We start from the raw sequence: 57671 nt of genomic DNA on the forward strand, positions 1-57671 counted from the left end.
GGAAGCTATGCGCCGCAAGGTGAGTACCAATAAAAGCAACGACCTGACCCGCTTCAAGCCCGAAATCAAGGATTTGCTGGAGCAGGAAATCGTGTCGCGCTACTACTTCCAGAAGGGCCAGATTGAGGCCACCTTCGACGACGACCCCAACATCCTGATGGCCATGAACGTGCTCAACGACCCGAACCGCTACGCCTCTCTGCTCAAGCCTGGCGGCCACGCCGCCAGCAGCACCAAAGGCGCAGGCACGGCGAAGTAGAAGAACTGTACGAAGCATCACTATACTAGCACGGCAACTTCAACACGAGGCTGCCGTGTTTTTTCTTATCCATGAATGATTTCATCCTGCGCACTAAGCCTTGGCAAATTTTTTTGTGCCTGCTGGTGCCCCGCGTCGCCTCCTGGACTGTAGAAGACGGCATAATAGATTCGATACTGTCCTTTGCAAGTCTATTTCTATGGGTGGCATGGATTGCTCTTCTGGTAAGCTCGCTCAGCCGCATACGTGCAGACGTATTGGGCTATAATTTCACTTGGTTTTTGACGAACGTTTTTGTTGTCTTGCTGGCATTGGCATATGCAAGCTTTGCTAACGATTCGGAGTTTCAATTCTCGTCAATCAGCTTCCAAGTAGCGGGCATAGCAATGCTGCCCGGTCTGTATGCTGGGTTTGCCTACATTCACCTGCATTGGTTCACTGCTTCATTATTACTAGCCAAGGAACATGGCCGCCGACCCGATTTTAGCCAAGCTTTTGTGTCCTTTTTGGCATTGTGGTTCTGGCCTCTTGGTGTGTGGTTTGTTCAGGAGAAGGCCAATAAGATAGGAGACGAAGATTTCTGGGCGCGGCGAGCGGTAGGTGACTTGGGGGCTGAGCAGGTAGAGCAGTTCTAATTCTACAGGGCATTACGTGTTCATTACCTTTGCCTCATGCCTAGCATGATTCTTTCCCTCGAAACGTCCTCACCTGTTTGCTCCGTAGCGCTGCACCGCGCAGATGATGGCCAGTTGGTAGGGCAGTCGGAGCTGCGGCTGGAAAAGTCGCACTCTTCACACCTAAGTGTGCTTGTTAGCCAGCTGCTGGAAAATACGCTGCATACGCTGCAGGATGTAGCGGCCGTGGCCGTGAGCGACGGGCCGGGCTCCTACACGGGGCTGCGGATTGGAGCGGCTGCCGCCAAGGGCCTGTGCTACGCGCTGGACATTCCGCTGATAGCCGTGAATACGCTGGCGGCGCTGGCCCGGCAGGTGGCCGCTGCTACCGTGCCCACCGAAAACCTGCTGCTGTGCCCCATGCTGGACGCGCGCCGCATGGAAGTCTACACCGCCCTCTACCGCCCCGATGGGACGGAGGTGCTGGCTCCCACGCCCCTGATTCTGGATGAAACGGCGCTGGCCGAACAAATGGCCCACCACCGCTTGTTATGCTTCGGAAACGGCGCGGCCAAGCTCCGGCCGCTCGTTCAGGACCAGTCTACCGTAGGGTTTCTGGCCGGCATCGAGCCCTCGGCGGTAGCTGTGGGGGCGCTGGCAGTAGAAGCTTACAAGCGGGCTGAGTTCCGGGACGTGGCCTACTACGAGCCGTTTTATCTGAAAGAAGTGTACACCACTACCCCGAAAGCGAAGTAGTGCCGCAACGGCGCAATGCCACCCAATAACATGGAAGATACCCTCATCAACCGAGTAGCTACCAGCGCCCTCACGTCGCTGAACTTGGAGGAGCTGTTGCACCCCGGCGAGCGGGTCGTGTATGACATCAAGGACAACCTGTTTCACGGCTTGATGCTGCGTGAGAAGGACCTGCGCGAATTCGTGAAAACCCACGACTGGAGCCAATACGACGGCAAGAACGTGGCCATCATCTGCTCCGCTGATGCCATTGTGCCGACCTGGGCCTACATGCTGCTGGCTTCCAAGCTGCAGGGCCACGCTCACCGCTACGTGTTCGGAGAGTTGGCGGCGCTGGAGCAGGAGCTGTTTCAGGAAGCCATTGCCGCCATCGATGCCGAGCAGTACCGCGACGCGAAAGTGGTGGTGAAAGGCTGCGGCGAAAAAGAAGTGCCGACCTACGCCTACGTGGCCATTATGCAGAAACTGCTGCCTGTAGTGAGCAGCGTGATGTATGGCGAGCCATGTAGCACCGTGCCGCTCTACAAGCGCCCCAAGCCAAGCGCGGCGTAGGCTTTCATAGTTTGCCAGATTGTAGGAAGGCCCGACAGTGCATCTGTCGGGCCTTTGTGCGTCTGTGGCTGTCTGAAGAGCAGTTAGGCAGCCTTCAGAACTACTTGTAGCGGCGCAAAATCCCTTGGTTGGGTGGGTTTGTGCATCTTTGGCCGCGAAATCATTTTCTCTATGCCCCAATCTTCTCCCTACAAAATCAGCGTTCTGACCGGTATATCTATTGTGGTAGCCAACATGGTTGGGACGGGCGTTTTTACTAGTCTGGGTTTTCAGATAGTGGATATCAAGAGTGGTTTTGCGCTGCTGATGTTGTGGGCCGTAGGCGGTGTGGTAGCGCTGTGCGGGGCGCTGAGCTACGGGGAGCTGGCGGCGGCGCTGCCCCGCTCGGGAGGCGAGTATCATTACCTGTCTCGCATCTACCATCCGGCTGTGGGGTTTTTGTCGGGGTGGGTGTCAGCCACGGTGGGGTTTGCGGCGCCCACGGCGCTGGCGGCCATGGCGCTGGGCAAATATGCAGGCAGTGTGTGGCCGGGGCTGCCGCCGCTGCTGCTGCCAGTGGCCGTGGTGCTGGCTCTCACGGCAGTGCACGCCACCAGCCGCCAGGCCGGTAGTCGCCTGCAAGTACTCGTGACGGCCGTGAAAGTGCTGGTGCTGGTGGCCTTCATCGGGGTGGGGCTGGTGGTAGCGGTGCCGCAGCCGCTGTCGTTTGCGCCCACAAAGCTGGCGACGCAGGAGTTGCTGAGTCCGGCGTTTGCGGTGTCGTTGGTGTTTGTGTCGTATGCCTATTCGGGCTGGAACGCGGCTGTGTATGCCACCGGCGAAGTGCACGAGCCGCAACGGACGTTGCCGCGCATCCTGCTCACGGGCACCGCGCTGGTCATGGCACTGTACGTGGCGCTGAACTTTGTTTTCCTGTATTCAACCTCATTAGCCAAGCTGGAAGGGCAGGCCGAGGTGGGGTTTATTGCGGGCACGCAGCTGTTTGGCGTGGCGGGCGGGCGGCTGATGGGCGGCCTGATTGCGGCGCTGCTGGTGTCCACTATCAGCGCCATGATTTTTGCCGGCCCGCGCATTGTGCAGGTGATGGGTGAAGATTTGCCGCCGCTCCGGCCGCTGGCGCACCTGAGTCCGGCGGGCATTCCGGTGCGGGCCATGCTGCTGCAAACGGGCCTCACGCTGCTGTTCATCGTCACGGCTACCTTCGAGCAGGTGCTGCTCTACGCCGGTTTTGTGCTCAATCTGTTTACGTTCCTGACCGTGCTGGGGCTGTTTGTGCTGCGCTGGCGGCAGCCAGCCCTGCCGCGGCCCTACCGCGCCTGGGGCTACCCCGTCACGCCGCTATTGTTTCTGGCCCTCAGCGCCTGGACGCTCTGGTTTATTATCCACGACAAGCCCACCGAGTCGCTCTACGGCTTGCTGACGGTGCTAGCCGGGCTGGTACCGTATGCGCTGAGCCGTCGCCGAACGTAGAGCGCCAAACCAATTCTTTATCTTTCGTTATGCTTGCTTCTCTCGCTGCCCGCTGGCACCGCCTCACGGCGCCGCTGCTCCCGGATGAAGGCCGTCGAGCCGCTATGTTGGAGCAGTTGGTGGCTGCCTATCAGGCTCCCGGCCGGCACTACCACACGCTCACGCATATTCAGGCGCTGCTGGAAGCTACTGATACTGCCGCCGACCAGCTGCAGGATGCGGTGGTAGTGGAGCTGGCCGTCTGGTTTCATGATGCCGTGTATGAGCCACTGCGCTCCGATAATGAGGAGAAAAGCGCCGAGCTGGCCTGGGAGTTTTTGTCCGTCACGTCACTTTCAGCGGCGCGGCAGGAGCGGGTGGTCTTCCTGATTGAGCGCACCAAAGACCACACATTGCCCCAGCCGCCCGATGATGCTGACCTGCTGTTTTTCCTCGACGCTGACCTGAGCATTCTGGGCGCGCCGGAAGCCCGGTACCAAGAATACGCCCGGCAAGTGCGCCAGGAATACCGCATGGTGCCTGGCATTCTGTACCGCCGGGGCCGCCGCAAAGTGCTGGAAAAGATGCTGGCCGCGCCTGCGCTTTACCGCACCGCCGACTACCACACCCGTCTGGAAGCCGCTGCCCGCCGCAATCTGCAGCAGGAACTGCGGGAGTTGTAGCATCGTACTCCGGCAACGCTCAGCGGCTAACCGTGTCTTTGCGCCAGTAATTCCTCGCCTCTTGTAGTTTTGTTGATGCACTCTTTCCGCTTTCTGGGGCTGATGCTGGTCGTTTCGGCGCCGGCGCTGGCCCAAACTCCTGCTGCTCCGGCTACTGCCCTGGGCCCGCTCACCGTCGATAAAATCATGCGCGACCCGGCGCAATGGCTGGGTACGGCGCCTTCCAACGTGTATTGGGGCGAGGACGGCCGACGCATCTACTTCAGCTGGAACCCCGACAAAGACCGCCGCGACTCGCTGTATCAGGTGGCCCCGACAGGCACTGCGGCGCCGCGCAAAGTAAGCTGGCGCGAGCAGCGCACGTTGCCTGCTAGCACCGGCGAATACGATGCGGCCTACACGCGTAAGGTCTACGAGAAAGAAGGCGACATCTATCTGCTGGACCTTAAAACCCAGAAAACACGCCGCATCACAAACACCGCGGAGCGCGAAACCGAGCCGAACTTTGCGCTGCGGGGCAAACTGGTAAGCTACGTACGCAGCCAGAACCTCTACACCTGGGACCCGGCTACTGGCGAAACCACTCAGCGCACCGACTTCCGTAAAGGCAGTAAGCCCGCCAACGGCCAGCCCAACGATAAGTCGGAGCGCTATCTGCGGGCCCAGCAGCTGGCTTTGTTCGACGTAATTCGGCAGAAAGACCAGGACCGGCAGGCGCGGGAGCGGCAGCAAAAAGCCCTGGCCAAGCTGCGTCCCAAGGCCATTTACATCGGCCAGCAGCAGATAGACAACCTGCAGCTCAGCCCCGATGGCCGCTACGTAACCTACACGCTGATGCAGGAGCCTTCCAGCGAGAAGGTAGCACTAGTGCCCAGCTTTGTGACGGCCTCCGGCTTCACCGAGGATATTTCGACCCGCACGAAAGTGGGCGCGCCCCAGACTGCCTACGAACTGGGCATGTACGACGTGGCCCGCGACACGACATTCGTACTGGGCTACCGGGAGCTGAAAGGCCTTGATGAGCAGCCTGCTTACCGCAAGGAATACCAGATGCCGGCCAAAGCGCCCATGCCCGCCGACTCGGCCAAGGCAGCGGCCACGGCCAAAAAGGAAAAGCCTGCTAACGAGCTGCGCCGCGTGCAGCCGTTCGGGCCGTTCTGGTCCGAGGACGGGCAGCGGGCGTTTCTGGTGGTGCGCTCCACTGATAATAAGGACCGGTGGATTGTAGCTCTAGACCCGGCGGCGCAGAAAATTACGCTGCTGGACCGCCAGCGCGACGAGGCTTGGATCAACGGTCCGGGCATCGGCTACGGGGCCGGCAACGTGGGCTGGCTGCCCGACAACCGCCGCGTGTGGTTCCAGAGCGAGGAAACCGGCTACTCCCACCTCTACACTGTAGACGTAACCAGCGGGCAGAAAAAAGCCCTGACCAGCGGCAAGTTTGAAATCCAGAAAGCTCAGCTCAGCCGCGACAACAAAACGTGGTACCTGACGGCCAACGCCACACACCCCGGCGAGCAGCAGTTTTACCACATGCGCTTGGAAGGCGGCCCACTGCAGCAGATTACCAGCAGCGCTGGCGCCAATGAGGTGACCGTGTCGCCGGACGGCCGCACGCTGGCCGTGCGCTACAGCTACGCCAACAAGCCCTGGGAGCTGTTCGTGATGGACAACAAAGCCGGCTCCAAAATGCGGCAACTGACGCGTAGCACCACGCCGGAGTTTGAAAGCTACCCCTGGCGCGACCCGGAAATCGTGACTATCAAGGCCCGCGACGGGGCCGACGTGTACGCCCGCCTCTACCGCCCCGCCAATGCCGTAGCGCAGGGTCCAGCCGTGATTTTTGTGCACGGCGCCGGCTACCTGCAAAACGCGCACAAATGGTGGAGCCAGTATTCCCGCGAATACATGTTCCACAACCTGCTGGTTGATAAAGGCTACACGGTGCTCGATATCGACTACCGCGGCTCGGCCGGCTACGGCCGCGACGTGCGCACCGGTATCTACCGCTATATGGGTGGCAAAGACCTCACCGACCACGTGGACGGTGCCAAAATGCTCACGGAAAAATACGGCGTCAGCGCGCAGCGCATCGGCATTTACGGCGGTAGCTACGGTGGTTTTATCACGCTGATGGCCATGTTCACGCAGCCCGACGTATTTCGGGCTGGCGCGGCCCTGCGCTCCGTCACGGACTGGGCGCACTACAACCACGGCTACACCGACAACATCCTCAACGAGCCCTACAACGACTCACTGGCCTATGCCCGCTCCTCGCCCATCAACTACGCCAGCGGCCTGAAAGGGGCACTGCTCATGTGCCACGGGATGGTTGATACGAACGTGCATTTCCAGGACATTGTGCGCCTTTCGCAGCGTCTTATCGAGTTGAAAAAAGAGAATTGGGAGCTGGCCGTGTACCCCGTGGAAGACCACGGCTTCGTGGAGCCTTCTTCCTGGACCGACGAGTATAAGCGCATCCTGAAGCTGTTCGAAACCAACCTGAAGCCTGCTGAGCCCATACTAGGAGGTGGCACCGGCAGCGGCACCCATTAGCGCGTAATGCCGGCTCGCCTTCCCAGACGTATCCTTGTGCTGACTGTCCTGATTTTGGGCAGTGCCTTGTCGTTTCTGTTTTCGCCGCCACCCCAAACGCCCGATGAGTTCTGGGGGCTCTATATTCCGCTGGGAGAACAGGCTGGGTTCATTCTCAACAAAGATTCCTACGGCTACATTCAGGCGGCTGAAGAGCCCGGCCGACTACTGCAGCAAAACGAAGAACGTCAGTCGAGGCCGCTGTATGTGCTGCTGGGCACGGCACTTGGGTACCCGTTGCGCGCAGTCCTGCCCATCTTGGTGGATGAGGCCAGCGTGCGGGCCGCCGTCGGGCCCGATGTGCCCTTGTCCGACCGTGCGCTGATTGGCTTCTATCCGGCTTTCGTGCTGCTGAACTTCGGGGTGCTGCTGACGTCGTTGCTGCTGTTTGTGCGGCTCTACTCGCCGCTTACAAAAGGCACGGGCAACCTGCTGACACTGGGCTGTCTGCTGGTGTTCCTGGTGTCAAATCCTATTGTAAAGGCCTTTTTCTGGACCGCGCACCAGCAGATGTTTTGCTTCTTTACGCCACTGTTTTGCCTATGGCTGCTGGAGCGGTTTCGGCAACGGCCGCCGCGCCCAGTGCAGTGGTTAGGTTGGGCTCTGGCTACCGGACTGTTGCCGCTTGTTTACGGCAATTTTGTGCTGGTGCTGCCCGTACTGCTTTACGCGCTGGGGCGGCAGTCTGGCCAGCGCTGGCCACGAAAACAGATGTGGAGTTTAGCCGCTGGCACAGTGTTACTTTTCCTGCTACCTACCGTCGGCTGGATACTGCTGCTGAAACTCCGGGGGGTAACGTACTACAACCACGAAATGGCGCGCTACCACCAACTGGTGTGGCTGGCAGAGGCCGCCCAGACGTCTCCCGCAGAATTTCTGACCACAGTTGGGCAAAAGCTGCTGGAGTTTGCCGGTACGCTGTCTGGTCTGGTAGGCTGGCTGCTGGCAGTACCACTTTTATGGTTGGCGGCCCGGAGGCGCAGGCAACCGATGACGCCAGTGGTGGCAGATGCTGTTTTCCTGCTGCTGCTGTTTGGGGCGTTTTTAGCGGCACTAGGCTACTACAATGAGCGGCTCACGTTCACGCTACAGCCACTACTACTCTGCCTAAGCGCGGCTGCGCTGGCCCACCTGCAAGGGCTGGGCCAGCGCATAGGCTTGGTGGTAACGGTACTAGCTTGGCATACCTATCAAGTCCTGTCGTACGGGCCGTTTTCCTGATGCTGCTAGAGCCTCTTGGTCAGGGCAAGGCCAGAGTAGGAGTAGCCATTCGCGTTGAGGCCCTGCACCGGGCTTACGCTGTACGTGTTGCCGGTTTTCTTGTGCAGCTGTGGCACCAGAACACCGGCCGTAGCACCTACAGCAAGCCCTAAAAGGTTATCGGAGAGAAAGTGCTTGCCGGCTTCCAGGCGCGTATAAGCCTCCGCCACAGACACCACGGTGGCCGCCGTCCAGATAAATGGCTCGGCCTTGGAGCCGGGGTGAAAGTCGTGGTATACTTTGGCGGCAAAGAAGGTAGCCGCCGCCGTATGGGCCGTGTGGCCGGCAAAGAACGAGTTGGTAGAAATCTTGCTGTTGCGGCTGCCTCCGCCCTCGGTGCCATACAGGAAGGGCCGGTAGCGCGTCACGTTGCCAATAGTCATGGTGAAGGTAGCATCGGCGGCCAGCATGCTCTGCAGATACAGCCCCAGTACTTGCCCGTAGCGGCTTCGCACATCGGAGTCCAGCGCCAGCAAGCCCGGCGCAATCAGCAATGAAGGGTATACAATCAGGTCACCGGCCGTCTGGGCCCGCTCACTGTAGTAGCCCGCCGAAAACCGGTCGAACTTGGGAATGTCGTTTTTGTTGAGAGCAGCCAGCTGAGCATCGGTCAAACCGTCCTTTGTCTGCACCAAAAGCAAGCCCGTAATACTGAGCGCCCCCAGACCCGCTGATATGGGGCCATCTACGGCGAAACGGGTGTGGTAGGGAGATGGCGCTTTCTGCGCATGCGCTTCAGGAGAGCCGGTGGCCAGCAGACCAACCGCCAGCACGAGAGTGGAAATTTGCTTCATAGGGCAATAGAGAGGGAAAGTAGCGCTACAACGGAAAAGATATTGTGGAGGTTGACCCGCCACCGATTCTCGCTACCACATTTCCTTCCGGAGCAAATAGCCAGCAACTCCTAACTAAATAGTAGCTTTGTAGCCCTGCTACCACAGCAGGGCAGGGGCTGCCGGCCCCTTGTGTACTCTACCTTACAAGCTGATGCCGTACCTGTTCACTTCCGAATCTGTTTCGGAAGGCCACCCCGATAAAGTAGCCGACCAGATTTCTGACGCTATCCTCGACGAGTATCTCCGCCAGGACCCCGCCTCCAAAGTAGCCTGCGAAACACTCGTAACAACGGATTTTGCACTGGTTGCCGGCGAAATTAAATCGAAGGCCCATGTAGAGGCGGAACCCATTATCCGGGAAGTTATCCGCCGTATTGGCTATAACAAGCCCGAGTACCTTTTCAACGCCGACACCTGCGAGGTCATGAACCGCCTGCATGAGCAGTCGGCCGATATCAACCAGGGCGTGGAGCGCGCCAGCGACGAAGAACAGGGCGCCGGCGACCAAGGCATGATGTTCGGTTACGCCACCAAGGAAACGGCTAACTACATGCCGCTGGCCCTGGATCTGTCGCACCGCTTGCTGCAGGAACTGTCCAAGATTCGTCGCGAAGGCAAGGAAATGACGTACCTGCGTCCTGATGCCAAAAGCCAGGTTACCATTCGCTACGCTGACGACAACACGCCGGAAGCCATTGAAACCATTGTGGTGAGCACGCAGCACGATGAGTTCAATCAGGACGAGCAAACCATGCTCAAGCAGATTGAGCAGGACATCAAAACCATTTTGGTGCCCCGCGTGAAGGCGCAGTTGGGTAGTGAGGTACAGAGCCTGTTCACCGATTCTATCATCTACCATATCAACCCTACCGGCAAGTTCGTTATCGGGGGGCCTCACGGCGATTCTGGCCTGACCGGCCGCAAGATCATCGTGGATACCTATGGTGGCAAAGGTGCCCACGGTGGCGGTGCTTTCTCGGGTAAGGACTCCAGCAAAGTAGACCGTTCGGCCGCCTATGCCGCCCGCCACATTGCCAAAAACCTAGTAGCTGCCGGCGTTGCCGACCAAGTGCTGGTTCAGGTAGCTTACGCCATTGGGGTAGCGAAGCCAGTAGGCGTATTCGTGACAACCTACGGAACCACCAACGCCAGCAATGGCCACGGCGAAAAGCTCACCGACGGTCAGATTGCCGAGAAGGTGCAGAACCTGTTCGACCTGCGCCCTTATGCTATTGTGCAGCGCTTGGGTCTGCGCAACCCTATTTTCAGCGAATCGGCAGCGTATGGTCACATGGGCCGCCAGCCCGGTACCAAGCAGGTGCAGGATGCTAACGGCAGCACCCGTACCGTGGAAACCTTCACCTGGGAAAAGCTCGATTACGTCGACAAGATCAAAGCGGAGTTTGGCCTATAGGAGCCAATCTGCAACCGTTTACTACAACAGAAAGCCCCGCCTGATCATCAGGTGGGGCTTTCTGTTGTAGTAGGTAGTAAGACTAGTGAGTAAGCAGCTTTTCCTTATGCTTCGTAATCTGGCGTTTCAGGCTGTCAGCCGCCGCGTCGGCTGCCGCTTCAAACGAAGGCGCATCTTCCTGCGAAAACAACGTAGCGCCAGGTACAAACAGCTTTACTTCTACAGTTTTGTTGGCAATACCATCTTTATTATTCAGCTTCAGAATCACTTCACCTTCCGTGACACGGTCATAAAAGGTTTCGAGCTTGTCGAGGCGTTTCTGGATGAAATCGAGCAGTTTTTGGTCGGCGTCGAAGTGCACCGAATGCATCTGTACTTTCATCGTTCGTAGGGTTTGGGAGTAAGAAAAAGGAACACAACTCAGGCCTTGGGATGGGCCTGTTCAAAGACTGATTTCAGCTTGTCGATGGACAAGTGGGTGTAGACTTGCGTGGCGGCCAGATTCGCGTGGCCCAATAACTCTTTAATGGCGTTCAGATCAGCGCCTTTGTTCAGCAAATGCGTGGCAAAGGAGTGACGTAGCACGTGCGGATGCTGCTGCGACGAAGCAGTCGTTATCTGACTCAAATAGTGCTTCACAGTTCGATACACTAGTTTTTCATACAACGGTTCACCTTTGTCCGTAACGAGGAGTGCCGGCTGGGCGTTGCCTTCTGGACCAAACTCGCGTTTGCGAAATGCTATATAGTTGGTAAGCACAACCACCAGTGTGGGGTTGAGCGGCACGATGCGCTGCTTGTTGCCTTTGCCTGTAACCCGCACTGTGCGCCCCGGCAGGCTCACATCATCCGGCCGAATCCCGATTAGCTCCGAAAGGCGGATTCCGGTGCCATAGAGCAGTTCCAATACTAGCTGGTCGCGGATACCTGCAAACGTGTCCGGAAACTCAAAAGAGTTAAGCAACCCATTGAGGCTATCCTCCGGCACGAAGTCGGGCAGCTTCTTCGCCATTTTGGGTGCTTTGATGCGCAGCATCGGGTTTCTGCTGATAACTCCGGTGGTCAGCAGAAACTTGAAGTAGGAGCGTAAGCAGGCAATCTTACGGTTGACGGTGCGCGGATCGAGGTCCTGCTGCATCAGCGTCACCACCCACGAGCGGATAAGCGTATGGTCGGCCTGCGCAGGCTCAGCTAATTCATAGGTATTCTTGAGATAGGTGGCAAACTGCCGCATATCTGTCTGGTAAGAGAGCAGCGTGTGCGGGCTGTAGCGCCGCTCAGACCGCAGGTAGTTGAAAAATAAATCCATACATCGGAGCCCGGCCGCTAGGGCCGGATAACCAATGTATGGATTTCGGCGGAAGAAAAAAACCGCAACCGTATGTACGCGAAAAAACCGGCTGACGCACCAGAAAAGGGCATCAGCCGGTTTTTAATCCGGAAGGGGCAGAACGCTAGGCGTTGTTGTCGTTGCCGTAGGTCACCTGCTTGTAGATGGCCTTCTGCTTCTGCTTACGGTTGGTGATGGAAGGCTTCTGGAAAAACGTGCGACGACGCAGTTCTTTCAGAACGCCCGTGCGCTCAAACTTCTTCTTGAAACGCTTGAGGGCGCGGTCAACCGACTCGTTTTCCTTGATTTGTACGATGATCATATGTCAGTGGGGTTGAAAACTCTTCTATGAAGGGCCGCAAAGATAATCAGAGAGTTGGAAGATTAAAAACGGATTACTCGGATTTTTGTCTGATTGGCCCTAAAGGCGGCCGATGGCTTGTTTGCCTACGAATTTCTGCAAATACGCATCGGCTGCTTCCACCGCAACTACTTACTTGAGCAGGGTCCGGGCAATGACGAGCTTCTGAATTTCAGAGGTGCCCTCGCCGATGGTGCACAGTTTGGCGTCGCGGTAGTATTTCTCGGCCGGATAGTCCTTGGTATAGCCGTAGCCTCCAAAGATTTGCACGCCCTCATTTGCAACGCGCACCGACACTTCCGAAGCATAGAGCTTGGCCATTGCCGACTCCTTATTCACGCTCAGACCCCGGTCCTTCATGTCGGCTGCTCGGTAGGTGAGCAAAGAAGCCGCCTCGATTTCCGTTGCCATATCGGCCAGTTTAAAGCTGATGCCCTGGAAATTGCTGATGGGCTGGTTGAACTGATACCGCTCCTTGGAATATTGCAGAGCTGCTTCGTAAGCACCTTGTGCAATGCCTAAGCTAAGTGCCGCAATGCTGATACGGCCACCGTCCAACACCTTAAGCGCCTGCACAAATCCATCACCAACTTGCCCAATGACATTCTCTTTGGGTACGCGGCAATCAGTGAAGATGAGTTCTGTGGTTTCAGAAGCTCTCATTCCTAGCTTATCTTCCTTGCGGCCCGCCGCGAAACCAGGTGTGCCACGCTCGATGATGAAGGCCGTCATGGCCCGCGAGTCGCCTACTTCGCCAGTACGGGCAATAACGACGGCGACGTTGCCGGTTTTGCCATGCGTGATGAAGTTTTTGGCACCGTTCAGTACGTAATGGTCGCCGTCTTCAACGGCCACGGTCCGCATGTTGCCGGCATCAGAACCCGTATTGGGTTCGGTGAGGCCCCAGGCTCCAATCCATTCGCCGGAAGCCAGCTTAGGCAAATACTTGCGCTTTTGCTCCTCGGAAGCATGCTGCAGAATATGGCCGGTGCAAAGTGAGTTATGTGCTGCCATGCTCAGGCCGATGCTGCCATCTATCTTCGACAGTTCAGCAATAGCCGTCACGTATTCAGTGTAGCCAAACCCAGCACCACCGTATTCCTGCGGCACCAGTACACCCATCAGGCCCATTTCGCCCAGCTTGTGAAACACTTCCACGGGAAATTCCTGGCTTTCGTCCCACTTCATCATGTGGGGCTTGATGTGTTGCGCGCCAAAGTCGCGCACCATCTGGGCAATCATTGTCTGGTTTTCGGTAGCTACCAGTTCCATGGGCAAAAGAATGAAGGTGGTGGGAATTAGAAGTATAACCGGTAAGGGCCGGTTTTGGGTCCGCGAAAGTACGATTTTGGCCGCGCCCAGCCATGTGCAGAATTCCGGTCGGTGGACCCAATTTTGAAAGGGGGCGCCAATTCGGTTAACTTTGAAGGTTTTTCAGAGAATCTTCCGTAGTTGGACGTCGCCTTGCCAGGGCCCGTTCCGTAACTTTTTGGCTCCTTCAGCCTGCATGTATCCATCCGCATTTCGCCGCCTCACGTTCCTTTGGCTGTTGTGTATACCATTTCTGGGTTTGTTTTCTTGCTCAAAAGAGGTGTACAATCAGCGCGTTATGTTCCGGCTGGACGATGCGGTAAAAGGCATGGATACCACCAAGCTGCGCCGCGTTGTGAACCGAGTAAACCGGAATTACACGATCCAGCCGAACGATTTTCTAGCGGTACGGGTGTATACCAACAACGGCGAGCGGATAATTGACCCCAATGGGGAACTACAGTTTGGTTCACCTCCCGGAGGCGCATCGTTGCCCAGCGCCGGAAACCGCAATGCCGGCGCTGTACAAAGCAGTGCCTCTTCCGGCACCGGTCAGGGAGCAGGCCAAACGGCTAACTTCTCTGAGTTCCTTGTGCAGACCGATGGATACGTTACGCTTCCGTTGATCAATCGTGTAAGGCTGAGCGGCTACACGCTGCTGCAGGCAGACAGTGTACTCCAGATTAAATACAGTGAATTCTACAAAGGAGTCTTCGTCACGACTCGGGTGACGAATAACCGGGTAATTGTGCTGGGCTCACCGGGCGGAAGAATAGTGCCGCTTACGAACGATAACATGAACCTGCTGGAAGTGCTGGCCGCCGCTGGCGGTGTAGATGGCGCGAGCGGCGCTGGTGCGGCAACCTTGTACCGTTCTGGAGGTAAGGTATCTAACATCCGCATCATCCGTGGAGATTTAAAGAACCCACAGATTGAACAGGTAGACCTAACAACTATTAATGGGATGCGCCGTGCTAATCTGCAAATGGAGCCAAATGATATTGTATACATTGAGCCCATTCGACGTCCTTTCATTGATGGGCTAAACGATGCGGCTCCTCTGCTGGGCCTTGCCGGGCTTTTCCTGACCAGCATCAGCCTTATTATAAGCCTTACGCGGTAATCAGCGTAGGTGCATTTTGTTTTTCTGAGCAGAACTCCTGATATCTTTAAATGGCCGTTAACGAAAACGCCGAGCTGGAAGAGTTGATCCGAAATGCTACTGGTTCCGGTGGAGTAAGCACTGTGCCCACAGACGCAGAGGCTGCAGACGAAGGAGGTGGACTTGATTTTGATACGCTGCTGCTGGTTGCCCGGCGGAGTCTGCTTTGGCTGTTGCTGCTGATTGGGCTGGGCCTTACAGGTTCGTGGTTGTTTTTGCGCTACACCAAACCGATATACAAGTCTTCGTCGCTGCTGAAGATTGATGAGAAAACGGAAGCTGGCGCGCTGGGATTAGGTGGGGCGCTGGGCGAAACAGCTGGTGGCCGGCAAAACATCAGCAAGCTTTCAGGAGAAGTAGAGTTGATAAAATCCAATATTATCTACCGCCGCCTGAAAGACTCCCTGGACCTCGATGTAAACTACTACGCCGAAGGGACTGTACTCGAAAGTGAGCTGTATGGTGTTTCACCGTTTCGGGTGGAGTACGGAGGAGACATTCTTTTCAATACAAAGTTCGGCCTCAGCTTTACAAGCCCGACACGCTTTCGGCTTTCCTACTTGCAGGCCGGGCAGGAGCAAACGGGCGAGTATTCTATTGGTGAGCCTTTTCGGATTGGCGGCATGACGCTACGCATCCGTACTACGCCAACGATGGATGCTTCCGCGCTTGACCGTACGTTTCACTTCATCATTAACGACGAAGGCGCTATCAACAGCTACCTCGACCGGAACCTGCTGGTGGAGATAGTAAATCCTGACGCCAACACAATCCAGATTTCCTTCCAGGATTTCACACCTAGTAAAGCCCGCGCTATCGTCAATAAGATAGACACGGTATACCTGCAGGAAAAGATTGCGCAGAAGCAAGCCGCTACCGCGCAAACCCTGCAGTTTTTGGATCAACAGCTGACGGAAAACAGGCAGAACCTAGCAGTTGCAGAAGAGAACCTCCAGAGTTTTGCGCGTCAGAACAAGACGTATGATGTCAAAGCTACTATCGGTGACCTTACTGCCCGGCTGGAAAAGCAGGAAGAAGAGCGGCTGAAGCTGGCAGAGAAGATTCGGTTGCTAAACGAAGTGGCCGCCCTGGCTGAGCAAGGCGCCATTACTGCCCGGGAAGATATGACGGTAGAGCAGAGCATTCCGGCACTGGCTACCATCGACAACCCTCAGCTAGCACAGCAGCTGACCGAATTGAACGGATTGCAATGGAATCTGCGCCGTCTTTCTCGCTCCTATAAGGAAACGACCGAGGCTGTACAGCAGCAGCGGGAAGCGTTGAATTACGTGAAAGGTAATTTGCGCCGTACGCTTCGGCAAAGCCGAGAGCTGCTCTCTAGCCAGCTGGCCGCATTAGACCGCCAACGCAATTCTTTCACTTCAGAATTGCAAACCTTACCGCAAAAAGCCACCGAACTGGCCCGGCTCACGCGCCCATTGGAACTGTACGAGAAATCGTATCTGATGCTGATGGACAAGAAAGTGGAGTTCAACATTGCCAAAGCCGGCACTACGCCCGACTTCCAGATTCTGTCGCCGGCGAGTATGCCAAACGTGCCTATTTCACCCGTGCGGCTTATGGTATATGCCATTGGGCTGGCGAGCGGTATCGTGCTGGGCCTGTCGCTGATGGCAGTGCGCTACTTTATGCACAACACCGTCACTAGTGTGCGCGAACTAGAGCGTGCGACGCAGGCTTCCGTACTGGGCGTGATTCCTACCTACGATAAGGAAAAGATGGCCGTCTCGAAGCTGGTGGTGGACAAGAACCCCAAGTCAGCTATTTCGGAGTCTATACGTTCCATTCGGACCAATCTGGACTTTATCAGCTCAGCCAAAAAGAAGCGGCTGATTTCGGTTACTTCTACCATTTCGGGCGAAGGGAAAACGTTCGTCTCAGTAAATCTGGGAGGCATTATTGCGCTGTCGGAGCAACGTGTAGTGATTCTGGACCTGGACATGCGCAAACCCAAAGTCAACTTGGCTTTTGGAGCGGAGAATGTGAAAGGAATAAGCACCATCCTAATTGAAAAGCACACCATTCAGGAGTGCATTCAGCATACGTCCATCCCGACCCTGGACTTTATTTCGGCCGGGCCCACACCACCTAACCCATCAGAGCTGATCCTGGGGGCCAAGTTCGATGAGATGCTGGCCGAGCTGCACAAAACCTACGACGTGATTCTGATTGACACGCCGCCTGTTGGTTTGGTGACGGATGGTATCCTTATCATGCGCAAGGCTGACATTCCGATTTATATCGTGCGGGCCAACTACTCCAAGAAGGCTTTCCTTAAGAACATCAACAAGCTGATGCGGGCCAACAACTTTACCCGGCTCAGCACCATCCTCAACGATGCTACTTCCAGCGGTATGTATGGCTATGGTTACGGCTATGGCTATGGCTATGGCTATGGGCAGGGCTACTACGAGGAAACGAAGCCGACTGAGAGTGCCATTACCCGCCTGCGTAAGCGGTTTTCTTAGGCATAGCGGGTAACATGGCCTCCTTTTTCCAGAAGCTTTTCGGCAGTAAGGTTGCACAGACTGCTTTGCCAGCAGACGCCCTAGCAGTGCTGGGAGCCGATATGCATTCCCATTTGCTGCCTGGGCTTGATGATGGGGCCGAAACGGTAGAACATTCTCTGGAGCTGCTGCGCGAGTTACGCGCCTTGGGCTACCGGAAACTGATTATGACGCCCCACCTCATGGGCGACTTCTACAAAAATACCCCGGAGGGCATCCGAGGCGCCTTACACCACTTGCAGCGAGTAGCGACGGAGGCCGGAATTACGGATGTGCAGCTGGAATGTGCGGCGGAGTACTACCTCGACGAATGGTTTGGCCCCCGTCTGGACCGGGGCGACGAACTACTCACGTTCGGCGGCGACAAGCGCTACCTGCTGTTTGAAACGAGCTACATCAACGAGCCTTTCAATCTGGCAGAAACTGTGTTTCGGCTGCAAAGCATGGGTTACCAGCCAGTGCTGGCGCACCCGGAGCGCTACACGTATTTCTACGGCCGCTTCGATGACCTTGTAAAGGTCCGGGAGAATGGCGCGCTGCTCCAGTTGAATCTTAACTCTCTGGCAGGCTACTATTCTTCCGGTGCCGAAAAGGTGGCCGAGAAGCTCATCGATGCCGGTTTGGTAGATCTGGTCGGGACAGATGCGCACAATCTTAAGCACACATCCACGCTGCGCGACAAGGCTCTGCCCACTGAGTATATGCGCAAGTTGCTGGCGCTTCCGCTGCTGAACAATACGTTGTAAATAATTCCAGCTACTCAGGCTGCAACTGGCTCCTAATATGATCTTCGTCACTGGTGGTAGCGGCCTTGTAGGAGGTTTCCTGATTCCGGCGCTGGTGGCGCGGGGGCTGCCAGTGCGTGCTCTCTACCGCCGCCAGATACCGGTGCTGGAGGGCGCCGACGTGGTAGAATGGGTGGAAGGTGACCTGCGCGATACGACATTGCTGAGCACTGCACTGAAAGGTGTAACGCACGTTTTTCATTGCGCCGGACTGGTGTCGTATGCTCCGCAGGATGAGGAAGCCTTGCTGCAGGTGAACGTAGAAGGTACTGCCGCCATAGTGGATGCTAGCCTGGATCGGCCCGGCATCCGACTCTGTCAGGTGTCGTCGGTGGCGGCGCTGGGCGGGGGGGCAGCACAAGCCCGCGAACAGGCTGGGCCTGATGTGCTGCAGGTGCTTGATGAGAATACCAAGTGGGACCTAGGCGCCGAGCACGGGGCGTATGCTACTTCAAAATACCTCGCCGAACTGGAAGTGTGGCGGGGCATATCAGAAGGACTGCAGGCAGTGATGGTGTGTCCCTCCGTAATTCTGGGGCCCGCAGATTGGGAGCGGAGCAGCACCCGGCTGTTTCGGTATGCTTGGGAGCAACACCGCTTCTACACACCCGGCAGCATCAATGTGGTAGATGTGCGCGATGTAGTGGCCATGATGCTGCGCCTCACCTTGGAACTTGACGTATCCGGGGAACGGTATGTGTTAAGCGGCGGCAGCCTCCTGCTTAGTGAGTTTCTAAGCCGCGCCGCAGCGTGCTTTGGCCGCAAGCCACCTACCGTATCGGTGCCGGATTGGGCCGCGGAAGGCATCTGGCGCCTGGAGCACGCTCGCTCGGTACTGACCGGTGCCCGGCCTCTCATTACCAAGGATACAGCCCGCGCCGGCCGCCATCCAGTGCTGTACCGCGCCGAAAAGGTGCAGCAGGACACCGGACTTGCCTTTCGGCCTGTGCCGGAAACCATAGAATGGTGCTGCCGGGAACTGATGCAAAAACAGGCAAAGAAATAAGGCGCGGAATTGGGAATAGGTCCGCAAAAACGCTTCATTGCCCGTCGCCTTTCCTGGCATCTGCCACTACCTGAACCCGCAGGTCTTCGGTGTGGTTGTTGTATATTAGACCATATACCTGCCTAGGGCAGATATAAAGTGAAGTAAGCCCATCGGGGCTGCCGTTTTGACGGTGTACCGGTACTTGATTGTAGCTGCATGAGAATGAATGAAAATTTTGAGGACCGGGATGAAGTGCTGGACACTGTGCGCCGTTTTGAGCGGATGGTAGCCCAGAACGAGCCTGTCTTTTTCGACTTGGCCGATTTTGAGAATATTATCGACCATTATACCACCAACACGCAGTATGACAAGGCGCTACAAGCCTGTGAAGCTGCTATTGCCCAATATCCGTTCAGCACGGAACTGCTGATTGACCGCTCGCAGGTGCTGGCCATGAAAGGCGAGTACACGGCTGCCAGCACCCAGATTGAAAACGTAGCCGAACTGGACCCCGACAACCCAGACGTAGCCGTAACGCGCGGCATTATTGCCACCCAAAAAGGTGAATTCGCGGAGGCTGTAGCGTTTTTCCTGCAGGCCGCCGAACGGGCGCCAGACCGCGACGACATCTACTTCAACCTGGGGTTGGCCTACCAAAGCTGGCAGAAATTCAAGAGCGCGGCCAAATACTATAAGAAAAGCCTGCGTCTCAATTCCGACAATGATGTGGCCGTTCAGGAGCTACTTTACTGTCTGGAAGTGAGTGAGCGACTCGAGGAAAACCTACCATTCTTCCAGCGCTTCACCGACGATGACCCGTACTCGGCGGTGGCGTGGTACAACCTGGGGCAGGCGCATTTTCGCCTCAACCAGCCGGAAAAGGCTATTGCGGCCTTCGAGTATGCCATCCTCATCGACGCCAAGTTCTACGAGGCGCACGCCTACCTGGCCAGCACCTATGTGACGCAGGAAAAATACCGGGAGGCCATTGCGGAATTTGAGGTAAGCTACCCAGAGGGGGAGCCCAGCCCAGAGGCGCTGTGCAACATCGGAGAGTGCCACGAGAAGCTCCGCGAATGGGATTCGGCCCGCCGTTTCTACCAGAAATCCATCGACTTGGAGCCGGAGATGGATGAGGCGTGGTTTGGTATCGGCATCATTCTCAATGAGCAGGAACGCTTCTTCGAGGCTATCCACTTCTTCCGCAAGGCAGTAGGCATCTATGCCGAGAGCGTTGAATACTGGTTGGCATTGGCAGCCGCTGAGTACCAGGTGGGCAACATTGTAAGTGCCTTAGAGGCCTATGAAAAGGCCACGGAAGTAGCCCCTGATAGTAAGGATGCCTGGCTAAACTGGAGCATCTTGCTGTATGAGCAGGGAAATTTTGAGGGTGCCATCGACCTGATGCGCAATGCCGTGGAGGTACAGCCTATGGAGGCTGAGTTACACTACCGGCTGTGCGCTTATTTGCTGGCTGCCGGCCGCTACCGCGAGGCATACGAGACACTGGAAAACGCCCTGACGCTGGATTTCGACAAGCACCGACTGCTGTTCGAGTACTTCCCGGAACTGGAGTCGCAGAAGGCACTGGCTCGGTTGATTGATCAGTATCGGAAATAAAGGCTGCGGGCCGAACCACTCACTGGTTCGGCCCGCTTCTTTTCGGCGGTAGGCTTTCTGGATTTCGGGCGTACTTTTACGCCCGTTGTTTTTTCGGGAACTGCCGGCCCCGCCGGTTCGCTCCCCAGCCTCCCAAGACCCTACAGAATGAATTACAACCTCACGCAGCTACCTGAGCGCACCGAAAAACCCCGCGAGCAAGGCTTTACCATGGTAATGGACAAAGGCCTGAGCGTACGCGAAGTGGAAGATTTCCTGGAAGTAGGCGCGCCTTACACCGACATTGTGAAGCTGGGCTGGGCCACGTCCTTCGTAACGCCTAACCTCAAGCGTAAGCTGGCGGCCTACAAAGAGGCTGGCATTCCGGTGTACTTCGGGGGCACGTTGTTCGAGGCCTTCATCATTCGTAACCAGTTCGACGATTACCGCCGCCTACTGGAGGAGTATGAGATGGAATACGCCGAAGTATCTGACGGCTCTATTGATCTGGTGCACGACAAAAAGCTCGAATACATCCAGACGCTGGCCAAGGACGTGAAAGTGCTAAGCGAAGTGGGCTCGAAGGATGCGGAGAAGATTATCCCGCCCTACAAGTGGATTTCGCAGATGAAAACGGAGCTGGAAGCCGGCGCCATAAAGGTGATTGGCGAAGCCCGTGAGGCTGGTAACGTAGGCCTGTTCCGCAGCACTGGCGAGGTTCGCTCAGGTCTGGTAGAAGAAATCCTGACCCAGATTCCGTTCGAGAAAATTCTGTGGGAAGCTCCTCAGAAAGCCCAGCAGGTGTGGTTCATCAAGCTGCTTGGAGCCAACGTGAACCTGGGCAACATTGCGCCCAATGAAATTGTGAGCCTGGAAACCATCCGCTTGGGCCTGCGTGGCGACACGTTCACGCACTTCCTCGATATGGACAACGTGGATGAAATGTTCCGCCCCGAGGTGAAGACGCCTGGCAAACCTGGCACGTCCATGCCACGCGGCTAACCGTTCACATACTTTAAAAAAAAGGGCTGTACAGATAGTGTATGGCCCTTTTTTACGTTCTTACCTTATCTAATATGCCCAATCTATATTCTCCGTGCCGCACGGGCTGTTTGGCGCTGCTATTGTTACTGGCCCTGTCTGGGGCCGCACTGGGGCAAACTCAGGCTGCGCCCGATACTGCTTCTTACAATAAGACCAAAACGCTGCTGTGGCGAATCTCGGGAGCGGGCCTGCCGGGCCCTTCCTATGTTTTCGGAACAATGCACGTGCTATGCCCCGATGATGCCATAGTGCCGCCCGAAATGGAGGCGGCATTCCTGAGTAGCGGGCAACTCGTGCTGGAACTGGACCTGGACGATCCGGCAATGGGAAAGCAGTTCCGGCGGGCGGCCCAGTTACCCTGGCCCAACTCTCTGCGCCGCCTCATGAAGCCACGCGACTTCAAGGTCGTGAAGAAGTTTTTCCGCCAGCAGCTTCACCAATCAATTCTGCCCTATGTGCTGGTAAAACCCGCTCTTACGGAAGCACTGGTATACAGCGCGGCCCTGCCCTGCACGCCTGTGAGCTACGAAGGAAAGTTTTTGGAGCTGGCCAAAGCGCAGCAGAAGGAAGTGTTGGGTCTGGAAACGATAGAACAGCAACTGGTGTCGATGCAGCAGGTACCGTACCGCAAGCAGGCCGCCGACCTGGTAGAGGCCATACGCACCTACGACAGCATTCCCCAGCTCATGCAGCACCTCGTCGCCACGTACCGTGGCCGGGATGTGGACGAACTGTATCGGTTATCGGTTGACCCCAAGTATGGTTCTGAGAATGATGAGCCGGCCGAACTGCAGGCCCGTAACCAAGACTGGATTCCAAAAATGAGTACCTGGATGAAAAGCAAGCCCACCTTCTTTGCTGTGGGAGCAGCACACCTAGGAGGCAGCACCGGCGTGCTGCAGTTGCTGCGCCAACAAGGCTACCGGATAGAGCCCGTATTGCTTCCCACTACTTCAGCGAAATCGGCAGAATAGGCCAGAATGAATACCGGACGAAGCTGAAAAGCGAGGGTTGAGAGCAAGTAGCTCTGCGAATAGCTGCGGCGAAATGTGCATCTTTCGGCGGGTACTTTTTCGTTTGTTGCTGCTATGCTCACCTTTCAGTTTACACCGTTTCCGGAGTTGCGTACGGCGCGCCTGTTGCTACGGCCTCTGTGCCATACCGATGCCCCTGCTCTGCTGATTCAGCGTTCCGACCCGCGGGTTATGCGCTACATCGACCGGGAACCGGACCATACCGTGGAGGAGAGCCTAGCCCTGATCCGGAAGGTAGAGCAGGCCGCCGCCGACAACACCGGCATCACCTGGGCAATGGTGCGGCCAGAGCAGGAAGATGTGCTGCTAGGCACGCTGGGGTTCTGGCGCCTTATACCCGAGCACCACCGCGCCGAAATAGGCTACGGCCTGCACCCCGACTACTGGCAGCAGGGCCTGATGCATGAGGCGCTAGAAGCGGTACTACATTTTGGATTTCATACCATGCAGCTGCACAGTGTGGAGGCCAACGTAAATCCGCAAAACACAGCCTCTATGGCACTGCTCGCAAAGCACGGATTTGTGCGCGAAGCCTACTTCCACGAAGACTATTATTTCCGGGGCCAGTTTCTGGATTCCGCCATTTATTCGCTGCTGACGCCGTTGCGGATGGCGAACAAGACTACCGCCCAGGTGTAACCATATCCGGTTGATAGAGTAGGAAGATAGTTCTGAATCTGTCTTACTGTCTGATATGAAACATCTTCCTTTTCCGGGGCCGGTAGCGGCGCTGGTGCTGCTGGCGGCCTGCAACCAAGGCCAGCCCAAAACGGATACGCCTACGAATACGCCTGCCCAGGTAGTAGAAGCGCCTGACTCAGCGGCTCAATCCAATGCGGCAGCTCCTACGCTGCCGGAACCCTACGCCACCAAATCCACTACCAAGCGCAGCCATGTGATTGGGTGGCCAGCCGGCAAAACGCCGGTGGTGCCCGCTGGTTTCGTGATTACGGAGTATGCTGGCAACCTCAACAGCCCGCGGTGGGCCTACGTGACGCCTAATGGCGACGTGCTGGTAGCCGAATCCAATACCATTCCGACCACGACCAAGAAAAAGATTGCAGCCAAGTTGGACTTGGACCCTTCCAAGTCGCTCAAGGAAACCAGTGCCAACCGTATCACCCTGCTCCGCGACACCAACAAGGATGGCAAGCCCGATGTGCGCGAAACCTTTCTGGCCAACCTAAACCAGCCCCTCGGGATGCTGGTGCTCGGCAACTACTTCTATGTAGGAAATACTGACGGAGTGGTGCGCTATGCCTATAAGCCAGGCCAGACCAAAATCACGGGACCTGGCCAGAAGATTCTGGACCTGCCAGCTGGTGGCTACAACAACCACTGGACCCGTAACCTGCTGGCCAGCGCCGACGGCTCGAAGATTTATGTGAGCGTGGGCTCGGGCTCTAATGTGGCAGAGCACGGAATGGAAAACGAACAGCGCCGCGCCAATATTCTGGAAATAAACCCCGACGGCAGCGGCGAAAAAATCTATGCCAGTGGCTTGCGTAACCCTGTAGGTATGGGCTGGGCGCCCGGCACCAAAACCCTCTGGACCGCCGTGAACGAGCGGGATGAGCTCGGCGACGACTTAGTGCCCGACTACCTGACCAGTGTGCAACCCGGCGCCTTCTACGGATGGCCATACGCCTATTTCGGCCCCAAAGAAGACCCCCGTCGCAAAGGCGAGCGGCCAGACTTGGTACAGAAAACCGTAGTGCCGGACGTAGCCCTAGGTCCGCACACCGCTTCGTTGGGACTGGCGTTTTATACCGGCAACGGTTTTCCGGCCAAGTATCAGAATGGAGCGTTCATTGGGCAACACGGCTCTTGGAACCGCTCGGAGTTTACGGGCTATAAGGTGGTCTTCGTGCCGTTCAGCAACGGCAAGCCCAGCGGCGGTATGGAAGATTTCGTGACGGGCTTCATTGCTAATCCGGGTGAAAAGGAAGTATATGGCCGCCCCGTAGGTGTCACGGCGCTGCCGGATGGTTCGCTGCTGGTGCTAGACGATGCTGGCAACAAAGTTTGGCGAGTAGCTGCTCAGCAAGGGCGTGGGGCCTAAACGGCCCCTCTGACCTGCCCGCTCAACGGCCTGCTTCTCCGCTTGGGAGGAGCAGGCCGTTTGGCATCTGGCGGCCTTCGGCAACTCCGGCTGCTTTACCTTGCAGCGCCATGCTACACTACCTGCGCCGCTACCTGAGCTATTTGGTGCCACTTACCCGCACTATCCATTCGCCCATCAACGGGCCGCTGGAAGTGACATGGTACCGAGGCCGCAAAGTGCTTGATACGCGCCATGCCAACTACTCCTACGGCTCGTTGCAGCAGGTACTACGCTACGGGCTGATGTTTCTGGAACCCCAGCAGGCGCAGCGCATTCTGGTGCTGGGGCTTGGTGGAGGGTCCGTGGTGCAGACGCTACGCCAGGAACACCGTGTAACAGCGCCTATCACCGCCCTCGAACTAGACCCCGCCGTTATTGCCGTAGCCGATACGGAATTCGGAATCCGCCCCGACGCGAATCTCTCGATTGTGTGCGCCGATGCTTTTGTGTGGATCCAGACTGCGCCATCCGCCGCCTATGACCTCATTATCATCGACCTGTTTATTGATTTGGAGCTGCCAGCTGAGTTGCAACAAGCAGGTTTTTGGCAGGACATATGGCGGGTGCTGCCGCCGGGCGGGCAAGTGCTGTTCAATACCCTAACGGCAAATCCGCTGACAGTAGCAGGCGAAGAACTGACGGAGCACCTGGCCGGACTGGGCTTTTCGGTGAAGGAAGTGGAAGTAGAACTGCTAAACCGCTTATTGATTCTAGAGAGACTTTTGGTGTAGCGTAGGTGCGGCAGCGTTACTTACTAGCTCTAACGACGGCTGCCGGCGTAGATTTTGGGACGTACAGCAGGGCATCAAACTCGCGGCGGAGGCTGTGGCGGCTGAAGGGCTGCTCATAGGGGCGTAGGGTCCCGTCGCGGAACAGGAGATTCTCGTAGAGCCACTGTGTGCCCGGCGCTAGGTCAGGAGTGCGCAGGTTGAGAAACGATGCCGGCAGCGTGGCCGCCCGGAAATAGTGCTCGTAGCTGCCCACGGATGATGGGGCCGCTGTGGCCGTAACAAATGCTGGAGGCTCGGTGGAAGGCAGGGCCCGGAAGCTGCCTTCGTGAAACAGGAAGCCAACCGCCACGTAGCCCGCACCATAGTAGCGCCGTAGCACTTCGCCCAAAGTAGCATCGTCTTGGTCGTAGGTTTTCAGGTGGGTGTTGTGCGACCATACGGCCACTCCCTTGCCATTAGCCTGCGTGCGGGCCCACTCCACATTCTCGGCCAGGCACGCAGCCCGGTAGCTGAGGCGGAACCGCGACGACATCGTTTGCACGACGCTGTACTGCTCGGCCTGGCGGAGCAGTTGGGTTAGAGTGGCTGCTTCCGCGGGCGTGGCGCCGTAGCCTCGCCGGAGTTTGGCCGGACCATCGAAGGCAGCGCGAACCTCGGCCAGTAGGCGGCGCACAGCTTCCAGGCGCGGGTCGGTTTGCGGGGCGTTCTGCAGGTAATTCAGCGAAATGCCTGCGTCGGCCAGTTCCCGGAGCTGGCGTTGCTGCGTCGTGAGCAGTTCCCCCCGGTAGCCGGCCTGGGCGGGCAGGCGCTGGCGCAGATAGCGCAAACTTTCCGGAGCCTCCTGCAGATCTATGCCCAGCAGCTGTAGGGTAGCCGTCGGGTGCTGCTGGTTGTACGTCCGCATCCAGCGCATCAAGGCCAACATTTCTTCGGTTTCCCAGAGGGGCAGGTCGGCTACCAGCTGCTGGGGGTTGCCGGTGCCGGTTTGCAGGTAGTCGTTCAACGCCAGGCAGGCGCCCAGTTCGGTGTCGAGGGCCAGCACGCGCACGTTTTTCTGCTCCACCAGATACCGAAACAGCCGTTGCTTGAGCTGCATCTGCTCGTGTGAGCCCAGCGTGACTTCGCCCAACCCGATAACCGGTGCCGACCCAACCAATTGCCCGAATGCAGCCAGATCTTTCTGGTCGCCGCCGTCGGGGGCAGTGGTGCGGAGCGGCACGGCGGCCTTGCGCAGCCAGGCCAGCTCGGCGGCGGTAGGCAGCCCCGGCACGGGTGGTGGTGGCGGCGAAAAGGCCCGGCCATCAGCCAGCAGCTCTATATGGTCGAGCCAGACCGGGGCCGCGCCAGGCTGCAGCAGCAGCGCCAGCTGAGAAAGGTTGCGCTTGGCGCTGATGGGCAGCGTCAGCTCGAACCGTTGCCACGGCGTGCCGGGCGTAGGCTTCGGCAGTGGGCTGGCCGTGAGTATGCCGGGCCATTTGTGCCGGTCATACGGATACATTCTCAAGTCGCTGTTGGCCAGTACGCGGTACAGCAAAGCTGGAGGCGCCTGGCCCACTACGGCCGGACCGGAGTAGCGCACGTAGCCGCGCACCGTAAGGGTTTTGCCCAGCAGCGAATCCAGCGGCACCACGCCCAGGTACACGGGCGTGGCACTGGCCGGAGCGGCCTCTACGCGCAAGCTGCGCCGGCCCCGCTGCGCCACCGTAGAGTCCAGCTGCCAGCGGCGGGCAGTGGAAGCCGCACCGGGCAGCTGGGCAGGACCGCGCCGCTCGAAGTCCCAGTCGGGTAGTGGGGTGCCGGCGGGCAGCAGCAGCGGCTCGGTGCCCGCCAGTGGCGCGTCGCGGTAGGTTTGGCCGTTGTCGTAGCGCACCTCAAAGTTGTCGAGCCACAGTCGGCCCCGGCCGTTGAAAGCCAGCAACATGCTGAGGTGGTTAGCCGTCTGGCCCACGGGCAGCTGTACCGTTAGTTTCTGCCAGCCGGCTACTATGGCCAGCGGGGTAGCCCGGGTATCTTTCTCCGACATCTTCTCGGAATCTGGACTGGTTTCCGTGAAAAAATAGCTGTAGGCCTTCAGCCAGGCAGTGCCCTGAAATTCTTCGGTGCGCACCCACACGCTTACGGTGGCTATGCGGCCCCGCACCGAATCCGAAACAGGCACGCTGGTATATAAAGAAGTGCCTTCCGGTTCTTCGGCCAGCGAGGCATCCAGCAGCAAACTGCCCCGGCCGTGCTGAGCGGGCGACACCGTATCGACGCGAATCAGCAGCTCGTCGGGTTGCTGGCGGCGCCCCCAGAACAGCAGCGGCTGGCGGCGGTTGGCGCCCGGCTCGAAATCCAGGTTGAGGATGGCCTGCGCGGTAGCCGGGCGGCAGCTCAGCAGCGTGAGCACCACGAAGAATAATAGATACAGAGAATTCGGCATAGAAATCAGCGGTTACATAACGGCTGCAGTATAACGTGTTGGGCGCTTGGCGCATGTGCGCCGCCGAATTTTTCTTGGCTTTCCAGGGTTGCCAGCCACTGGCGGTACGCTACTCCGGTGGCTTTCCGCTTTCTTTGTAGTTCTATTTCTACTACCTCGCACCTTCGCATGGAAATTCTGAAGCATCTGCTCGACTTCGTTCTACATCTTGATAAGCACTTAGCGGAAATTATCCAGGACTATGGCGCCTGGACGTATGCTATCCTGTTTCTCATCATTTTCGTGGAAACTGGCGTAGTAGTGCTGCCTTTCCTGCCCGGCGACTCGCTGCTGTTCGCGGCTGGTTCCTTAACCGCACTGCCTGGCTCGCCCCTAAATGTCTGGGCAATGATGGGCCTGCTGATTATAGCGGCCGTGCTCGGCGACACGCTCAACTACCACATCGGCGACTATCTGGGCCCCCGCGTATTCCGCGAGAACTCACGGTTTCTGAAGCGGGAACACCTCGAACAGACCCAGGCTTTCTACCAGAAGCACGGCGCCAAAACCATTATCATAGCCCGCTTTATCCCTATCATCCGCACGTTTGCGCCTTTTGTGGCTGGGGTAGGCACCATGAGCTATGGCAAGTTTCTTTCTTATAACGTGGTAGGAGCGGTGCTGTGGGTAGTACTGCTCACAGGCGCTGGCTACTTTTTGGGAAGCATACCGTTCATTCAGAAAAACTTTGGGCTGTTCACGATAGGCATAATCGTGGTTTCGGTGCTGCCGGCAGTGTGGGAGTTCATAAAGTCCCGCCGCGCCCCCAAAGCTCCTGTTGCTTAACGAGGGCAGCGTACTAACATTTCGGGAAACCACTCTGGCCGCTTTGGCCGGGGTGGTTTTTTTTGTTGCTTGATGGTTGAAACTATCCGTTCTATCATGCCTGAATTTGGACTTATCGGTCGTAGCCTGACGCATTCTTTCTCACAAACGTATTTCACCCAGAAGTTTGACAGCCTCAACCTAGCCGACCATCACTACGCGTTGTTCGAGCTGCCTACCATCAACGAGTTGCCGGCGTTGCTTGCTCGTCACCCTGGCTTGCGCGGCCTCAATGTCACGATTCCCTATAAGGAACAGGTGTGGCCGTTTCTGAGCGAAGTAGCCCCGTCTGCGGCACGGGTGGGGGCAGTCAACGTTATTGAGTTTGCCGCCGATGGCCGCCTGATTGGCCACAACACCGATTATGTAGGGTTTCGGGATTCGCTGCGCGCGTTGCTGCCTAACCCGTGGCCTGCCGGACTTCGGGCGCTGGTGCTGGGCAGTGGAGGCGCATCCAAGGCAGTGGAGGTGGCACTACGTGAACTGGGCATCGGCTATTGGGTTGTGTCGCGGAACCCGATGGGAGCGGGGCTCACCTACCAAGAACTCACACCCCGGCTATTGCAGGAGCATTTACTTATCATCAACACTACCCCGCTTGGTACTTACCCCGCGGTGGAGGAGTGCCCGCCCATTCCGTATGAGGCTCTCACGGCCCACCATTGCCTCTACGACCTCATTTATAACCCCCGCGAAACCGAGTTTATGAAGCGCGGGCAGGCGGCTGGCGCTCAAACCAAAAACGGGTTCGAAATGCTCTGCCTGCAGGCAGAAGCCGCCTGGAAAATCTGGAACACTTAGTCTTAATAGCAACTAGTCGCCTTGCTGCCCGCCACTGCCGCCGCCTTTGGAGTCGTCGTTGCGGATGGTTTTGCGCTGGCGCTGGCCGGTTTCCAGCTTGCCAAAGCGGTAGTTGAACGACAGCCGGAGGGCGCGTTGGTAGGAGTAAAAGCTGCCGTAGTTGACGAAATCAGGCGTGGTGGTGGTGCTGCGGAAATAGCGGCCCGGCGTCAGGAAATTGACGAGCGCCAGCGTAAAGTCAGCCTTTTCTTTCAAGAGCAGCTTCTTGGCGCTCAGACCGTAGTAGATGCCACCGGAGTAGCGCGACTGTAGCTCCACGCCGGCCGTCCAGAAGCCCGCGTAGCCTTGCGCCGTGTAGGTTTTGCCCAGCTTGCGCGACCCATTTATGTTCATGCTGAGGCTGGCCCGGCGGTTGGGGCGCTGCAGGATGGCACTGCGCAGACTGGTGTAGTCGGCCGTCAGGTTGCTGCTCAGGTCCCATTCGGGGCGCGGTTTCCAGGAGCCATACAGGTTCAGCCCCACTATGGTAGCCGTCGAGAGGTTGCCGTAAGTAGTTTCGTTGCGGGCCAGGGCCTCGTTGTAGCGGCTGAACCGCTCAATGGAGTTGCTGGTGCGCCGCCCGAACCCAGAAGCATTCAACGACGTTTTTTCGCCGAACGTGCTGTAACCTAGTTCTACCAGGTCCACCAATTCCGGCCGTAGTTCGGGGTTGCCAAAGTCCACTGAGTTGGGCGTTACTTGGTTGACGTAGGGGTTGAGGTAGTAAATCTGAGGGCGCTGGATGCGGCGGGAATAGCTCAGGCGCAGTGTCTGGCCTTCCTTCTTGAGCGTGCGGGTAGCACTGAGGTTGCGCAGTACGTTCAGGTAGCTGTTCTGAAAGCGGCCGGCTTCATTCTGAAATTCGCCTTCGATGGCCGTGCGCTCTAGCCGCGTGCCCAGGCTGAAAGCGTACTTCTTGCCCAGCGAGAAGCCATAAGTGCCATACGCGGCCAGCACATTCTGGCGATACGTGAATCTGTTGGAACGCAACGTACTGCGCACGAAATCGGGCTGCTGGCCAGTCAGGAGCGTATCCAAAGTGTAGTCACTGCTGACTTGGCGCCGGATGTGCTTGGCGCCGACTTCGAGCGTGGTTTTCTCGCCGAATGGCTGCGTGTAGTCGGTTTGGAAGGTGGTTTCAAGGTTGCGGGCCAGGTTGCGGCTGGTTTCCTGGTACTCAATGGGGCCACCGCGCAACTCCGGCGTCGGAAACTGGTCGAGGCGATACTGCTCGCGGCTGCGGTTGCTGGTGTGTTGCGCCAGCATGCTCCACTCGCGGCGCGGCTGCTTCTCGCCAAAGGTGCGAGTATAGCCCGCATTCAGATCGAAATTGCGGCTCTGGTCGCGCAGGCTGATGTCGCGCGTGTACAAGGTGTCAAGCTGCGGCTGTCCCCGATACTGGTTGACGAGTTCCTGGGGCGAGTCGGTGCTGTACAGGTTGCCATTGCCGCTCAGCGTGAAGCTGTGCAACGGCGACGGGTCGTAGGTGAGTTCTAGCTGGCCATATCCGCCCTGTCCCTGGTTGCGGGAGGTGGTTCGCTCACTCAGCTGCCCGGTGCTGCCATCCGACAAATAGACGGTCCGCTCGGTGCTGCTTTTGAACGGATAGAGGTTCCGGAAGCCGCTAAGTTTCGTGTTAACGCCCAGAGTGCCCCGCTTAACATTGAGGCTGGTATTGAGGCTCTGGTTGCGGTTGCCGCCAGTAGCACCTGCGCTGCCGTTCACGCCTTGCAGGCTGTTCTTTTTCAGCACAATGTTGATAATACCCCCCGAGCCTTCCCCATCATATTTCGCCGAAGGTGCCGTAATGACTTCAATGGCTTTAATCTGGTCGGCTGGAATCTGCTTGAGGGCTTCTGCGAGATTGCCGGCCAGCAGCGCCGAGGGTTTGTTATTAATCAGGATGCGCACATTGCGGGTGCCGCGCAGTTGCACGTTGCCTTCCCCATCGAGGTTTACTAGCGAGGTTTTGCGCAGAATATCGGCCACCGTACCGCCGGTGTTGCTGGGGTCCTGGTCGGCGTTGTAGATGAGGCGGTCCGGCTTGGTTTCCACCACTGGCCGCTCACCGGTAATAGTCACGCCAGCTAAGGTCTGAGAAGAAGCAGTAAGGGTAAGCGCGCCTAGGTCAGTAAGAGGCTTTGCCAGCATAATGCTTTCCAGGCGAGTGGTATAGCCCACGAAGCTCAGCTGCAACCGAAGCGGACCAGTCGGCAGGTTGCTGAAGTCGAAACGACCTTCTGCGTCGCAGGCGCCACCGGCCAACGGCGTAGTCCCGGTGGCCGGTAGCACCGCTACAGTGGCGTATTCTACGGGTTTCTGCGTAGCAGCATCCACTACGCGGCCCAGCAGGCGGGCCGTGCCGGTAGCTGCCGGAGAAATGGGGCTTTGTGCGTGTGTAAACGAGGTGATAAGTACCAGCAGCAATAGTAGCGGGGACACGTGTTTCATCAGGAGCAGAATAGAGAAATGCTGAAGTAGCGCAGGTGCGTCGCAGTAGGCAGCAGCACCGCATATTCCAAACCTAGGCACATTCTGGGGCGCCTTTCGGGAATATCAACCACCTTGGCTCTTTCTCTCAACCAACCCCCTTTACTGTCCTACCAATCCACCAAACACACCCACGGCCGAGCAATAGCCCAGTTGATAGGCAGTAGCGCGGCGTTGGTAGAGCCCGCACCGGTGATAGTTGAAAACAGGGGAGTGGCTGCCGGCCAATTCGCTATTTTGGCAACTTCAGGCGAGCCCCGAGTCCGCCGTATCTGTATGCCTGTACTTTCTTCTGCTGCTCGCCCACTCCGGCCCCGGGTGTGGTTCCCTTTATTTCTGAAACGACTGCCGTGGCCTCATCTGGCTTGGCTAGCCTTGCTGCTGTACTTTGATGTGCAGCTGCGGCTGCTGCGCGTGGGGCCACTGCTACCCGCACTGGAAGAGCATTTCTGGGTCAATGCGCTACTCACTGATCTGCTCGATTCGGGCCTGTTTTATCTGAACTGGTGGCTGATGCCGCGCCTGTTTGTACGGCACCGGTTGCTGGCATATGGTGGGGCGCTGCTGGCGGGCCTGTTTGGGTTTGTGGTGCTGCGCATTGGGCTGAGCGTGTTGCTGGAGGAGGTAAAGCGCGACGGAATTTCGCAGCCGGTGGCGTTCTACGTGCAGGTGCTGCAGGCCTACTACCTGCTGCTGGGTGGCCTGATTCTGCTGCTAAGCTTCTTTCTGCGGCTGGCCGGCGACTTTCTGCGCGAGCGGGAAAACCGGCGAGAACTGGAGCAGCAACACCTGCGTACCGAACTGGCACTGCTCAAAACGCAGCTGCATCCCCATTTCCTGTTCAACACGCTCAACAACATCTACTCGCTCACTCTCAACCGCTCGGCCCAAGCACCACAGGCTGTGTTGCGCCTGGCCGAGCTGATGCGCTACCAGCTCTACGACAGTGCCGCCGACCTGGTGCCACTAACCCGCGAAATCAGCCACCTGCGCGGCTTCCTGGATCTGCAGTTGCTGCGCCTGCCTCCCGACGTCGCCGACGAGGCCATCCAGCTGACGGTGCTGCTGCCGCCCGGCGCCGAGTATGCCTACCAGTTGCCGCCGATGCTGCTGCTGCCGCTGGTCGAAAACGCCTTCAAGCACGGCGACCTGGCCGCGCGGCCCCACGTAGCCCAGCTGGTGCTCCAATTGGAAGAAACGGGGCATCTGCGTTTCAGCGTCCGCAACCAGGTGGCGGAAGGCGGCGGCCCGACATTAGAAGAAGCCGGCGGTATGGGCCTCACTAACCTGCGCCGCCGGCTGGCCCTGCTCTATCCCAGCCGCCATACGCTGTCTGTGATACAAAACCAGACGGAATACTACGTTACGCTCACACTCCGGCCAGCCTGATCCTCGGGCCTGGTTTCCGAAAAAGCTCCAGCCCAAAGCCGGAGCCACGCTGCACATCCGATTATGGAACAACTTCTCCCAGCCGCTACCCGCCGTCCGCTCACGTGCGTCCTCGTCGATGACGAGCATTTGGCCCTAGATGTATTGGCCGAATACTGCGCCCAGATGCCGTTTCTGGAGCTAAAAGGCCGGTTTCATGATGCGCTGGCGGCTGTAGCTTTCCTGCAGGATCATCCGGTGGACGTCGTGTTTCTCGACATTCATATGCCGCGCCTCACAGGCCTGCAGCTGGCACAATTGTTACCCGCGCCGGGTCCGCGCATCATCTTTACCACGGCCCACGCCAACTACGCGGTGCAGAGCTACGAGCTGCCTGCCCTGGACTATCTGCTGAAACCCATTTCGTTTGAGCGGTTTGTGCAAGCCACGCATCGCGCCCGCGCCGCCCTTAGCCAGCCCACCGCCACAGTTACTGCCGCAACACCCGAAACCGCACCGGAGGGCGCTGACGAAGCACTGTTTGTACGCCACGACAACCGCTTGCGCCGCGTGCCCGTGGCCGATATTCTCTACGTGGAGGGCCAGAAGGAATATCTCATGCTCTACACTGTCAGCGGAAAAATCCTGACGCTGCAGTCGTTTCGGCGGTTGGAGGAGCTACTGCCGCCGGGCCGCTTTGCGCGCATTCATCGGTCGTATCTCATCAGCCTGCGCCACCTCGAATATGTAGAGCGTGGGCGCGTGCAGGTGCAGGGTACTATGCTGCCCATCGGCGAAACGTACCGGGAGCCTTTCTTGGAACTGCTGCGCTACCACGGCCGAATGTAAGATTGGATGAGAGAAGAAATGCAAAGGACCTTCGCACACTGAAACGAGTTGTTCTAGTGTATGAAGGTCCTCCGTGTTGCGCAGCTGAACAGCTGCGTACTTCGCTACTACTCCATTATTGCTGCCCCTGGCCCTGGCCGCCTTCACCCTGTTTGGTGTCGTCGTTCTGGATGCCTTTGCGACGCTTCTGCGGCTGCGCCGACACCTTGCCAAAGCGGTAGTTGAAGGCCAGCCGCACGCCGCGCATGTAGATGTAGTTGTTGCTTTCCTGCGTGAACTGCGGCGTTTCCAGAATCGTGTTCAGGTTACGGGTCGCCTGTAGGAAGTTGTCGGCATTGAGCGTGAGGTCAGCCTTGTCCTGGAGCAGGCTCTTGCGCAGGCCCATCGAGTAGAACGTCCAGGCTGCCTGCCGGCCCTGCAGCTGAATCCGTGGCGAGTTCAGGCCCCCGAAAAACTGCAGCGTCAGGCCGCGCCGCCACGCCGGCGCATCGGCATCATCAAACTTGGCAAACTTGTAGCTGGAGTTGATATTGAGATTATACATCAGCCCGCTGTTGTCGAGGGCCGCGCCGGTCAAATCGAGGGCCGGGCTGCGCAGCGTGACGTAGTAGAAGTTGAGGTTGCCGCTCAGGTCCCACTTCGGCGTCGGCTTCACCGAGCCAAACAAGCTCACCCCGTAGGTAGCGTTGCGCCCGATGTTGCGGAAGGTCTGGTTCTGCACGCCATTCTCATCCACAAAGCGCACCGTTTCGATGGCATTGCCGGTACGGCGCACATAGGCAGAGCCGTTAATCACCGTGCCTTTAACGAAAGTGGTATAGTTCAGCTCGTAGCTGTCCGTAAACTCCGGATTCAGGCGCGGGTTACCGTAGCTGATGTTGAGCGAGTCAGAAGCGTTGATGAACGGATTCAGGTAGAAAATCTGGGGACGCTGAATGCGGCGCGAATACGCCAGGCGCACCGTCTGGCCGGGTTTACCGGGCTGGTAGCTCAGGCTCAGGTTGGGCAGCAGATTGGTGTAGTTCTGCGTGAAAGTGCTGGCCTCCCCCTGTTCAAAGTTTCCTTCTATATCAGTGTGCTCCAGGCGGGCGCCCAGGCGTGTGCTCACCTTCTTGCTCAGGCTGAACCCATAAGTAGCGTAGGCCGACAGCACATTCTGGCTGTAGTCAAACGTGTTGGACCGTTCGGCGCTGCGTATTAGCTGGCTGTTGCCGGTCGGGTCTATCTGCACGTCGTAGTCGCTGCTTACGCGGCGCAGAATGCCTTTAGCGCCGGTTTCGAGCGTAGCGGTTTCCGAGAAAGGGTGCGTGTAGTCAGTCTGAAGGGTGGTTTCGAGGTTACGGCTGAGGTTGTCGCTGCCTTCGCGGTAGGTTTTCTCGCCTTCTGTGGCCCGCTCCGGAAACTGGTCCAGGTCGTAGCGCTGGGTGTTGCGGTTGCGGGTGTGCTGGCCCAGCACGCTCCACTCGCGTTTGGGTTTGCCCTCAAAGGTGCGCGTGTAAGAGCCACTCACATCGTAGCTCTGCGTCCGGAAGTTGCGGTCAGTAGAGCGGGTGAAAGCCGGAATGTTGCTGGGCTGGTTGAACTGGTCGTAGTCGCCTTTGTTGCGAAACAGGCTGCCCTGCACGCTCAGATTGAAGTTGTTGTATTTGTTGGGGTCGAAATCGAAGCCCAGGCGCCCAAATCCGCCGCCGCCCAGCGTAAACCCGTCGCCTTCTTGCCGCAACGACTGCTCAAACAGTCCCTGCTCGTTGCGAATACTGCGGGTCAGTTCGTTGCGGTTGGGGCTATAGAACATGAAGCCACTGGCCGAGCTGTTGATGCCGATTTTGCCGCGCCGCACGTTCAGCGAGGCATTGGCGTTGGAGCTGCGCGTGCCGCCCGCCACGCCCACGCTGCCGTTGGTGCCCTCCAGGTTGTTCTTCTTGAGCGTGATGTTGATAATGCCGCCTGTGCCTTCCGCGTCGTACTTGGCCGAGGGCGTCGTAATCACCTCCACGGTTTTAATCTGGTCGGCCGGAATCTGCTTCATGGCATCGGCCACCGACGAGGCCACAATACCTGAAGGCTTGTTGTTGATGAGCACGCGCACATTGCTGGTGCCGCGCAGTTCCACGTTGCCGTCGGGGTCTACGTTTACGAGGGGTACTTTGCGCAGCACGTCGGCGGCGGTGCCACCCGTGTTGGTCAGGTCCCGGTCGGCGTTGTATACAATGCGGTCTGGCTTGGTTTCCACCACGTCTTTCTCGCCGGTCACGGTTACCTCGCCCAGCTTCTGGGTCGTAGCGGTCAGCAGCACACTACCCATATCCACGGTGCCGTCCGCCACAGTTATGTTCTGCACCTGTGCGCCATAGCCCACAAACGTCACCTGCACGCGGTAGGCGCCGGCTGCCACGCCTTTCAGAACGAAACGGCCTCGTTCATCGGCAGCGGTGCCATCAAGTGGCCGCTCGCCGGTAGCTGGCAGGAGTGCTACCGTGGCAAATTCCACGGGTTTTTTGGTAGTAGCATCCAGCACAGTACCTGTAATGCGGCCGTTGCCCTTGGGCGTTTCCGGCAAGCTCAGGCGTGGAGTAGGTGTCTGGCCGGGAGCCAAAGCAGGCCGCTGACCCGCTGGTGCACCCGGTGTGGCAGGCGTTTGGGCCATAGCTGGCACTGCAAGCAGCCCCGATAGATACAGCGGGAGGTATAGGTTTTTCATTGGTAGGGATAAAGAAAGAGCCGGGAACTGTGCAAAGGGACGGATTATCACGGAGCGCTGAAAGCGAAATCTGCCGAACCGTCGCAGAACAGGGGTGAACCGTTGACGGGGCCGACTGAACGGGGCAAAGCCGTTTGAGGCAGTGTCACACCAGACCCGGCTGGGGTTGCATGTTTTGGCAATAGGATAAGTGCAAAAAAAACCAGCCACCCTAGTAGAGGTGGCTAGTAATTGTTGCAGAGGTGTGCGGGATAAATTCTTGTTTCTAGATGTAAACGTAAGAAAAACCCGCGAAAACCGCGCCGAATATTATTTAGAGGCAAGTTTTTTTGCAATTTCCGCAGTATGGCGCCCTTGGTAGCGCGCCCCTTCCAGGTCGTTGCCACTAGGCTGCCGCTCGCCCTGTCCGCCGGCTACAGTGCTGGCGCCGTAAGGAGTGCCGCCTGTCACTTCATGGTGGCCCATTTGGCCCTGCCAGGCATAGGGCAGCCCTACCAGCACAAAGCCGTGGTGCAGCTGCATGGTGTGTACGGCCCGGATAGTGGTTTCCTGGCCCCCATGCTGGGTGGCAGTACTCACAAAAGCCCCACCTACTTTCCCAACCAACGCTCCTTTAGCCCACAGACCGCCGGTAGAATCCCAGAAAGCCTGCATCTGGCCACACATGTTGCCGTAGCGAGTCGGAACGCCCACTATAATGGCGTCGTAGTCGGCCAACTCTTCTGGCTTGGCAACCGGAATGTGCCCGAATGCTTTCTGTGCTTCAGTAGCGCCAATCTGGTCCAGCAGCTCTTTCGGTAGGGTTTCGGGTACCTGTTTGATGGTCACTTCATTGCCTTCTACTTCGCGGGCGCCTTCAGCTACGGCTTCCGCCATTTTGTAGATGTGGCCATAGGTTGAGTAAAACAGAACCAGAGTTTTCATGGGTATGCAGGTTAGGGTAGACAACGGCATACGCTAGTCTGGCCGGATAAGGTGCATACAAAATACGGTGATGTGTGTAGCTACACGAAGGCCAGCAGTTCTTGGCTTGCAAAGGACCGGCAGAACCGCGCCAGATTTTTTCAGTGCGTGGCTATAGCGCGTGCAACCCTTGGCGGCAGGTGCGGGCTCTTGTTGATGTAGCCGGCTTCACGCCCCGGCGTGTTATCTTTCCCATCTTCCTTTCCTGACTATGTATCCTAGGTCTATTCTGTGCGCGCAGCCCCTTCCCCAGGGCCCGTCCGCTCCGACGCACGGCTCCGGCGCCGCAGCCCGGGCAACGCGGTGAGTGCATTATCGTCGGCACTGCGGCCCATGAATGGGCTGCGGGGGCTATTGGCCGGTACGCCGGTTTCATCCGAAGCTCTTACTCCGCCAACTCCTGCTGTGCGCCCTCTCATTCCGTCTTCCCAACTAAGCGAGGCCGAGCTGATAGATGGCTGCCTTGCCGGCAGCCGCCTCATGCAGAAGTATCTGTACGAACGGTTTGCGGGGCGAATGATGGCCGTATGTCTGCGCTACGCCCAGACAACCTTCGAGGCCGAAGATGTGCTGCAGGAAGGCTTTATCACGGTGTTTCGAAACCTGAGCAGCTTCCGCCGCGAGTGTCCGCTCGAATTCTGGATTCGCCGTATTATGGTGAATGCCGCTCTGCGCCAGCACCGCCGCAATGCTCCGCTAGTGGCAGTCAGCGAGGGCGAATACCCCGAGGAGCTGGCCGGGGAGGAGTTCACGCTTTCCAATTACGGGTTCGAAGACCTGATGAACATGGTGCAGGAGCTGGCCCCGCGCTATCGGATGGTGTTCAACCTTTTCGCTATTGAAGGGTATGGCCACAAGGAAATCGGCGAAATGCTGGGTATTTCCGAAGGCACCAGCAAATCACAGTACTCCCGGGCACGGGCAATTTTGAAGTCTAAAGTCGAACGTCTCGACGCGCAATCCAAGCATGGCCACTTCCGCTCCTAATAACACCAACGACCCCCGGCCCACCGGCGACCTGGAACATCTGTTTCGGCAGAAGTTCGCGGAGGCCGAGGTAGCCCCACGCGCCAGCCTCTGGGAGCAGCTCGACCATGAGCTGCTGGTTCAGCAAAACGAAAACTACCGCCGCCGTCTGCTGAGCTACCGCTGGGCAGCGGCAGCATCGTTGCTGCTGTTGGCTGGCGGCGGCACTTGGCTCAGCATTCAACCCAATGCTACTGCTCCAGATAGCCAAACGGGCATGGCCACTATCAGCAGCGCAACCACGTCGGCTGGTAGCTCAGCTTCCGCCGGTTCGTCGGTTGGCTTCTACTCTGCCCCTGGCCTGGCTGCCCGCCGTAGTAATGCTGGTGTCAGCGAGGCAGGTATGGCTGCCGCAACGGCCACCCCGGCCACGTCTCAGCCAGCTGCTGGCGCCACCGAAACCGCACTTGCCGCTGCTGCTGAGCTGCGTAGCTCCGTGCGGGACCTACTGGGTCTAGAGCAGAGCCGCACCACGGCCGCCGATAACAGTGAGCGTAGCTTGGGCCTGAACGGCGGGCAACGCGGCACCTCCACGGCACTTGGCTCGTCGCTGCTGCAGGATGGCTACATCCTGACGACTGCTCCTGCTGCTGCTGGTATGGCCGCCTTCACTACGGCTGGTATTTCGCCCGCAACAGGCGCTGACGCTCTGCTGGCCCGTGCCGTAAGATTACCGGGCAGTGTGGCTGGCTTCGGCCGCCCCGAAACGCTGCCAGCAGTTCCGCAGGCAACAGGTTTGCTGGCCGCCACCGACTCGGAGGAATCTGCCCACAACAAGGACGACGAGCCGAAGACGGCTAAATCACGCCGTTGGAAGTTCAATGCCGCTTATGCGGCCTCTGCCTTCAACCCCAACATCAATTTCGCTAAGGGCAGCGCCACTTCTCCTTCTGTGAGCTACGCCGATTTTGCGTCGATAAAGTCATCCGGCGATGCCTACGAAGCCGCCGCCGAAGAATACCGCGACAAGCTGCAGGCTGGATTGGGGCAGCGGGTTTCGCTCACGGCCGACTACACGCTCAACGACAATTGGTCGGTAGCAGCCGGGCTGGCTATGGCGCAGCAGGAGGCTTCCTCCGGTACTTCCTGGTATTTCCTGGATGGCAAGTCGACTGCCGCCGCCTTCTACGCGCCGATGCCTTCGATGGGGGCGAACATTCCGCCGCGCTACGATATGCCGGTGCGCAACGTAAACTACCGCTACCGCACGGCCAGCATGCCCGTGAGCGTCCGCTACACCACCAATGCCAAGCAGGGCTGGTCGGTTTATGCCAAGTTGGGTGCCGCCGTAAACGTGCTGCTGGGCTCCCGCACCGAATTGGAAGGAGTGCCCGAAGCTACCCGCGTCTATTCCCTGGCTTCCTCCGACTCGCCGTACCGCAAGGTGCTGGCCACGCTGCACAGCGGTGCCGGGGTCCGGTTCCAGCCGGCTGCGGCTTCCTGGAGCCTGGCACTGGGCCCCGATCTGGAAGCCGGCCTGACTACGCTGAATGCCAATCCGGCCCAAAGCCTCTCGCGCCAGAGCCGCCCCTATTCCATTGGAATGGAAGCCAGTGTGGAGTTTGGCAACGTCAAAGCCGCTCCGGTAGCTCGTCGTTAATAAGCAGGTATCTATCGAAAAACTTCTTCTCTCCTCTGTTGCCGATGTTGATTGAGCTACAGAAGGCTTCGCGCCGGTACCAAGACGTGTAGCCTCTGCTTCAAAAACCTGTTCGCTCGCCGGACAGGTTTTTTTGTTTCCCGGGAAACCTACACTTTGCTAATACAGTTATCATAGGCTGGCTTTTCTGCCGGCTGCCAGCCCTGCTGGCTTCCCATTTTCTCGCTGCATGAAGTATCAACTCACCTCGGAATTCAAGCCTACCGGCGACCAGCCCAAAGCCATTGCCCAACTGGTGCAGGGCATCAACAATGGCGAGCCGGCACAGGTGCTGCTGGGGGCCACGGGCACGGGAAAAACCTTCACCATGGCCAACGTTATTGCCGAAACCGGCAAACCCGCCCTGGTGCTCTGCCACAACAAAACCCTGGCTGCGCAGCTCTATGGCGAGTTCAAGCAGTTCTTTCCCAACAACGCCGTCGAGTACTACATCAGCTACTACGACTACTACCAGCCCGAGGCCTACATTGCCAGCACCGACGTGTTCATCGAGAAGGACCTGGCCATCAACCAGGAAATCGAGAAGCTGCGGCTGCACACTACGTCCACGCTGCTCTCGGGCCGCCGCGACGTGATTGTTATTGCGTCGGTGTCGTGCATCTATGGCATCGGCAACCCGGAGGAGTTCAGCAAAAACGTGATTTACATGGCCCCCGGCCTGCGGTACTCACGCAACAACCTGCTCTACCAGTTCGTCCAGATTCTGTATTCGCGCACCGAAATGGAGTTTACGCGCGGCAGTTTCCGGGTGAAGGGAGACACCGTAGACGTATTTCCGGCCTACGCCGACTACGCCTACCGCATCTTCTTTTTCGGTGACGAAATCGAGGCCATTCACAAGATTGACCCGCAGAGCGGCAAGAAACTCTCCGACGAAAAGTCGGTGACGCTCTACCCGGCGCAGCTGTTCGTGACCGGCAAAGACACGCTCAACCAAGCCATCAAGGAAATCCAGTTTGATCTGGTGCAGCAGCATGCCTACTTCGAGAAGGAGGGGCGCGATTCGGAGGCCAAGCGCATCATGGAGCGCACCGAGTTTGATCTGGAAATGATTCGGGAGCTGGGCTACTGCTCCGGTATCGAGAACTACTCGCGCTACTTCGATGGACGCCAGCCCGGCAGCCGCCCGTTCTGCCTGCTCGACTATTTTCCCAGCGACTATCTGCTGGTAGTAGACGAAAGCCACGCCACCATGCCCCAGATCCGGGCCATGTGGGGCGGCGACCGAAGCCGCAAAACGGCCCTCATCGAGTACGGTTTCCGTCTGCCTTCGGCCTTCGATAACCGCCCGCTGACATTCAATGAGTTTGAAAGCATGTTTCAGCAGGCTGTGTACGTTTCCGCGACGCCAGCCGATTACGAGTTGACGCAGGCCAACGGCATCATCGTGGAGCAGATTATCCGTCCTACGGGCCTGCTCGACCCCGAAATTGACCTGCGCCCCAGCACCAACCAGATTGACGACCTGCTGGACGAAGTGGACAACCGCGTGAAGATGGGCGACCGGGTGCTCGTGACCACGCTCACCAAGCGCATGGCCGAAGAGCTGCAGAAATACATGGAGCGCCTCGGCATCAAGTCGAGCTACGTGCACTCCGACGTGAAAACCCTGGACCGGGTGGAAATTCTGCGCCAGCTGCGCCTCGGCGAAATCGACGTGCTAATTGGCGTCAACCTGCTGCGTGAAGGCCTCGACTTGCCCGAAGTAAGCCTCGTAGCCATTCTGGATGCTGACAAAGAAGGCTTCCTGCGTGACCAGCGCAGCCTGATCCAGACCATGGGCCGCGCCGCCCGAAACGACCGGGGCAAAGTCATCATGTACGCTGACCGCATGACCGGCTCCATGCAGCGCGCCATCGACGAGACGAACCGCCGCCGCGCCACTCAGCTGGCCTACAATCAGGAGCACGGCATCACGCCGCGCACGGTGCGCAAGAGCCACGCCGAAATCATGGGGCAGACCTCGCTGTCGGATTACCGCATTGTGGAGACGCAGGGATACGCCGGCCCCGATACGGATGGAACACTGGCCATTGCTGCCGAGCCGGTGATATCCATGATGAACCGCCCGGATCTGGAGAAGCTCATCAAGCAGACCGAAAAGCAGATGGAAGCCGCTGCCAAGGACCTCGACTTCCTCACGGCCGCCAAGCTCCGCGACGAGCTGTCCGCGCTGAAGCAGGTGCTCAAGACCAAGCGCGAGTAAAAGCTCTAGCTTCAGGTGCTCATCACGTCTATCTTTTAGCACATGTATCGTATTTCGCTCCGGCTACTCAGTGCATTTGTTTTGCTGCTCAGCTTGTCGCAGTTGACCACTGCCTGTGTACAGCGCTACACCTACATGCAGGTATTCTACTACGGTTCTAAGACAGTGGTTGGGCCTATTCTGCGGTTTAGCCCAGCTTTCAAGGGGAAAGCCGAAATAGAAATGGTGCCGGACGAGTACACTAAAATGCTGAGTCCTATTGCTTTTTTCTCTGCAAGCAGCGGCACAACCACGACTACCGTAACTACCAGTGAAGGAACCTTTGTAGATGGTCAGCTGCAAACGGCAGCGCAGCTAGAGCAGCAGCATAAGCAGGAGGCTGCAGAGCATAAAGCCCAGATGGCATCCATCACGGCAATGATGAACCGGCATGTAGCGGCCACTACGCAGCAACTGAGTGACGCGCTGAATAGCACCGCAGAAGAAGGATGGGAAGTAACGCAGATGGCCTCTCTCGAAAACGGGGGCTTGGTGTATCTACTTCGTAAGAAGAAGTAAAATAGCTTGAACAGGAAATGAAGCCCCAGCTGCCCGCTGGGGCTTTTTGCGTCTCTGATTCGGGCATTGCAGCCATTGCCGGCTGGTTGGCGTACTTTGGGGAGCCATGTTGCCGGAGCTTCTATGAAAATACTGCTGGTTGAGGACGAGCCCAAGCTGGCCTCGTTCGTGAAAAAAGGATTTGAGCACGAAGGCTACGAGCTGACCATCGGCTACGACGGCCGCATGGGCGACTCGCTGTTTCAGCAGCAGCCCTACGACCTGGTGATTCTGGACGTGAACCTGCCGTACCTGAACGGTTTCGAGCTGTGCCGCCGCATCCGGGAAACCGACCGGCAGGTGCCCATCCTGCTGCTCACGGCCCTCGACTCGCTGGACGATAAAGTGACGGGCTTTGAGGCCGGCGCCGATGACTACTTGGCCAAGCCGTTTGCCTTTAAGGAGCTGCTACTGCGTGCCCGCGCCCTCACCAAGCGTGCCTCCGCCAACGAGCCCAACCGGCAGGCCTTGCGCATGGCCGACCTGGAGCTGAACCTCGACTCCAAAATCGTGACCCGCAACGGCCAGCGCATCGACCTGACGACGCGGGAATATGCGCTGCTGGAGCATCTGCTGCTGAACCGGGGTAAAATTGTGAGCCGTGTAGACATTGCCGAGCGGGTCTGGGAGTTGGATTTCGACACCAGTACCAACGTCATTGACGTGTACGTGAGCTACTTGCGCAAAAAGCTGGACCGGGACTTCTCGCCCAAGCTGATTCATACGGTGGTGGGCATGGGCTACGTAATGCGGGAAGGCTGATGCTGATTCGCAATAAGCTGATGCTGCGCTTTACGCTACTGGTGCTGGCCATTCAGGTGAGCTTTTCGGCGTTTATCTACTACTTCTACGCCACCACGCGCCGGCAGCGTTTCGAGCACCGGCTGGAAAACGCGGCTACGCTGTCGGGGCGGCTGCTGGTGCGCACGGGCAAACTGGCAACAGGCAATCTGGGCAGTATCCGGCGCGGCGACTTAATCACAATTCCTGGGGAGCAAATCAGCATTTATGGCCCGGCGGCGGACCTGCGCTACAGCAGTACCGACGATATTGACCAAGCACCCAATCAGCTTCGGCTGAAACGCCTGAAACCAAGGCAGCCGCTGCTGTTTACAATTGGGCTCAACCGAGAGGCAATTGGCATGGCCTACGAGTATCAGGGCAAGTATTACCACATTTTTGTGTCGGCGGTAGATAGGCTGGGCTGGGCGCAGCTCAACCGGGTTCGGATTCTGCTGCTGGTAGGCAATGTGGGCGCGCTGGCCCTTACTATTCTGGCCGGCTGGTACTTTGCGGGCTCAGCATTGCGGCCGGTAGCCCGCATTATCCGGCAGGCCGAGCGTATTTCGGCCTCTAACTTGGGGCGCCGCCTGCATGAGGGCAACCGCCGCGACGAAATGGCGCAACTGGCCATGACCTTCAACGTCATGCTGACGGGACTGGAGCAGGCGTTTGAGTCGCAGAGAAGCTTCCTGTCGCACGCTTCCCACGAGTTGCGCACTCCGCTCACCACCCTAATGGGTACCCTGGAAACGGCCCTCACCTACGACCAGACGCTGGAAGATGCCCGCCAGAGTATGACCGAAAGCCTGGATGCCGCCCGCCACCTCCACGGCCTCACCAATAGTTTGCTGGCGCTGGTGAAAGTAGATGGTGCCCTGCCGGCTTTCGTGCCCGTGCGCCTAGATGAATGCCTGAGCCAAGCCTTGGACTATGCCCGCGCGAAGTATCCGGGGCGCGAACTGCGCCTGGTTTTCGGAGAGTTGCCTGAAGCCGAGGAAACCGACGTGTTTATGGTGCCTGGCAACGCGCAACTGCTTACCACGGCCCTGCTCAACCTGCTCGACAATGCCTGTAAATACTCGACAGGGGCTGTGCAGGCGGAACTGGCCTACGCCGCTGCGCACACGCTACGAGTCCGCATTACCGATACTGGCCCGGGCCTCACGCCGGAGGAGCTGAAGCGTATTTACGAGCCTCTATACCGGACTTCCGGCGCCATCAACCGGCCCGGGTATGGCCTGGGTCTGCCGCTCACCCAGAAAATAGTGCAGCGCCACGGTGGCCGGCTGGAGCTTACGTCAGCAGTAGGGCAGGGTACTGCCGCTACCGTGTGGCTGCCGGCGCTGACCGGGCAGGGGCTGATATAAGCACTGGAAGCAGGCGTTAATATCTTCTAATACGCTTCTCATCTCGTTTTAATGTCGGGGAGGGTCCTTTGTGGGGTAAATCAGCCGCCCCACAATGACCCCTGAGCCTCGGCCCACCAGTTTCCTGCTCTACCTCCTCACCCTAGCCGTTGTGCTGTCGGTGGGGCTGAACGCGTTTCTGCTCTACCGCATACCGGAAGCCGAAGACGAGCCGGCCGCTCTTTCCGAAGCGGAGGCCGAGCTGCACATGACCCAGCGCCTGCTAGCGCGCTGCCAAGCCTCCCATCAGCGCCAGGATAGTGTCCTGCTGACGCTGCAATCCACAGCAGCCACTGCTACCACGTCGGGTCTCATTGGTCCTTAAGCCGTCTGCCGGCCGCTCCTTCTTCCTATCTGTCATTCTTCCATTCGTTTCATGAATTCTTCTTTCTTCCCTGCGCTTACGGCCACGTTGCGTCAGGGCTTGCCTGCACTACTGGGAGCCGCTTTGCTGGCCGGCTGTACTGCCGATGGCAAAGATCAGTCGGCGGCCACGCAGGCCGTTCCGATGCTGCCCGTCACGACGCTCAAATTTTCGGAGCAGGAGCTATTTCACGAGTATGTAGCCGATGTGCAGGCCGTGCGCAATGTGGAAGTGCGCGCCCAGGTCGGCGGCTTTCTGGAGCATATCTATGTAGATGAAGGCCGGACCGTGAAGAAAGGCCAGCCGCTATTCCGCATGAATGCCAGCGCCTATCAGAACCAGCTGAACCAGGCCCGCGCTACGGTATCGGGAGCGGAGGCGCAGGCCCGCGCTGCCCGCCTCGAAATGGAGCGGGTGAAGTTGCTGGTGGACAAGAACGTTATTGCCAAAACCGAGCTGGCGCTTTCCCAAACCAAGGTGAAGGACGCCGACGCCCGCGTGGCCGATGCCCGCACCCAGGAAGCTGCCGCCCGCCTCAAGCTCGGTTTCACGCTGGTAAAAGCGCCGTTTGATGGCATCATCGACCGGATTCCGCTGAAAGTGGGAAGCATGGTGGAAGAAGGCACGCTGCTGACCACCGTATCGGACCTGCGCGCGGTGTTTGCCTACTTCAACGTGGCCGAAGGCGAGTACCTGGAGTACGTGAAAGCCCGCCAGCGCCACCCCGAGCGCCACACCGATTCCGTGTCGCTGACGCTGGCCGACGGCTCGCTCTACCCGCTGGCCGGCCACATAGAAACCACCGAAAGCGAGTTCAACGCCAGCACCGGCTCGCTGGCTTTCCGGGCCCGCTTCGATAACCCCAAGCAGCTGCTCAAGCACGGCGCTTCGGGCCGGATTCGCCTCACCAACAAGCTGCCCGAAGCCCTGCTGGTGCCCCAGAAGGCGGTGTTCGAAATCCAGGATAAAAACTACGTGTACGTGGTGGACAGCGCCAACCAGGTGCACATGCGCAACTTCAAGCCCCAGACCCGCACCGGTCTTTTCTACGTGGTGAAGGACGGCCTGAAACCGGGCGAAAAAATTGTGTACGAAGGCACGACGGGCCTGAAAAACGGCCAGAAGATCCGGCCGCGCCTGGTGCAGCCCGATTCGGTGCTGGCTTCCGCGCACTAACGACTCCATCCGCCTAAAGTCAGGGTCGGGGCTTCCTGCTCCGTGGAAAAGGGGGGACACGCCAGCCGGTGCAGGATGACACTGGCTGGTAGCGGCTTCCGGCTCTGGCTTTTTTATCACGCCGACCCCTCCTCAGTTTTTGAGGAGGGGACTCCGGCTTCCTTGCCACACACCTGCTATGTTCGATATTTTCATTCGCCGGCCGATTCTCTCGCTGGTTATTTCCGTGTTTCTGCTGCTGCTCGGGGGGCTGGCGCTGTTCACGCTGCCCATCACGCAGTTCCCCGACATCGTGCCGCCTTCCGTGACGGTGACGGCCAAGTACACGGGCGCCAACGCCGAGGTATGCGCCAAGGCCGTGGCCACGCCGCTGGAGCGCGCCATCAACGGCGTGCCCGGCATGACCTACATGTCGTCGGTGAGCTCCAACAACGGCGTGACGCTCATCACGGTGTTCTTTAAAGTCGGCACCGACCCCGACCTGGCCGCCGTGAGCGTGCAGAACCGCGTCACGACCATCATTGATGAGCTGCCGGAAGAGGTGATTAAGGCGGGCGTCACGACGGAGAAAGAGGTGAACAGCATGCTGCTCTACCTCAACATCATGAGCGACGACCCCAAAGCCAACGAGAAGTTCATCTACAACTTCGCCGACATCAACGTGCTGCAGGAGCTGAAGCGTATTGATGGCGTGGGCTTCGCCGAAATCATGGGCTCGCGCGAGTACTCAATGCGGGTGTGGCTGAAGCCGGACCGCATGGCCGCCTACAACGTGGGCACCGACGAAGTGGTGGAAGCCATCCGGGCCCAGAACGTGGAAGCCGCGCCCGGCAAGTCGGGGGAAAGCTCGGGCCGCGAGGCGCAGGTGCTGCAATACGTGCTGCGCTACACCGGCAAGCTGTTTGAGCCCGAGCAGTACCGCAACATTGTGGTGCGCGCCGGCTCCGATGGCTCCATTCTGCGCCTGCGCGACGTGGCGGAAGTAGAATTTGGCTCGCTCACCTACGGCATGTCCTCGAAGATTGACGGGCAGCCCTCGGCGGCCATCATGCTCAAGCAGCGCCCCGGCTCCAACGCCTCCGAGGTAATCGACGGCGTGAAAAACCGCATGGCCGAGCTGAAAGGCACCAGCTTCCCGCCCGGCATGACCTACAGCATCTCCTACGACGTGTCGCGCTTCCTCGACGCCTCCATTCACGAGGTGCTCCGCACGCTGGTCGAGGCCTTCCTGCTGGTGTTCCTGATTGTGTACATCTTTCTGCAGGACTTCCGCTCCACCCTGATTCCGGCGCTGGCCGTGCCCGTGGCGCTGATTGGTACCCTGTTTTTCATGCAGGTGCTGGGCTTCTCCATCAACCTGCTCACGCTGTTTGCGCTGGTGCTGGCCATCGGTATTGTGGTCGATAACGCCATTGTGGTGGTGGAGGCCGTGCACGCCAAAATGCAGGAAAAACACCTGCCGGCGCGGGCTGCCACCTTCGAGGCCATGCGCGAAATCAGTTCCTCGCTGGTGGCCATTACGCTGGTGATGTCGGCGGTATTCATCCCGGTATCGTTCATGGATGGCCCGGTGGGCGTGTTCTACCGCCAGTTTTCGCTCACGCTGGCCATTGCCATTGTCATTTCCGGCGTCAATGCCGTGACCCTGACGCCGGCTCTGTGTGCCATCATGCTCCGGCACACGCCGCTGGCCGAAGGTGAAAAGCCGAAAAGCCTGATGGGCCGCTTCTTCGCTGGCTTCAACCGCCGCTACGAAGCCATGGCCGGCCGCTACCAGGGCCTGCTGCGCGGCGTGGCAGGGCGCCGCGTCGTCACGCTGGGCATGCTGCTGCTGTTTTTCGGGGCTACCTGGGGCGTCAGCCGCGTGCTGCCCTCCGGCTTCATCCCGACCGAAGACCAGGGCATGATTTACGTGAACGTGACCACGCCCGCCGGCGCCACCGTGGAACGCACCGAGCAGGTGCTGGCCCAGGTGCAGAAAATGGCGCAGGATATGGGACCAGTCGAGTCAGTTTCGACGCTGGCCGGCTACAGCCTCGTGAACGAAGTGGCGGGCTCCAGCTACGGTATGGGCATGATTAACCTCAAGCCCTGGGACCAGCGCAAGGAGTCGGTTCAGGAGTTGATTGCGGAGCTGGAGGAGAAAACCAAAGGCATCAGCGACGCCAGCATTCAGTTTCTGCCGCCGCCCACCGTGCCCGGCTTCGGTAACTCCAGTGGCTTCGAGCTGCGCCTGCTCGACAAATCCGGCACCGGCGACCTGCAGAAAACTGCCGATGTGGCCCAGACCTTCATTACGGCCCTCAACAAGGAAGGCGCCATCAACGGAGCCTTCACCGGCTTCGACCCCAATTTCCCGCAGTACCTCATCCACGTTGACCAGGACATGGCAGCCAAGAAAGGCGTGACCATCGATAAGGCCATGAGCACGCTACAAACCCTGATGGGCAGCTACTACGCCTCCAACTTCATCCGGTTCGGGCAGATGTATAAGGTGATGGTGCAGGCCTCGCCCGAGTACCGCGGCCGCCCCGAGGACGTGCTGACCCTGCACGTGAAAAACGACCGGGGCGAGATGGTGCCTTTCTCCACTTTCGTGAAGCTGGAGCGTGTTTTCGGCCCCGACCAGCTCACGCGCTACAACATGTACACCTCGGCCATGATCAACGGTGACGCTGCCGTGGGCTTCTCCTCCGGCGACGCCATCAGCGCCATCGAGCGGGTAGCGGCCAAGGAGCTGCCCCGCGGCTACGACTACGAGTGGAGCGGCATGACGCGGGAGCAAATCCTGAGCGGCGACCAGGCGCTGTACGTGTTCGGCATCGTGCTCATCTTCGTGTATCTGCTGCTGGCGGCCCAGTACGAGAGTCTGCTCTTGCCGCTGCCGGTGCTGCTGAGTTTGCCCACCGGCGTGTTCGGAGCCTTCCTGAGTTTGAAGCTGCTGGGCCTGGAAAACAACATCTACGCCCAGGTGGCGCTGGTGATGCTGATAGGTCTGCTGGGCAAAAACGCCATCCTCATCATCGAGTTTGCCGAGCAGCGCCGCCGCCAGGGAGCTTCTGTGCTTGATGCGGCTATAGAAGGTGCCGTGTCGCGTCTGCGGCCTATCCTGATGACGTCCTTCGCCTTCATTGCGGGCTTGATTCCGCTGGTAATTGCCAGCGGGGCCGGCGCCCTCGGCAACCGCTCCATCGGTACGGCGGCGGCGGGCGGTATGCTCATCGGCACGCTGTTCGGCATGGTCCTGATTCCGGGCCTGTACGTGCTGTTCGCCAGCCTAGAAAAGCCCAAAAACCTGGATGCTGACGCTGCAGAAGCCGAAGAAACGCCCGCCGTTCCTGCCCCTCAGCATCGTCTCAACGGCGCGGCCGTGCCCGCCGGCGAACCTGTTCATTTCATCAAATAAGTATGCGCCTGCGTTCTGCTATAGTTTCCGGTCTTACTGTACTGGCTTTGGCCTCGGGCTGCCGCGTGGCGGCAACCACGGAGCCTAAAGCCAGTGCGGCACTGCCTGCTGCCTTTGCCACCACCCCGCAGGGGCCGTCTGCCGTGGCTGCAACCACGGCGGGCGGTGCGCTGCCCACCCCGCCCGCCGATACGCTTAGTGCCGGCGCCCTGCCGTGGCGGCAGTTCTTCGCCGACCCCGCGCTGTCGGCCCTTATTGATACCGCGCTACAGCAAAACCTGGACCTGCGTATTGCCGTGCAGCGGGTAGAAGCAGCCCGGGCCAACTACCTGGCCCGTCGTGGCGCGCTGCTGCCCACCGTCTCGGCCGTAGGCTCGGCCGGTGCCGACCGGTATGGCCGCTACACCCTGAACGGCGTGGGTAACTTCGATACTAACCTGTCGCCCAATATTGAAGGTGGACAGCGGATTCCGGGCCCGCTCACGCCGGATTTTTTCGTGGGCCTGCGCAGCTCATGGGAAATTGATTTATGGGGCAAGCTCAAGAGCCGCCGCAAGGCCGCATACCTGCGGGTGCTGGCATCGGAGCAGGGGCGCAACTTCGTGACGACCAATGTGGTGGCCGAAGTGGCGCGGCTCTATTACGAACTGCTCACCTACGACAACCAGCTGGCCGTGCTGCAGCGCAACGTGGCCCTGCAGCAGAAGGCACTGGGCGTCATGCGGATTCAGAAGCAAGCCGGCCGCGCCACCGAGCTGGCCGTGCAGCAGTTTGAAGCCCAAGCCCTGCGCACCGAAAGCCTGGCCTATGAAACCCGCCAGCGCATCACCGAAACCGAAGCCGCCATCAACCAGCTGCTCGGCCGCTACCCGCAACCTATTGCCCGCGGCGCAGCGCTGCCCCAGCAGACGTTGCCGGCCCGCCTCAGCGCCGGCCTGCCCTCGGCCGCGCTGCTGCGCCGCCCCGATGTGCGCCAGGCTGAGCTGGACCTGCAGGCTGCCCGCGCCGACGTAGATGCCGCCCGGGCCGCTTTTCTGCCCTCGCTCACGCTCACGCCCTACGTCGGGTTCAATGCTTTCCGCAGCAATATGCTGTTCGATCCGTCGTCGCTGGCATTTGGGGCGGTAGCCGGGCTGGCGGGGCCCATCCTCAACCGGAGCCAGCTTAAAGCCGACCACCGCGCCGCCGTAGCCGCCAACCTCGAAACCTACTACCTCTACCAGAAGACACTGCAAACCGGCTTCCGCGAAGTCGTGACCGGGCTCAAGGGCCTGGAAAACTTCCGCTCGGCCGCCGCACTCCGCCAGCAGGAAGTAGACCTGCTCACGAAGGGTGTAGCCACCGCCAACGACCTGTATGTGGCCGGCTATGCCTCTTATCTGGAAGTAATTACGGCCCAGCGTAGTGTGCTGGAAGCCGAACTGAGTCTGGCTGAAGCCCGGCAAGCTCAGCTACTGCAAAGTGTGAACCTCTACCGCGCCCTGGGCGGCGGCTGGCAACAGCCATAGTTTTTCTGCCGCCCTTCCTGGAACGGCCGTGCTACTAAGCACGGCCGTTTTTTTATGGCTCACCTGGCCAGTATGCAAGAGAGTCAGTGGAAAGGAAAGCTGCGGTAATTGAGCAGAAATGTGAAACTTGGGGTTCGGGGAGCAGCTGCAGATAGTTCGGCTGCTTCACCTGCCTGCTTCATGCTTCACTCTGACTCCCACCTTCCTTCACTGGCGCGCTGTGCCTTGTTTTTGAGCCTGTTGCTAGGCTTCGGGGCCTGCACACAGCAAGCGACAAAGCCACGCTATACTATTGGTTTCTCGCAGTGCACCAACGGCGACGCTTGGCGGCAGGCCATGCTGGCCGGCATGAAAAAGGAGCTAAGCTTCTACCCGGAAGTCAACTTCCGGATAAAGGATGCGAAGTACAGCAGCGCCTTGCAGGAACAGCAGATCAAAGAGTTTCTGCGTGAAGGCATCGACCTGCTGATTGTATCGGCCAACGAAAGTGAGCCGGTGACGCCCATTGTGGAAGAAGCGTACAACCGGGGTATTCCGGTCGTGATTCTGGACCGCCGCACAACGTCCAAGCTGTACACGGCTTATGTAGGCGGCAACAACGTGGAAGTAGGCCAAACAGCGGGCAACTATGTGGCCGGTCTGCTTGGGCAGCGTGGGCAGGTGCTGGAAGTGTTGGGCGCGCCCGGTTCTTCGCCGGCCACCGACCGGCACCAGGGCTTTGTGCAGGCATTGGCGGCCTATCCGCAACTGCAGCTAGTGGCGCAGGTCAATAGCAACTGGGAGCGGCCCTCGGTGCTGGAGCGGCTACCGGCCGTGTTGCGCGCCCACCCCGAGGTAGACCTCATCTTCGCGCACAACGACCGGATTGCGCTGGGTGCCTATCAGGTCTGCAAGCAGCTCAGGCTGGCTAATCGTGTCCGGATTGTGGGCGTGGATGGCATGCCGGGGCCGCACGGCGGTATTCAGCTGGTGCAGGATGGCATCCTCAAGGCCACGCTGCTCTACCCGCCGGGCGGGGAGGAGGCCATCCGGATGGCTATGCGCATCCTGCGCAAGCAGCCCTACGACAAGGAAAATATCCTCGGTACCATGGTCATCGACTCGACCAATGTGCAGACCATGAAGCTGCAGACCGAGAAGCTCGCCAGCCAGCAACAGGATATTCAGCGCCAGCAGCAGCTGCTGCGCCGGCAGCGCGCTACCTACGCCAGCCAGCAAACCGTGCTCTATGTACTGGCCGCCGCCCTGCTCGGGGCAGCCGTGCTGGGCCTGATTGCGTTTCGGGCGTTTCGGGCCAACCGCCGCAGCAACCGCAAGCTGGAGCTGCAAAACCAGGAGATACTGTCGCAGCGCAACCAGATTCAGGAGTTTGCTGAGCAGGCCAAAGTAGAAACCGAGGCCAAGCTACGCTTCTTCACCAACTTCTCGCACGAGCTTCGCACCCCGCTTACGCTCATACTGGGGCCGGTAGAGGAAATGCTGACCAGCAACCCCGACCTACCTGCCACCCACCGCCACGACCTGGGACTGATTCGGCGCAATGCACAGCGCCTGCTGCAGCTCGTCAACCAGCTCATGGACTTCCGCAAGATTGACGTGGGCAAGATGCCGGTGCGCGCCACCGAAGGCAACCTCGTGGCCTTTGTGCGCGAAATCATGGACGTGTTTGAAAAACCGGCCCGGCAGCGCGGCATCAGCCTCCGGTTTCTGCCTTCGGAGCCTGTTATCCGGCTCTGGTTTGATGTGAACATCCTGGACAAAGTGTTCTTCAACCTGCTCAGCAACGCCCTCAAGTTCACGCCCGACCGCGGCCAGATTACGGTCAGTATTCAGCTGGTACCGGCCGAAAACGGGGTGCGGGTGAGTGTGGAAGACACCGGCCGGGGCATTTCGGAGCAAGACCGGGCGCATATTTTCGAGTGGTTTTACCAGGGGCAGCAGTCGGCGGCACGCGGCTCGGGCATGGGGCTGGCACTGGCGCTGGGCCTCACGCGCCTCCACTTGGGCCAGCTCACGTTTACCAGCCAGCCAGGGCAGGGCAGTACGTTTATCGTGACGCTGCCGCTAGAACTGCCGCCTGCTCTCAAGCTACTGGATGCCGCCCCGCAGGCCACGCCAGCATTTGCGCTGGAAGAAGGCATTGCGCCGGCAGCCACGGCGGGCGAGCCTGCCGCTTATGGCAGCAGCGAAGCACTTGTGCTGGTGATTGAAGACAACCCGGACGTGAATGCCTTCCTGACCCAGAAACTGCAACCGCATTTTCAGGTCAGCTCGGCCTTTGATGGAGCAACCGGCCTGCGTCTGGCCGCCGAATCTATTCCGGACCTGATAGTGTGCGACGTGATGCTGCCCGAACTCAGCGGGCTGGAAGTGGTAGCCCAGCTCAAAGGTGACTGGCGCACCTCGCACATTCCGGTGGTGCTGCTCACGGCCCGCAACGCGCCCGAGCAGCAAGTAGAAGGCGTGCAGGCCGGCGCCGACTTGTATTTGACCAAGCCTTTCAATCCCACCTTCCTGCTCGAAAGCCTGCGCACCCTGCTGGCCAACCGCGACAAAATGCGCGAGCATTTCCGCCGCGAGTTGAGTGTCGATACGGTGACGGTTGCCCCGCAGCGCATCGACCAGAAATTTCTGGCTGACCTCACCGCCATTGTGGAAGCCAACCTCGGCCGTTCCGACCTGAGCGTGGAAGACGTAGCCCGTAGCCTGGGCATCTCGCGGGTGCAGCTCTACCGCAAAGTGAAGGCTGTGCTCGGCACCGGCGTCACCGACTTTATCCAAGGCATCCGGCTCACTAAAGCCCGTCAGCTTTTGCTCGACGACGAGCTGAACATTGCTGAAGTGGCCTATCAATTGGGCTTCTCGTCGCCTTCTTATTTCTCCACCAGCTTCAAAGCGCGCTACCAAGTGTCGCCCTCCGAGTTTCGGGCGCTGCATACTACGCCCAGCGCCTGAATCAATTTTGAAAATCAGGTATCAAAAACGAAATAGTGAGGATGCGAATAGTGTAATGGTATAAAGTTAAAAATCACATTTTCAGGTGTTTAAATTGTATGTGTGGTGTGTCTGAATTTTGAAAGAGTTTGAATGAATAGAGGAAGGTAACTGCCCGCTTTCAACGGAGATTTGGTCAACAACTCCGCCATGAAAAAGCCTCAGACTCCTACGTTCACCGCCGCGCCGCTCGTTGTGCCAGCCCATCTGTATGGGGGGCGCCCGAGCGGCGCGGCGGTGCTGTAAGGAGAGCATTCGTCGGAGCTGATTCTACCTCACGCGTCTTCCTCTTTTCCACAAATTCCCATGAAACACACTGTACCTCTGCTGCGGCAAGCTGTTGGGCTGACGCTGCTTTCTGCTCTGCCGTTGGGCGCTACGCCGGCGCTGGCTTACATGCCTAGCGCCTCCATCGGAGTGCTGGCCAACGTGCCAGTAACGGGCCGTATCGTTGATGAAAAAGGAGCCGGTATGCCCGGCGTCACGGTGGTTGTGAAAGGTACTTCCATTGGCACCTCTACTGATGGCGACGGTAACTTTTCCCTGTCGATGCCCGACAACGCCACAGCGCTGCTCATCTCCTTTATCGGCTACAAGTCGCAGGAAGTGCCGGTGGCGGGCCGCACGTCGTTCAGCATCACGCTGGCCCCCGACGCCGCGGCTCTGGATGAAGTAGTAGTAACCGGCTACCAGACCCAGCGCAAAGCCGACCTGACCGGTGCCGTGGCGGTAGTGAAAACCGAGGAAATCCGGGACATGGCCTCCAATGACGTGACCCGCAACCTGCAGGGCCGCGTGGCGGGGGTGAGTATTACCACGGATGGTGCGCCGGGCAGCTCGGCCACAGTACGCATCCGTGGCTTCGGTACGCTCGGCAACAACGACCCGCTGTATGTTATCGACGGCATCCCGACCAAGGAAGGCATCAACCAGATCAACCAGAACGATATCGAGAACATTCAGGTGCTGAAAGACGCCTCGGCGGCCAGCATCTACGGCTCGCGGGCTGGAAATGGCGTTATCATCATCACGACGAAAAAGGCCAAAAAGGGCGCCACCAAAGTAGACTTCTCAACCTTCTTCACGCTCCAGACGCCAGGCCCGAATATCAAGCTGCTCAACACCCTGGACTACGGCCGCGTGTACGGCCAGGCCGCCATCAACGATGGTACCAACCCCAGCCTGCCTTACTACAACTTCCAGACGAGCTTGGACGGCAACGGCCGCCGCGTGCTGAACGGCGTGACCGTGCCGGAATTCATCGACGCAGAAAAGACCCAGCGCTCCGCTGATACCGATTGGTTTAAGGAAACGCAGCATAATGCCCTGATTCAGAGCTATAACCTGAGCGTAAGCAGCGGCAATGAGCGGGGCGGGGCGTTGTTCTCGCTGAACTACTACGACAACAGCGGCACGCTGAAGTACACCGACTTCGACCGGTACACGGCCCGCCTCAACACCGACTATAACTTCTTGGACGGCAAGCTGAAAATCGGGGAGAACCTGACCGTAGTGAAGTCGCAGCGCGCCGAGTTTGACTTGAATCTGGTGCGCGACCGGACCACGCAGCTGCCCTCCATCGTGCCGGTGCATACCGTGGATGGCGTGGGCTGGGGCGGCCCCGTAGCCGGCATGAGCGACCGGGACAACCCCCTGCGCCTGCTGAAAGATAACGAGCAGAACCGCTCCAATACGGGCCGCGCCTTCGGCAACCTGTTTGCCGATGCCGAAATCCTGAAAGGTCTGCACCTGCGCACCAGCTTCGGCATCGACTACAGCATCTATAAGTACCGCCAGATCTATAAGACGTACCGGGCAGGCTTCCTGTCGGAGCAGAACAACCGCGTGACCGTGAACGACCGGTTTTGGGGCAACTGGGTGTGGCAGAATACCTTGAACTACGACATGCTGCTGGCTGGAAAGCACCAGCTGGGCTTTGTAGCCGGTACGGAGCGCATCAGCTACTACGACGAAAGCTCGTACGCCTCGCGCACCAACTTCGCCAGCGAAGACCTCACTTACGCCTACCTCGACGCCGGCGCGGCCAACAAAGACAACGGCGGTGGTGCTACCGCTTACCGGCTGGCGTCCACGTTCGGTAAAGTCAATTACTCCTTCGCCGATAAATACCTGCTGTCGGGCACGTTGCGGCGCGACGGTTCCTCGCGCTTCGGTGCCGATAACCGCTTCGGTATTTTCCCGGCCGTATCGGCGGGCTGGCGCCTGAGCGAGGAACTGTTTGTAAAAGACAGCGCCCCGTTCTTTTCCGACCTGAAGCTGCGCGCTGGCTGGGGCCAAACCGGCAACCAAGACATTGCCAATTTCGCCTCGCGGGGCCTCTACCAGTCGCTGCTGGGCACCATCGACCCCAACTTCGAGTATGACCGGGGTACGGCCTACGACATCTACGGCAACGACACCAACCTGCCCTCGGGCTACCGCCGCTTCCAGCGCGCCAACCCGGCCCTGAAGTGGGAAACCACTACCCAGACCAACGTGGGCCTGGACTTCGGGCTGCTCCAGAACCGGCTGTCGGGCTCCGTGGATTACTTCGTGAAGAAGAGTGAGGACATCCTAGTGAATCTGCCGTACCTGGCGGTAGTAGGGGAGGGTGGTGACCAGTTTGTGAACGGCGCTTCCATCGAAAACCGGGG

The 57671-nt window shown here is 58.7% G+C and carries 44 protein-coding genes (2 of these 44 running past the window's edge); 35 read left to right on the plus strand and 9 right to left on the minus strand.

Annotated elements, in window-relative coordinates; all coding sequences use genetic code 11:
- The 8 genes from H4317_RS02995 to H4317_RS03030 form a co-directional block, all read left to right on the plus strand.
- Window positions 1–259, plus strand: the end of a protein-coding gene (locus H4317_RS02995) for a S41 family peptidase (RefSeq protein WP_185888707.1). 1433 nt of this gene lie to the left of the window's left edge; the window shows 259 of its 1692 coding nt (coding positions 1434–1692); its start codon lies off the left edge, out of view; it ends in the stop codon at window positions 257–259.
- A gap of 71 nt (window positions 260–330) precedes the next feature.
- On the plus strand, window positions 331–894 hold the full coding sequence (locus tag H4317_RS03000; RefSeq protein ID WP_185888708.1) for a hypothetical protein: 564 nt from the start codon (window positions 331–333) through the stop codon (window positions 892–894).
- 45 nt (window positions 895–939) lie between these two features.
- On the plus strand, window positions 940–1629 hold the full coding sequence (gene tsaB / locus H4317_RS03005; RefSeq protein ID WP_349772189.1) for a tRNA (adenosine(37)-N6)-threonylcarbamoyltransferase complex dimerization subunit type 1 TsaB: 690 nt from the start codon (window positions 940–942) through the stop codon (window positions 1627–1629).
- Between the two features lie 30 nt (window positions 1630–1659).
- Complete coding sequence (locus H4317_RS03010; RefSeq protein ID WP_185888710.1) at window positions 1660–2181, plus strand: DUF2480 family protein; 522 nt, start codon at window positions 1660–1662, stop codon at window positions 2179–2181.
- A 171-nt stretch (window positions 2182–2352) separates the two neighbouring features.
- Window positions 2353–3651: an APC family permease gene (locus H4317_RS03015; protein WP_185888711.1), complete on the plus strand. Its 1299-nt coding sequence runs from the start codon at window positions 2353–2355 to the stop codon at window positions 3649–3651.
- A gap of 29 nt (window positions 3652–3680) precedes the next feature.
- Complete coding sequence (locus H4317_RS03020; protein WP_185888712.1) at window positions 3681–4313, plus strand: HD domain-containing protein; 633 nt, start codon at window positions 3681–3683, stop codon at window positions 4311–4313.
- Window positions 4314–4388: 75 nt separating this feature from the next.
- Complete coding sequence (locus tag H4317_RS03025) at window positions 4389–6869, plus strand: S9 family peptidase (protein ID WP_260625796.1); 2481 nt, start codon at window positions 4389–4391, stop codon at window positions 6867–6869.
- A 6-nt stretch (window positions 6870–6875) separates the two neighbouring features.
- Entirely contained in the window at window positions 6876–8129 is a 1254-nt protein-coding gene (locus H4317_RS03030; protein ID WP_185888713.1) for a hypothetical protein, read from the plus strand.
- A 5-nt stretch (window positions 8130–8134) separates the two neighbouring features.
- Here the strand turns inward: H4317_RS03030 and H4317_RS03035 are convergent, their stop codons facing one another.
- The gene (locus tag H4317_RS03035) at window positions 8135–8962 is read right to left on the minus strand and encodes a phosphatase PAP2 family protein (RefSeq protein ID WP_185888714.1); all 828 of its coding nucleotides are present in this window, start codon (window positions 8960–8962) and stop codon (window positions 8135–8137) included.
- 193 nt (window positions 8963–9155) lie between these two features.
- Here H4317_RS03035 and metK point away from each other — a divergent pair, with 193 nt between their 5' ends.
- Window positions 9156–10418, plus strand: a complete 1263-nt coding sequence (metK, locus tag H4317_RS03040; RefSeq protein WP_185888715.1) for a methionine adenosyltransferase — start codon at window positions 9156–9158, stop codon at window positions 10416–10418.
- An 82-nt stretch (window positions 10419–10500) separates the two neighbouring features.
- Here metK and hpf read toward each other — a convergent pair whose 3' ends face one another.
- The 4 genes from hpf to H4317_RS03060 form a co-directional block, all read right to left on the minus strand.
- Window positions 10501–10800, minus strand: a complete 300-nt coding sequence (gene hpf, locus H4317_RS03045) for a ribosome hibernation-promoting factor, HPF/YfiA family (RefSeq protein ID WP_185888716.1) — start codon at window positions 10798–10800, stop codon at window positions 10501–10503.
- Between the two features lie 38 nt (window positions 10801–10838).
- Complete coding sequence (locus H4317_RS03050) at window positions 10839–11726, minus strand: tyrosine-type recombinase/integrase (RefSeq protein WP_185888717.1); 888 nt, start codon at window positions 11724–11726, stop codon at window positions 10839–10841.
- Window positions 11727–11871: 145 nt separating this feature from the next.
- Window positions 11872–12069: a 30S ribosomal protein S21 gene (gene rpsU, locus H4317_RS03055; protein ID WP_073281214.1), complete on the minus strand. Its 198-nt coding sequence runs from the start codon at window positions 12067–12069 to the stop codon at window positions 11872–11874.
- Between the two features lie 171 nt (window positions 12070–12240).
- Window positions 12241–13380 carry an acyl-CoA dehydrogenase family protein gene (locus H4317_RS03060; RefSeq protein WP_185888718.1) on the minus strand — a complete coding sequence of 380 codons (1140 nt, stop codon included), beginning with the start codon at window positions 13378–13380 and terminating at the stop codon, window positions 12241–12243.
- Window positions 13381–13717: 337 nt separating this feature from the next.
- Between H4317_RS03060 and H4317_RS03065 the strand changes: the two genes are divergently transcribed.
- The 10 genes from H4317_RS03065 (at window position 13718) to H4317_RS03110 (ending at window position 25394) form a co-directional block, all read left to right on the plus strand.
- The gene (locus H4317_RS03065; RefSeq protein ID WP_185888719.1) at window positions 13718–14542 is read left to right on the plus strand and encodes a polysaccharide biosynthesis/export family protein; all 825 of its coding nucleotides are present in this window, start codon (window positions 13718–13720) and stop codon (window positions 14540–14542) included.
- 50 nt (window positions 14543–14592) lie between these two features.
- Window positions 14593–17070 (plus strand): polysaccharide biosynthesis tyrosine autokinase, encoded by a 2478-nt coding sequence (locus H4317_RS03070; protein ID WP_185888720.1) that lies wholly within the window; start codon window positions 14593–14595, stop codon window positions 17068–17070.
- A 101-nt stretch (window positions 17071–17171) separates the two neighbouring features.
- Entirely contained in the window at window positions 17172–17855 is a 684-nt protein-coding gene (locus H4317_RS03075; protein ID WP_260625797.1) for a tyrosine-protein phosphatase, read from the plus strand.
- A gap of 37 nt (window positions 17856–17892) precedes the next feature.
- Window positions 17893–18900 (plus strand): NAD-dependent epimerase/dehydratase family protein, encoded by a 1008-nt coding sequence (locus tag H4317_RS03080; protein ID WP_185888722.1) that lies wholly within the window; start codon window positions 17893–17895, stop codon window positions 18898–18900.
- A gap of 204 nt (window positions 18901–19104) precedes the next feature.
- The gene (locus H4317_RS03085; RefSeq protein ID WP_185888723.1) at window positions 19105–20502 is read left to right on the plus strand and encodes a tetratricopeptide repeat protein; all 1398 of its coding nucleotides are present in this window, start codon (window positions 19105–19107) and stop codon (window positions 20500–20502) included.
- A gap of 147 nt (window positions 20503–20649) precedes the next feature.
- A complete protein-coding gene (locus tag H4317_RS03090) occupies window positions 20650–21483 on the plus strand; it encodes a phosphosulfolactate synthase (protein ID WP_185888724.1) in 834 nt (277 codons plus the stop codon).
- Between the two features lie 74 nt (window positions 21484–21557).
- The gene (locus tag H4317_RS03095; RefSeq protein WP_185888725.1) at window positions 21558–22499 is read left to right on the plus strand and encodes a TraB/GumN family protein; all 942 of its coding nucleotides are present in this window, start codon (window positions 21558–21560) and stop codon (window positions 22497–22499) included.
- Between the two features lie 114 nt (window positions 22500–22613).
- A complete protein-coding gene (locus H4317_RS03100; protein WP_185888726.1) occupies window positions 22614–23198 on the plus strand; it encodes a GNAT family N-acetyltransferase in 585 nt (194 codons plus the stop codon).
- 55 nt (window positions 23199–23253) lie between these two features.
- The gene (locus H4317_RS03105) at window positions 23254–24621 is read left to right on the plus strand and encodes a PQQ-dependent sugar dehydrogenase (RefSeq protein ID WP_185888727.1); all 1368 of its coding nucleotides are present in this window, start codon (window positions 23254–23256) and stop codon (window positions 24619–24621) included.
- Between the two features lie 110 nt (window positions 24622–24731).
- Window positions 24732–25394: a spermidine synthase gene (locus tag H4317_RS03110; RefSeq protein ID WP_185888728.1), complete on the plus strand. Its 663-nt coding sequence runs from the start codon at window positions 24732–24734 to the stop codon at window positions 25392–25394.
- 16 nt (window positions 25395–25410) lie between these two features.
- On the opposite strand, the gene H4317_RS03115 is transcribed toward H4317_RS03110, so the two are convergent.
- Entirely contained in the window at window positions 25411–27816 is a 2406-nt protein-coding gene (locus H4317_RS03115; protein WP_185888729.1) for an erythromycin esterase family protein, read from the minus strand.
- Window positions 27817–27984: 168 nt separating this feature from the next.
- Here H4317_RS03115 and H4317_RS03120 point away from each other — a divergent pair, with 168 nt between their 5' ends.
- Together H4317_RS03120 and H4317_RS03125 are read left to right on the plus strand one after the other, a co-directional pair.
- Window positions 27985–28641: a DedA family protein gene (locus tag H4317_RS03120; protein ID WP_185888730.1), complete on the plus strand. Its 657-nt coding sequence runs from the start codon at window positions 27985–27987 to the stop codon at window positions 28639–28641.
- Between the two features lie 96 nt (window positions 28642–28737).
- Complete coding sequence (locus tag H4317_RS03125; protein ID WP_185888731.1) at window positions 28738–29481, plus strand: shikimate dehydrogenase family protein; 744 nt, start codon at window positions 28738–28740, stop codon at window positions 29479–29481.
- A 12-nt stretch (window positions 29482–29493) separates the two neighbouring features.
- On the opposite strand, the gene H4317_RS03130 is transcribed toward H4317_RS03125, so the two are convergent.
- Window positions 29494–31971: a TonB-dependent receptor gene (locus H4317_RS03130; protein WP_185888732.1), complete on the minus strand. Its 2478-nt coding sequence runs from the start codon at window positions 31969–31971 to the stop codon at window positions 29494–29496.
- 315 nt (window positions 31972–32286) lie between these two features.
- Between H4317_RS03130 and H4317_RS03135 the strand changes: the two genes are divergently transcribed.
- Entirely contained in the window at window positions 32287–33399 is a 1113-nt protein-coding gene (locus H4317_RS03135; RefSeq protein ID WP_185888733.1) for a sensor histidine kinase, read from the plus strand.
- Window positions 33400–33462: 63 nt separating this feature from the next.
- Entirely contained in the window at window positions 33463–34227 is a 765-nt protein-coding gene (locus tag H4317_RS03140; RefSeq protein ID WP_185888734.1) for a LytR/AlgR family response regulator transcription factor, read from the plus strand.
- A 115-nt stretch (window positions 34228–34342) separates the two neighbouring features.
- On the opposite strand, the gene H4317_RS03145 is transcribed toward H4317_RS03140, so the two are convergent.
- Both H4317_RS03145 and wrbA read right to left on the minus strand, forming a co-directional pair.
- Entirely contained in the window at window positions 34343–36928 is a 2586-nt protein-coding gene (locus tag H4317_RS03145) for a TonB-dependent receptor (RefSeq protein ID WP_185888735.1), read from the minus strand.
- Window positions 36929–37237: 309 nt separating this feature from the next.
- Complete coding sequence (gene wrbA, locus H4317_RS03150; RefSeq protein WP_185888736.1) at window positions 37238–37852, minus strand: NAD(P)H:quinone oxidoreductase; 615 nt, start codon at window positions 37850–37852, stop codon at window positions 37238–37240.
- A 270-nt stretch (window positions 37853–38122) separates the two neighbouring features.
- Here wrbA and H4317_RS03155 point away from each other — a divergent pair, with 270 nt between their 5' ends.
- From H4317_RS03155 to H4317_RS03210, 12 genes are all read left to right on the plus strand, one after another.
- Window positions 38123–38878, plus strand: a complete 756-nt coding sequence (locus H4317_RS03155) for an RNA polymerase sigma factor (protein WP_260625798.1) — start codon at window positions 38123–38125, stop codon at window positions 38876–38878.
- On the plus strand, window positions 38859–40517 hold the full coding sequence (locus tag H4317_RS03160) for an outer membrane beta-barrel protein (protein WP_185888737.1): 1659 nt from the start codon (window positions 38859–38861) through the stop codon (window positions 40515–40517). Before H4317_RS03155 ends, H4317_RS03160 begins: the two co-directional genes overlap by 20 nt.
- Window positions 40518–40746: 229 nt before the next feature.
- On the plus strand, window positions 40747–42783 hold the full coding sequence (uvrB, locus tag H4317_RS03165; RefSeq protein WP_185888738.1) for an excinuclease ABC subunit UvrB: 2037 nt from the start codon (window positions 40747–40749) through the stop codon (window positions 42781–42783).
- Between the two features lie 42 nt (window positions 42784–42825).
- Window positions 42826–43341, plus strand: coding sequence for a hypothetical protein (locus H4317_RS03170; protein WP_185888739.1), 516 nt, complete (start codon window positions 42826–42828; stop codon window positions 43339–43341).
- Window positions 43342–43464: 123 nt separating this feature from the next.
- Window positions 43465–44142 (plus strand): response regulator transcription factor, encoded by a 678-nt coding sequence (locus H4317_RS03175; RefSeq protein ID WP_185888740.1) that lies wholly within the window; start codon window positions 43465–43467, stop codon window positions 44140–44142.
- Window positions 44142–45530 carry a sensor histidine kinase gene (locus H4317_RS03180; RefSeq protein WP_185888741.1) on the plus strand — a complete coding sequence of 463 codons (1389 nt, stop codon included), beginning with the start codon at window positions 44142–44144 and terminating at the stop codon, window positions 45528–45530. The genes H4317_RS03175 and H4317_RS03180 overlap by 1 nt, the downstream gene beginning before the upstream one ends.
- 94 nt (window positions 45531–45624) lie before the next feature.
- Window positions 45625–45894 (plus strand): hypothetical protein, encoded by a 270-nt coding sequence (locus tag H4317_RS03185; protein WP_185888742.1) that lies wholly within the window; start codon window positions 45625–45627, stop codon window positions 45892–45894.
- A gap of 51 nt (window positions 45895–45945) precedes the next feature.
- Window positions 45946–47109, plus strand: a complete 1164-nt coding sequence (locus tag H4317_RS03190) for an efflux RND transporter periplasmic adaptor subunit (RefSeq protein WP_185888743.1) — start codon at window positions 45946–45948, stop codon at window positions 47107–47109.
- Between the two features lie 178 nt (window positions 47110–47287).
- Window positions 47288–50515 carry an efflux RND transporter permease subunit gene (locus H4317_RS03195; protein ID WP_185888744.1) on the plus strand — a complete coding sequence of 1076 codons (3228 nt, stop codon included), beginning with the start codon at window positions 47288–47290 and terminating at the stop codon, window positions 50513–50515.
- A 2-nt stretch (window positions 50516–50517) separates the two neighbouring features.
- Window positions 50518–52023 (plus strand): efflux transporter outer membrane subunit, encoded by a 1506-nt coding sequence (locus H4317_RS03200; protein WP_185888745.1) that lies wholly within the window; start codon window positions 50518–50520, stop codon window positions 52021–52023.
- A 180-nt stretch (window positions 52024–52203) separates the two neighbouring features.
- Window positions 52204–54978: a substrate-binding domain-containing protein gene (locus H4317_RS03205; protein ID WP_185888746.1), complete on the plus strand. Its 2775-nt coding sequence runs from the start codon at window positions 52204–52206 to the stop codon at window positions 54976–54978.
- Window positions 54979–55323: 345 nt separating this feature from the next.
- A protein-coding gene (locus H4317_RS03210) for a SusC/RagA family TonB-linked outer membrane protein (RefSeq protein WP_185888747.1) crosses the window boundary here: on the plus strand, window positions 55324–57671 show its 5' portion. It continues 808 nt past the right edge of the window; the window shows 2348 of its 3156 coding nt (coding positions 1–2348); the start codon lies at window positions 55324–55326; its stop codon lies off the right edge, out of view.

Origin of the sequence: Hymenobacter sediminicola (assembly GCF_014250515.1) — a bacterium.
GTDB lineage: Bacteria > Bacteroidota > Bacteroidia > Cytophagales > Hymenobacteraceae > Hymenobacter > Hymenobacter sediminicola.

Coding starts and splice junctions, on each gene's coding strand:
- H4317_RS03000 (WP_185888708.1), top strand. CDS start 331: ATGAATGATTTCATCCTGCGCACTAAGCCTTGGCAAATTTTTTTGTGC.
- tsaB (WP_349772189.1), top strand. CDS start 940: ATGATTCTTTCCCTCGAAACGTCCTCACCTGTTTGCTCCGTAGCGCTG.
- H4317_RS03010 (WP_185888710.1), top strand. CDS start 1,660: ATGGAAGATACCCTCATCAACCGAGTAGCTACCAGCGCCCTCACGTCG.
- H4317_RS03015 (WP_185888711.1), top strand. CDS start 2,353: ATGCCCCAATCTTCTCCCTACAAAATCAGCGTTCTGACCGGTATATCT.
- H4317_RS03020 (WP_185888712.1), top strand. CDS start 3,681: ATGCTTGCTTCTCTCGCTGCCCGCTGGCACCGCCTCACGGCGCCGCTG.
- H4317_RS03025 (WP_260625796.1), top strand. CDS start 4,389: ATGCACTCTTTCCGCTTTCTGGGGCTGATGCTGGTCGTTTCGGCGCCG.
- H4317_RS03030 (WP_185888713.1), top strand. CDS start 6,876: ATGCCGGCTCGCCTTCCCAGACGTATCCTTGTGCTGACTGTCCTGATT.
- H4317_RS03035 (WP_185888714.1), bottom strand. CDS start 8,962: ATGAAGCAAATTTCCACTCTCGTGCTGGCGGTTGGTCTGCTGGCCACC.
- metK (WP_185888715.1), top strand. CDS start 9,156: ATGCCGTACCTGTTCACTTCCGAATCTGTTTCGGAAGGCCACCCCGAT.
- hpf (WP_185888716.1), bottom strand. CDS start 10,800: ATGAAAGTACAGATGCATTCGGTGCACTTCGACGCCGACCAAAAACTG.
- H4317_RS03050 (WP_185888717.1), bottom strand. CDS start 11,726: ATGGATTTATTTTTCAACTACCTGCGGTCTGAGCGGCGCTACAGCCCG.
- rpsU (WP_073281214.1), bottom strand. CDS start 12,069: ATGATCATCGTACAAATCAAGGAAAACGAGTCGGTTGACCGCGCCCTC.
- H4317_RS03060 (WP_185888718.1), bottom strand. CDS start 13,380: ATGGAACTGGTAGCTACCGAAAACCAGACAATGATTGCCCAGATGGTG.
- H4317_RS03065 (WP_185888719.1), top strand. CDS start 13,718: ATGTTCCGGCTGGACGATGCGGTAAAAGGCATGGATACCACCAAGCTG.
- H4317_RS03070 (WP_185888720.1), top strand. CDS start 14,593: ATGGCCGTTAACGAAAACGCCGAGCTGGAAGAGTTGATCCGAAATGCT.
- H4317_RS03075 (WP_260625797.1), top strand. CDS start 17,172: ATGCATTCCCATTTGCTGCCTGGGCTTGATGATGGGGCCGAAACGGTA.
- H4317_RS03080 (WP_185888722.1), top strand. CDS start 17,893: ATGATCTTCGTCACTGGTGGTAGCGGCCTTGTAGGAGGTTTCCTGATT.
- H4317_RS03085 (WP_185888723.1), top strand. CDS start 19,105: ATGAATGAAAATTTTGAGGACCGGGATGAAGTGCTGGACACTGTGCGC.
- H4317_RS03090 (WP_185888724.1), top strand. CDS start 20,650: ATGAATTACAACCTCACGCAGCTACCTGAGCGCACCGAAAAACCCCGC.
- H4317_RS03095 (WP_185888725.1), top strand. CDS start 21,558: ATGCCCAATCTATATTCTCCGTGCCGCACGGGCTGTTTGGCGCTGCTA.
- H4317_RS03100 (WP_185888726.1), top strand. CDS start 22,614: ATGCTCACCTTTCAGTTTACACCGTTTCCGGAGTTGCGTACGGCGCGC.
- H4317_RS03105 (WP_185888727.1), top strand. CDS start 23,254: ATGAAACATCTTCCTTTTCCGGGGCCGGTAGCGGCGCTGGTGCTGCTG.
- H4317_RS03110 (WP_185888728.1), top strand. CDS start 24,732: ATGCTACACTACCTGCGCCGCTACCTGAGCTATTTGGTGCCACTTACC.
- H4317_RS03115 (WP_185888729.1), bottom strand. CDS start 27,816: ATGCCGAATTCTCTGTATCTATTATTCTTCGTGGTGCTCACGCTGCTG.
- H4317_RS03120 (WP_185888730.1), top strand. CDS start 27,985: ATGGAAATTCTGAAGCATCTGCTCGACTTCGTTCTACATCTTGATAAG.
- H4317_RS03125 (WP_185888731.1), top strand. CDS start 28,738: ATGCCTGAATTTGGACTTATCGGTCGTAGCCTGACGCATTCTTTCTCA.
- H4317_RS03130 (WP_185888732.1), bottom strand. CDS start 31,971: ATGAAACACGTGTCCCCGCTACTATTGCTGCTGGTACTTATCACCTCG.
- H4317_RS03135 (WP_185888733.1), top strand. CDS start 32,287: ATGCCTGTACTTTCTTCTGCTGCTCGCCCACTCCGGCCCCGGGTGTGG.
- H4317_RS03140 (WP_185888734.1), top strand. CDS start 33,463: ATGGAACAACTTCTCCCAGCCGCTACCCGCCGTCCGCTCACGTGCGTC.
- H4317_RS03145 (WP_185888735.1), bottom strand. CDS start 36,928: ATGAAAAACCTATACCTCCCGCTGTATCTATCGGGGCTGCTTGCAGTG.
- wrbA (WP_185888736.1), bottom strand. CDS start 37,852: ATGAAAACTCTGGTTCTGTTTTACTCAACCTATGGCCACATCTACAAA.
- H4317_RS03160 (WP_185888737.1), top strand. CDS start 38,859: ATGGCCACTTCCGCTCCTAATAACACCAACGACCCCCGGCCCACCGGC.
- uvrB (WP_185888738.1), top strand. CDS start 40,747: ATGAAGTATCAACTCACCTCGGAATTCAAGCCTACCGGCGACCAGCCC.
- H4317_RS03170 (WP_185888739.1), top strand. CDS start 42,826: ATGTATCGTATTTCGCTCCGGCTACTCAGTGCATTTGTTTTGCTGCTC.
- H4317_RS03175 (WP_185888740.1), top strand. CDS start 43,465: ATGAAAATACTGCTGGTTGAGGACGAGCCCAAGCTGGCCTCGTTCGTG.
- H4317_RS03180 (WP_185888741.1), top strand. CDS start 44,142: ATGCTGATTCGCAATAAGCTGATGCTGCGCTTTACGCTACTGGTGCTG.
- H4317_RS03185 (WP_185888742.1), top strand. CDS start 45,625: ATGACCCCTGAGCCTCGGCCCACCAGTTTCCTGCTCTACCTCCTCACC.
- H4317_RS03190 (WP_185888743.1), top strand. CDS start 45,946: ATGAATTCTTCTTTCTTCCCTGCGCTTACGGCCACGTTGCGTCAGGGC.
- H4317_RS03195 (WP_185888744.1), top strand. CDS start 47,288: ATGTTCGATATTTTCATTCGCCGGCCGATTCTCTCGCTGGTTATTTCC.
- H4317_RS03200 (WP_185888745.1), top strand. CDS start 50,518: ATGCGCCTGCGTTCTGCTATAGTTTCCGGTCTTACTGTACTGGCTTTG.
- H4317_RS03205 (WP_185888746.1), top strand. CDS start 52,204: ATGCTTCACTCTGACTCCCACCTTCCTTCACTGGCGCGCTGTGCCTTG.